The following is a 56,440-nucleotide window of genomic DNA, read 5'->3' as shown; positions in this document are numbered from 1 at the left end:
CATCAACGGCGGCAGAGCTGGCTGATATGGATTTCACCGTAGAGCTTCTGCTGCCAGCTGAAAGCAGTGAGCTGATGCTGCGTGGCGAAGCTCTAAGTGAGTGGGTGACCAATTTTATTTCGGGTCTTGGCCTGATGGGTATGGACAAGAAGCAGTTGTCTGACGATGTGACCGAAGCGGTCGCAGCGCTGGAAGAGATTGCCCAGCTAGGTATCGACGAAGACGAAGATATGCAGGAGCAGGCAATGCTGTTCGACAACGTGGTGGCTTATGTACCGGAGTGCGTGCTGACGTGCCTGGTTGGCCTGAGCCAGCGCGGTGATGTTGAAGACGAAGCCGCAGACAAACCTACCCTCCACTAAGCACAGGATTGACAGTTAAGGGACGGATGTGAAGCAGTACGATGTCGTGATAGCCGGCGGTGCAATGGCCGGCGCAACCTTGGCAATTGCATTGGATAAATTCGGTGGCGGCAAGCTCAAGATTGCCGTTGTAGAAGCGGTGGAACCGAAACTGGATCTCCACCCCGGCTATGATGCGCGCAGTATTGCCCTGTCACTGGGCTCGGCGCAACTGCTAGACAGTATTGACTGTTGGCAGACACTGTCGGCTGTAGCGACAGCTATCTCGCAGATCCATGTTTCCGATCGAGGTCATGCCGGTATGGTTCACCTTGATGCCCGTGAACAGGCGGTAGATGCCCTGGGGTATGTGGTTGAGCTGGCCGATGCCGGTCGGATCTTTCACCAGAAATTGGCTGAGTTGGATCAGGTTGATCTGCTTTGTCCTGCGAAGATCGCCGAGATCGAGCGCCACCAACACAGCGTTGATTTGGTACTGGACAATGGTAAGCCGTTGCAGAGCCGTTTGGTCGTAGCGGCTGACGGCGCCCTGTCATCAGTCTGTGAGATGCTGGGGCTAGGCCGTAGTGAGCACGATTTCGAACAGGTAGCGGTAATTGCCAATGTTAGCACTGATGAGGCACATCAGGGCAGGGCGTTCGAGCGCTTTACCCCGCATGGTCCAGTGGCTTTGCTGCCAATGTCGGAAGGGCGCAGCTCACTGGTTTGGTGTATCCGGCCGGACGCTCAAGCTGAAGTGATGGGCTGGAGTGATGAAGAATTCCTTGCTCAGTTACAGCATGCATTCGGCTGGCGTTTGGGTCGCTTGAACCACACTGGTGTGCGTCATGCCTATCCGTTGCTGTTGCGCCAGTCCCAACTTTTGACTTCGCACCGGATCGCTGTGGTTGGTAACGCGGCACAGACTCTACATCCGATCGCCGGCCAAGGTTTTAACCTCGGCTTGCGTGATGTGATGAGCTTGGCCGAAGAGGTTTGCCTGGAATGGGCTGTCTCAAAGGATGCCGGACATACCCGAGCCTTGAGCTGTTATCGCCAGCGCAGGGAGCCCGATCGCGAGGCTACCGTAGGGATGACCGCGGGATTGGTCGGTGTGTTTGCTAATGACAGCATGCCTTTCGTTGCTGGCCGTAATCTTGGCCTGATGGCGATGGACTGTGTAGATGTATTGAAAGCCCCGCTGGTTCGGCGGGCGATGGGACAGGTAGATAGATAATCATGATGCAAAGTGTTGATGTCGCTATTATCGGCGGCGGAATGGTCGGTCTGACTCTAGCGGCCGCCTTGGCGGATACCGAACTGCGGGTAGCGGTAATTGAAGGTAAATTACCAGAACCTGAGTTGGCATCGCTGCCAGATGTCCGGGTATCGGCGTTGAGCCGTGCCAGTGAGCGGATCCTGCGTCGTGTCGGTGCCTGGGAGGGGATTGCTGCCCGGCGGATGGCTCCGTATAGCAAGATGCAGGTCTGGGAGCAGGATAGCTTTGCAAATATTGCCTTTGATGCGGCGCGGTTGGCCCAACCGGATTTGGGGCATATCGTGGAAAACCGGGTGATCCAGCTCTCTTTAATGGACTGTGTTAAACAGCTGCCTAATGTCACTCTGCTGGCGCCGGAGCGTTGCCAGAGTATTGCCTTTGGCGAGAGCGAGGCCTGGCTGAGCTTGGAATCGGGCAAAAACCTGACCGCCAAGCTGGTGGTGGGAGCTGATGGTGCTAATTCTTGGGTTCGTCAGCAGTTGGACATCCCCCTGACCCACTGGGATTACGGTCATAGTGCCTTAGTCGCCAATATTCGCTGTCGTGAGGCGCACCAAGATACCGCCCGTCAAATCTTCCGCCCGGAAGGTCCATTGGCCTTTTTGCCTTTGGCTGAGCCGGATCTGTGCTCTATTGTTTGGTCATTGCCGCCAGAAGAAGCCAGTCGGATGTGTGAGTTGCCTGAACAGGAGTTCAACAAGCGATTGACTGCGGCATTCGACAACCGCCTTGGCCTGTGCCGGGTTGAAGGGGAGCGCCAGGCTTTCCCGCTGAAAATGCGTTATGCCCGTGATTTTGTCCGTGAGCGTGTGGCACTGGTCGGCGATGCGGCCCATACCATTCACCCATTGGCGGGGCAGGGGGTCAACCTTGGCCTGCTGGATGCCGCGAGCTTGGCCCAGGAGCTCAAGCAGCTATGGCTGGCCGAGAAAGATATTGGCCGCCAGGGTCACCTGCGCCAATACGAGCGCTGGCGCAAAGCGGAAGCAGCAAAAATGATTGCGGCGATGCAAGGGTTTAGGGACTTATTCGATGGTAGCCATCCGGCCAAGAAGTTGGTACGTGACCTGGGCATGCTGTTTGCCGACAAGGCGCCAGGCCTGAAAGATGAGTTCATGCGCCGTGCGCTGGGGCTAAGCGGCGAACTGCCTGAGTTGGCCCGTTACTGATGCCAATGCACGACTAACCTGGTTGCTGGGCTAAGATTGAAAACCGTCTTTTTAGGCGGTTTTTTTGTGTCATTTATCACTATGGCAAAGGGTTGTTAAGTGTTTAATAACAACTACTTAAGTTAATTTTATTACCTTGTTCTACGGAAATGACAAAAAATTGTTATCCAATTTTGTGATTTTCTCCTACATTAAATATCAGGAAAAAACAGAGCTGGCAGTAATCGGCCCAGGCATTAGTTTTCAGCTTGTTAGCCACGGATATACTCGCTACTGCTCTCCCGTGCGATCACTGATACTGCTGGCCCATATCGAGAGTGGCAACAGGCAGGCTTTCATAAGGAAGTTTACTATGAGCGATATTCCCTCTGAGTTGAAGTATACCAATACCCATGAATGGGTTCGTCATGAAGGTGACGGGGTGTTTACGGTGGGCATTACCGACCATGCCCAGTCGCTACTGGGTGATATGGTGTTTGTTGACTTGCCGGAAATCGACGCTGCAACAGAAGCGGGGGAGGACTGCGCTGTCGCTGAGTCGGTTAAGGCGGCTTCGGATATTTACGCACCGCTATCGGGCTTTGTGGTTGCTATCAATGAAGACTTGGAGGGCTCACCGGAGCTGGTCAATAGTGATCCTTACGGTGATGGCTGGCTGTTTCAGCTCAAGGTCGAAGATGAAGGGGAGTTTGCAGATTTGCTCGATGCTGACAGTTATTCGGATCTGGTCGATGAAGATGACGGTTAATCGATAGCGATTTGCTGGATACCGGATAAAAGAAAAGCCCGTGATGGGCTTTTCTTTTGCCTGCGAGATTAGCAGTCCTTGAGGCGGCGAATTTCCTGGTTTATTTCACTTACCGTTTGGTAGTGACGCTGCTGTGCCTTCACTGGTACTAGCAACTGGCCGTTGTTGAACTCATATCCACCCCGACCGTCAATGTAGATCCTTCCACTGAATAAACGACTTACGTGCTTTGCGATCATCTTGGGCACGTAGCGTTTGAACATCCGCATAGTTAGCCAACCTTTCCTTTTGTTTTTGACGTCCTGAAGTATAAAACAATGCGCATTATGCTTTTGTGATGTCTTCAGCATAATAGCGATGTTAAATTACTTAAAAATTAATAATTCTTTTATCCATTAAGGATGATTTGGTTTTTTATTCTTTTGGTTTGCGATGTGAATAAAGTGATTGAGAGCGAATATTATTCACAGTTAAGTGCATGCTTTTCATTTATTTAAATACTTTTAGAGACTTAGAATTATCACACTCCCAAGTGAGTGAAATTTAGCCTGTTTTTACGGCGTATAACTGGCCTGCAAAACGATGAAAATTAGGCACAATATTGTGCTACATAGATGAAAATGCTGATTGCGAGAACTGGACGGATCTCATCAAAATCTGCGTTGGATCATGGATTATTATTAGCATATGCCAATAATAATGTTTTTTTAGCCATCCAGTTATTAGCAAACTATGCCCAGACCGAAAATCCAGCGCCGGATCCGATGCCGCCCCGCGCACAGCTGTTTCAAACCCAATGGGGTACCAATGTCAGAACTTGATGCTCTGCCCCTAGCGGCGGATGAGCTTGAGGCACTGAGGCTGGTCGATCTCAATGGGCTCAGCCAGCTAGACGCTGCAAAGGAGCTGGGCGTCTCGCGCCAGACGCTGGGCAATATCGTTTCATCGGCCAGGCACAAGGTGGCCTGCGCCCTAGTAAACGGGATGGCGTTGGAGCTGGAGACTCAGATCCAGCCAGGTAAAGAAAAGGAGCCATCATGTCAGTAGCTATTGCTGTCACACCCAATCATGAAGTCGCCGGGCACTTCGGCAAAGCAGCCAGCTTTGTTGTCTACGATGAGCAAGGGGAGCAGGTTGCCGAGCTCATCAACCAAGGGCGAAAAGCCGTCGGTTGCAAACACAAAAAGCAGCTTCAGGCCCAATTGGCCGAGCACAATGTGAAGACATTGCTGCTGGGCAATGTCGGCCAGCGTTCGCTGGCCCGTTTGCTACGCTCTGGTTTTGAGGTGTTCCGGGTACCAAACCGGGCATCGGTCCATGATGTTTTGTCAGGCAACGTTTCCCGTGAGCCGTTGCTGTCTGCCGAGCAGGGGCGGCCTTGCAAGCGGGAGAAAGGCGGTTGTGGTTGCGGCAGCAAGAAAAGCGAAAAAATCGCTAAAATTGGTATGACAGCCAGCGGGAATGCCAGCTTGCAGGGGCTGGCTAGGATTGGAGGTTTCAAGCTATGACCTATTTGTTGACGGTACTGATTTTTCTTCTAGTGATAGGGGCAATGGCCATCGGCTGGGTATTTCGCAAGAAATCGATACAGGGGAGCTGTGGTGGATTGGCCAATGTGGGTGTCGACAAGGAGTGCGGCTGCAAGGAGCCATGTGACGAACACAAACTCTATCAAATCAGTGAGCCGGAAGATAAAAAGTAGCCGAAAATGAAAAAAGCGCAGGGGCTGCGCTTTTTTACTGCTGTTAGCTAGCTTTGCGGAGCTCTTCGACCCGCTGGGTAACCGCCTGGCCAATACACTGTCGCAGCCACTCTAGGCGAGGGTGGTTGGTGTTGCGCCGCAGCCACAGCATGCTGATATCAAAGTCGGGGATATCGACCGGCGGCCGGCATTGGCTCAAATCATCATTGAACACGTCGAGCCTGGCCATCAGGGTCGAGACCACGCACAGCAGGTTCCTTCCGCTCAGCAAGTGGCGGATGGTCAGGAAGCTGCTGGAGCCTACCGCGACTTGGCGCTGAAACCCCTGCTGTTGCAATTGGTTGTCGATATTTGTCATCAGCTTGCCATCGGGGGAAACCAAAGCCTGCGGAGTGTGGATATAGCGTGCTAGGTCAATGGGTGAGGCAAGGCCGGTTGCCTTGGCATCGAACAGGCAGACATGATCTTCGGTATACAGATATTGGCTGTCGAACTCATGGGGCAAATTGGTCATCGAGCCGATGATAAGGTCGATTTTCTGATCTTCGGTGGCCTGCTGGTAGTTATTGCGGTCGACATTGCAGAAGCTGAGTTGGCTGTGTGGCGCTGCCTGGCGGATGGCATCGAACAGCGCCGGGGCAAACAGCAGCTCGGCATAGTCGGTCAGGCCTATCCGGAAGGTGCCTTGGTATTCATCTGCTGAGAACTTGTCCGGCTGCAGGATTTCGCTGGTGATCAGCTGGAGGATATGCTCGACAACCGGGATCAGCTCAATGGCTTTCTCGGTGGCGATCATCTGATGGCCACGGCGCTCGAACAGCGGATCGTCGAGCAATGCCCGCAGCCTCGATAGGTTATGGCTCATCGCCGACTGGCCGATCGACAGCTTGGCCGCCGCCTTGGTGACACTGCGGGTTTCCATCAAGGCCGAGAAAGCGACCAGTAGGTTGAGGTCAACGCCTCGCCAGTTGATATTTTTCATCTCACTCCAGCCTAGCGGCAGATGTCGGCAAATAGCGGGTCACACAGTACCAGCAGATCATCCGTGGCCAGCTCGACCCCCGCCATCCGGTCGCCGCTGCTGATATTCACCAAAGTATGGGCGGTGATCTGGTGATCGAAAATCACCGGCAGCGGGCGTTTGAGGCCGATTGGGGCAACTGTGCCTATGACCAGCCCGGTGACTTTCTCGACGTCGCTGGCATCGGCACAGGTCATCCGGCGACAGCCGAACATGGCGCGGACTTTCTTCGGGTCAACCTGGGCCGGGCCGGGTACGCAGGCCAATACATGGAACCCGCCCATATCACGCAGCAAGATGGACTTGACCATCTGCTGAGGGTCGACCCCGCGCTCGCGGGCCGCTTCCTCGATGGTTTTCGCCGGTTGGCGATGTGGAAGAAGGCGGTATTCGACGCCTTCTTTGTCTAGGTAATGGGTAACCGGGGTATTCATAGCTTACTGGCTGTCATCCAAAGAGTACGGCAGGGCTTGCTGGAGCCATACGTTCTCGGTCTCGGCCAGGCGGAAAGTCGTGCCTTCGTCCAGATCGTTTGGCAGTACAACCAGTGCCGTTGCCTGACCGTCGGTAAACTGGTAGCCGGCAACAATCGTACCGCCCTTGCGCCAGTTTTCGCCAACGCTACGCTCCAGGCTATCACCCGCCTGCGGGCAGTGCTCGGCTGGGCCGCTGACAATGTACATGGCGCGCTTGTTGATACCGCGGTATTTTGCCCGGGCCACGGTCTCCTGGCCGGTGTAGCAGCCTTTGGTAAAGCTGATACCGCCCAGTGCCTGGAGGTTCATTGCCTGCGGGATAAACTCGAGTTCGGTTGCAGCGTCAACGCGCGGGATCGCGGCACGGATATCGTACAGATCCCAGAGGCTGTCATCGCTAAGCTCAACAGAGTCTGCCAGCTTGTTGGCAATGTCACCCGCAGCATCGGCATTCAGCGCTAGCAACCAACGCTGGCTGTCGATCTTGACCGCTGTTCCGCCATCGACGGCACGGACATCGCCTTCGCCACTGAAAAGTTGGGTAATCTGTGCGTCGGCTTCGCTACCGGCAAGGCCCAGCAGGACATCATCGCCAGCTTCGATATCGACTTTGGAGAAAATGGCGTATTTCTTCAGCTCGGGAAGCTGGCTATCCATGATGCTGCGGCGTTGCAAGAAACCGTAGCCGTTATTGTGGTGGAACAGGCGAAATACCGTGCGAAGCTTGCCTTTGGCATCGCAGTGTCCGGCAAGGGTGCTTTGGTCAGCAGCAAGGCCCACCACATCGCAGGTTACCTGGCCGTGCAAGTAAGACTTTTTGTCGTCGCCGATCAGGGTGATCAGTGCCCAGTTAGAGAGATCAATCAGAGCGAGAGAAGGCAAGGCATCGCCCGAAGAGAGGGGGATACGATCAAAATTGAGGTTTTCAGACCAGTTGCTCATAGGACTTCCAGTTGAGAGACGTTGAAAGATGGTGTGCGCTTAATAGCTTGGGTATAGGGTCTATGTTAAAGCGGTTGCTGGTGTTTGTCAGCATAATACCCAAGGAAGCCAGTCAGATATTGCTGGCGCTACCGGTTGGCAGTGGCGCGCAATCCAAAATCGATCCTAGCTCTCAACTTGGGGCAATGTTTGTGCTACCTCATGGTCGCTGGCAAAACAGGCTGCTAGTATGATGAACATTGTTAACGTCCGGGGCCTTTTTTTCGATTTATGCCTTTAAGTGGCTGCTCCGGGATCTGTAATGAGGTTGTCAAATGTTGAGTGCAGACGATAAAGCACGAGTAAAATGGGCCTGCCGCCGTGGCATGCTGGAGTTGGATGTGATCATCATGCCGTTTTTCGAAGAGTGCTTCGATTCACTTTCCGAGCAAGAGCAGCTGGATTTTGTCTCTCTGCTTAAGTGTGACGATCCTGATCTGTTTACTTGGATGATGCAGCACGGTCGCAGCGAAAACCCGGCACATGCCGCAATGGTCGATAAGATTGTCGCCCACAACAACAGCAAGCTTCGCTGATCTAACCCTTGCCCCTTCCTACCGATTAATGGCCGCACTGGCATTGCTGTATGCCAGTGCGCTTCTTCTTTTGCTTTTCTGCGTTTTTCGCCAAGCTTTGCCCTTGCCTGTTTTTTTTGCTGCTGCCTGGTGGCTGCTGGCTGAATGGGAAAGGCGTTTTATCGACATTTGCTGTCTCTCTGGGCGGCTGCAACTCTCCGGCTCTGGGGAGGTTCGCTGGCGGGATCAGCAGTGGCGGTTGCAAACCGCCCGTATTCGCTCAAGCCATATCCTCCTATGGCGGCTTGAAGGGGAGGCGGGGCGTATTTGGCTACCGATCTGCCCTGATGCCTGCTCAGCCATGGCCTACCGTAGCCTAGCTCTATTCTCCCACCACCATCGATCCTTGGCCTAGCCAGGCTACAGTTGTGGGTGAGTCAAAAGTGGGCGGTTTTTGGTGGAAATGCGGTTTTTTTGTGTGAAGTGTTCCGTTGAGTCATGAAAGTGTCATCTTTTGTTTCAGAGTTCTCTCGTCGTGCCGATTAACATAGCTATTGCTGAACAGCCAGTGTTGAACGACAGTGGGAAGGGATATGAAAATAAAATACAAGTTGCTGGGACTGACATTGATTTCTGTCTTGGCGCTGGGAGTGGTATTGGCCATCGGCCAAGTCGCGGGCCAGCGGATTGTGGGCCTCAACCAAACCATGACAACCGTCAGTGACATGGAGGTAGCCTTGCTTAACCTGCGGCGGAATGAAAAAGATTTCTTGATGCGCATGGATATGAAATACCAGGCAAGCTTTGAGGAAAACTTCGCCCGCTTTGAAGCACTGGATGCACAGCTGTCTGAGCAAACCCGGGGGCTGTCGCTTGAGATCCCGCAGCTGGGGCAGCTTGATGGCGTGATGGCCAATTACCGCCAAGGCATCTTGGCACTGATGGCTGGCTACCAGCAGCTTGGCCTGACGCCAGGTGACGGTATGCTGCGTGAATACTTTGCTGCGGCCGATAACGTCGTGGAGGTGGCTGACGAACAATTGGAAGATGTCAGCTCGCTGTTTTCCCTAGTGATGGCAAGCAAGGTGATGGTGCTTGAGGGGACCCAGGACAGCGCGTCTGATTACCTTAACCTTAGCCAGGCTTATGGCGACCAGTTATCCGCGCTGCTAGGGGCTGATTACTTGCGTTACCGGCAGGCTGTCGAGCAGGTTCGCCTGCAGCTTATCCAAATCGGGTTGAGCCATAACCAAGGGCTGCGAGGTGACATCCGTAACCAGGCCCACCAAGTCGAAGAGATGTTTGGCCAGGTGAAACAGCAGCTAGGCCAAACTGTGGCCGAGTCCCAGAAACAGCTGACATCCACACTGCTCATTGTAGCGGTGCTGTTGGTGGTTGCCTTGCTGAGTTTGTCATGGTGGATAAGCCGGTCAATCAACCTCCGCCTGGCGGGGATGAGCCAGTTGATGGCAGAGATTGCAACCAGCCAGGACCTTACCCGCCAGGCTGATCAGAACGGCAACGACGAAATGACCGAGATGGCGGCCAACTTCAATTTCTTGCTGGGCAGCCTTCGCCAGCTGGTAGGGAATGTCCAGCTGGCCGTGTCCGAGCTGGGCAGTGCGTCGGTTCAGCTCCAGCAACGGAGCAATGAGTCTGAGCAGGCACTGCGGCAGCAGCAGAGCGAAACCGAGTCGGTTGCGGCGGCGGTCACCGAAATGGGGGCAACAATCCGTGAAATTGCCAGCAATACCGAAACGGCGGCAGGCAATGCTGACAGGGGCTACCAGGGTGCCAGCGATGGCCTGCGGGAAGTCGCCGAAACCCAAAGCAAGATTGGCGAGCTTTCTGCGGACTTGGAAGGTGCCAGCGAGCAGATCGCCAATTTATCCAGCCTGTCGGGCAATATTGGCTCGGTGCTTGATGTGATCAAGGACATTGCCGAGCAGACCAACTTGCTGGCCCTCAATGCGGCGATCGAGGCGGCCCGTGCCGGTGAGCAGGGGCGCGGTTTTGCGGTGGTGGCCGACGAGGTACGAACCTTGGCTTTGCGCACCCGCCAATCGACGGAGGAAATCACCACGATAATCGGCTCGCTGCAGGGTCAAACGGTGCAAGTTGTAGAGCAAATTAGCCTTTGCCGTACCCTAGGCGGGCAGAGTGTCTGCCAGGCCGAGAGTGCAGAGCAGAAAATCAAGCAGATCATGGCTGATATGCAGCAGATTATGGATACCAGCCACCAGATAGCGGCTGCTGTCGAGCAGCAGAGCCAGGTGTCGGAAGAGGTCGGCCAGAACGTCTCGTCGATCAGCGAGCTGACATCGGTTAACTCGGAGGTTGCCCACGATAACGTCATGGCCGCCCAGGCCGTAGCCCAACAAGCCGGCGGACTGGAAAAGGCGATTGCGGGTTTCCGGGTCTAGCCCTTGGCTTTGGTATTGATATAGGTATTGATGGGGTGTTGATAGCTAACAAAAGAGCGCCGGCAGGCGCTCTTTTTCCATCAGCTCGAAAGGGGGTTATAGCGAGCCGGGGATCAGTACTGTCGGTTTTGCCTCGCCGGATGTTTCCGGGTAGTCGAGGGTATAGTGCAGACCAAGGCTTTCCTTGCGCTCGAGTGCGCAGCGGACCATCAGCTCAGCCACCTGCAGCAGGTTACGCAGCTCCAGCAGGTTGTTCGAGACCTTGAAGTTGCTGTAGTACTCGTCGGTTTCGTCTTTGAGCAGCTGAATCCGGCGCATGGCGCGCTCAAGGCGCTTGGTGGTGCGGACAATACCCATGTAGTCCCACATAAACAGGCGCAGCTCGTGCCAGTTGTGCTGGATCACCACTTCTTCATCGGAGCAGCTGACCTGGCTTTCATCCCAGCAAGGCAGGGAAGGGGGGAGTTCAACGCTGTCAATTTTCCCGGCAATGCTCTCTGCCGCGGCCCACGCGTAGACCACACACTCCAGCAGGGAATTGGAGGCCATCCGGTTGGCACCGTGCAGGCCGGTGTAGCTGACCTCGCCAATCGCATAGAGGCCATCGAGATCGGTCTGGCCTTGCTTGTCGACAACCACCCCGCCGCAGGTGTAGTGGGCAGCAGGGACGATAGGGATAGGCTCTTTGGTAATGTCGATACCGAAAGTCAGCAGCTTTTCATAAATAGTTGGGAAGTGCTTGGTAACAAAATCGGCCGGCTTGTGGCTGATATCAAGGTACATGCAGTCGGCACCCAGGCGCTTCATCTCGAAGTCGATGGCGCGGGCGACGACATCGCGCGGGGCCAGTTCGCCGCGCTCGTCGAAATCATCCATGAACCGTGAGCCATCCGGGCGGCGCAGGTAGGCGCCTTCACCACGCAGGGCTTCGGTCAGCAGGTAGTTGCGGGCATCGGGGTGGAACAGGCAGGTTGGGTGGAACTGGTTGAACTCCAGGTTGGCCACCCGGCAGCCAGCGCGCCAGGCCATGGCAATACCATCACCAGAGGAAACATCCGGGTTGGAGGTATACTGGTAGACCTTCGAGGCCCCACCGGTTGCCAGTACCACGAATTTGGCACGCACGGTCTCTACGGCTTCGAGGTTACGGTTCCAGACATAGGCCCCGACAATGCGGTTAGGCTGCTCGGTGTTCTCCAGTTTGTGGGCAGTGATCAGGTCCAGCGCGTTGTGGCGCTCGAGCACCTCGATATTCGGGTGGTTGTGAACATTGTCCTGCAAGGAGTTTTGTACCGCCATGCCAGTGGCATCGGCAGCATGGAGGATACGGCGGTGGCTATGCCCGCCTTCGCGGGTCAGGTGATAGCGCGGGGCATCGTCGCTGTCGCTTTCTTCGCGGTCAAACGGCACCCCGCCGTCGATGAGCCACTGGACGCAGTGCTTGGCATTCTCGGCAATGAAGCGCACCACGTCTTCGTCACACAAGTGGGCACCGGCAATCTGGGTGTCCTCGACGTGGGAGTCGACACTGTCGGACTCATCGAACACGGCGGCAATCCCGCCCTGGGCATAAAAGGTTGCCCCTTCACTGCGCGGTCCTTTGCTCAGGACTATCACTTTGCCCATCGGTGCCAGCCGAAGGGCCAATGACAGTCCTGCTGCACCACTACCAACTACAAGCACATCGCATTGATGTTCACGGTTTTCGTTCATAATGATTTCATATCCCTGTGGTAATCCCGCTATCTTACCAAATTCCATTCATTTTGTTCATTTTTGACGGATGGTTCACAATTCCACCGTCTTAAGCGATATAATGCACAAATCAGCGTGACCGAAGCGCGCACGCAGCAGACATACTGCTTTAATAGAATGGAAAAATCGCGCACTATTATTGAGAAATTATATTTTCCCCGGGAACTTTGCCAGTTCACTTGGGTCTTAAATAGTGCTCACGCTCATAAATTTTTATCTTATTGTTTTGATTGAGCATGCTCGCCATCGCTAGGCGGGTTCGGCGCAAGGTGTACCAGCAAAGAGAGTTTGTTTTGGGGACCCGGCCGGGATAACGATAAAAATGCGGGTGAAATTGATATAGGAGTACACGCTCGAATGAGCGAGCAGCAAACTGATCAGGTATTAATTGAGCGGGTACAGCGCGGTGACAAGCAGGCTTTCAACCTACTGGTAGTGAAATACCAGAATAAGGTGTGCAACCTTGTTGCCAGATATGTCAGCAACTCCGGCGATGTGCCGGATGTCGCTCAGGAAGCATTTATTAAGGCGTACCGGGCATTGCCGACCTTCCGGGGTGAGAGTGCGTTTTATACATGGCTTTATCGTATTGCTGTCAATACAGCAAAAAACTACTTGGTGGCTCAGGGACGCCGTCCACCTGCATCCGATGTGGATGCGGAGGATGCGGAATATTATGAAAGTGGTAATGCACTGAAAGAAATTTCGAACCCTGAGAACCAAATGTTGTCTGATGAATTAAGGCGGGTAGTTTTCAGTACCATTGAAGGATTACCGGATGATCTCAAAACTGCGATCACCTTGCGCGAGCTAGAAGGCTTAAGCTATGAGGAAATTGCAGAGGTCATGGGGTGTCCCGTCGGTACAGTTCGCTCCCGAATATTTCGTGCGCGAGAGGCGGTTGAAAAACGTATTCGACCTCTTACACAGCGATAGTGTTGGGCCAAACGGTGAAAAAGATGGCTGATAAAGAAAAAATCTCGTCATTGCTTGATGGCGAAGAGCTGGATCAGGGCATTATTAATGCATTGGCTGTCGATGAAGACAGTCAGCAGACCTGGCAGAACTTCAACCTTATAGGTGATGTGATGCGCGGGGAAGCACCGCAAAACAAGGAATGGGACATTGCGGCTAAGGTAGCACTGGCGCTGGAAGATGAACCTGCTCATACAGGTCAGATACAGGCAGAGCCTGCCTCGGTGGTTTCGATTGCCACGGCACGCGAGGCCCGGGTTGAAGAAGCTCAGCCGACGCCTCAGCAAGCTAAACGTAAGATGCCGGCTTGGTTTACCCAGTTCGGACAGGTGGCAGTTGCCGCAAGTGTTTCTCTGGCAGTGATTGTTGGTGTCCAACAATACAACGGCGGTGAAGAGTCATTGACCACGTCGGCAGGGGAAGCACAACTACCCGTTTTAGAAACTATTCCATTTGCGGGCACTGCTGAACCTGTAAGTTTGACACGTGATTCTGTTCGCTCGAATCGCCATGCCGGGCCGAGCGAAGAGCAGGTGATGGAACAACGTCGCCGCATCAATGCCATGTTGCAGGATTATGAATTACAGCTTCGTCTCAACGCGGAAGACGGTTCTATTGACCGTACAATGCTCGAAGTGAATTAATCGATGGCGGATAAATGAAGAGACTCCTGGTCGGTGTATTGACACTGGTCAGCCTCGCGATGCCGTGCCAAGCCTCTGCGGAAGAACCGGTTTCTTCTGCCGAGGCTTTGTTACATCAAATGGACGAGGCTAGCCGCAAGCTCAGCTATGAGCTGTCGTATATCTTAATCAAGAAAAACAGTATTGAACCCCTGCGCTATCGCCATGCTCTGGAAGATGGCGAGACCTATGCGCACCTGGTTTACCTCAGCGGCCCGCCGCGTGAGGTTATCCAGCGCGGTGATGAAGTCAGCTACTTCGAGCCGGGCCTAGACCCGTTTACCATCGACAGCAACAAGATGGTGGCACCGCTGCCGCCGATCATGAAAACCGACATCAATGAGTTGGCCGGCTACTACGATTTCATTTCGATGGGGCGTGCCCGTGAAGCAGGCGTGGCCTGTGATGTGGTGCGCATCGCGCCCAAAGATGGTGCCCGTTACTCCTACTTGTTATGGATTGATACCCGCAGCAAATTGGTGATGCGTGCCGACTTGCTTGACCGTGACGGCGAGCCGCTGGAGCAGTACCGGGCGGTATCATATGTCATCAACCCTAAAGTGGCCGATGTACTGAAAAGCCTCAAGAGCGTCGACCTGCCTGCTGTGGTACAGTTGCCCCCTCAGCCCCAGGCTGATCTTGACTGGCAGGTTAACTGGCTGCCGCAAGGGTTTGAGTCGATTTCTCGCAATCGCCACCGTCTGATGATGACCGAGCGCCCTGTCGAGAGCAAAATGTACAGCGATGGCTTGTTCAGTTTCTCTATCTACATCTCTTCGGCGGATAACTTTACCGTCAGGGAACAACTGGTGCGCCAAGGCCGTCGTACCCTGCATAGCTATTTGATGAATGATAAAGAAGTGACGGTCGTCGGTGATATCCCACCGGCAACAGCCCGCCGGGTGGCGGAATCCGTGGTATTTGATGCGGCGGGGAGCCAAACCCCATGATGCGCTCCCTTGCTGAAGTGATTGCCGCCAAACCCGGCGAGATCACTGTCAGCTGCCAGCAGCAAACCAGCTGTGGCAGCTGTGCTTCCCGCGATAGCTGCGGGACCGGCATTGTCAGCAAGGCACTGCCGGGACGTCAGCACCAACTCAAGATAGCGACCGATAAACCGGCCAAGGTCGGTGATGTGGTTGAAATCGGTTTGTCCGAACGCAGTATGCTTCATTCCGCAGCACTGGTTTATGTGCTGCCTTTGCTATGCTTAGTGCTAGGTGCAGCGCTGGGCCAGTGGTGGTTTGTGGTGCTGGCAGGTGGCGGTGAGCTGGGAGTGATACTGACCGCACTTGGCTGTGCAGCCTTTGGTTTATGGCTGGCAAGGCGCCTGGCGGTGAGGGTGGAAGGGGATTTAGCCTACAAACCTCACCTTATTCGGGTACTGGGAAGTCCGGTTTCTGCAGGGTTGGCGATAAATGGCGCATCGAAAGATAGCGACTAGCGGCGAAATTCGGTAGAATCCGTCAACTTGATCTGTAGATCCCATTCATTTATTAATCACGAGTTAGTCACGCCAATTCATGAAGCACATTCGTAACTTTTCGATTATTGCACATATCGACCATGGTAAGTCGACCCTATCCGACCGTCTGATTCAAGTCTGTGGCGGCCTTTCCGATCGTGAAATGGCTGCTCAGGTTCTTGATTCCATGGATCTTGAACGCGAACGCGGTATTACCATCAAGGCTCAGAGCGTGACGCTCGACTATAAAGCCCAAGATGGTGAAACTTACCAGCTTAACTTTATCGACACCCCGGGGCACGTGGACTTCTCATACGAAGTATCTCGCTCTCTAGCAGCCTGTGAAGGTGCGCTGCTGGTGGTTGATGCCGGCCAGGGGGTAGAAGCACAGACCCTGGCTAACTGTTACACCGCCATTGAAATGGATCTGGAAGTAGTGCCAATCTTGAACAAGATTGACCTGCCTGCAGCCGACCCTGAGCGCGTAGCAGAAGAAATTGAAGAAATCGTGGGTATCGATGCCCTAGAAGCGACTCGCTGTTCAGCGAAGACCGGTCTGGGTGTTGACGATGTTCTAGAGAATATCGTATCTGCGATCCCTGCGCCGGAAGGCGATCCTGACGCACCGCTTCAGGCACTGATTATCGACTCATGGTTTGATAACTACCTAGGTGTTGTCTCTCTGGTTCGTATCAAAAACGGCGAGCTGAAGAAGAATGACAAGATCAAGGTAATGAGTACCGGCCAGGTATGGGGTGTTGACCGTATTGGTATCTTCACGCCGAAGCAGGTTGATACTGATATCCTGCGTACTGGCGAGGTAGGCTGGGTTGTTTGTGGTATCAAGGACATCCTTGGTGCGCCAGTGGGTGATACCTTGACCCATGCCAAGCACGGCAGCGAGACGCCATTGCCAGGTTTCCAGAAAGTGAAACCACAGGTTTATGCCGGCCTGTTCCCAGTCTCATCTGATGACTACGAGAACTTCCGTGATGCACTGGGCAAGCTGAGCCTGAACGATGCCTCGTTGTTCTACGAGCCAGAAAGCTCTGCGGCGCTTGGCTTTGGTTTCCGCTGTGGCTTCCTTGGTATGCTGCACATGGAAATCATCCAGGAGCGCCTGGAGCGTGAATACAACCTGGATCTGATCACCACAGCACCGACTGTAGTGTATGAGGTGAAGAAGACCGATGGTGAAATGATCTACGTTGATAGCCCGTCTAAGCTACCGGCTGTGAATGACATTGAAGTTGTCGGTGAACCGATCGCCCGCTGTAATATCCTGGTACCAAGTGACTACCTGGGTAACGTGATCACCTTGTGTGTTGAGAAGCGTGGTACGCAGGTTGATATGGTTTACCACGGTAACCAGGTTGCCCTGACATACGATATCCCGATGTCAGAAGTGGTTCTGGATTTCTTCGACCGCCTGAAGTCGACGTCCCGTGGCTATGCGTCACTGGATTACAACTTCCAGCGTTACGAAGAATCAGACATGGTTCGCGTTGATATCCTATTGAACGGTGACCGCGTCGATGCTCTGGCCATCATTACTCACAAAGACAACGCCCAGTACCGTGGACGTGACTTGGTTGAGAAAATGAAGGAATTCATTCCTCGCCAGATGTTCGATATCGCTATTCAGGCAGCTATCGGCAACCACATCATCGCCCGTTCGACGGTGAAGCAGTTGCGTAAGAACGTTATCGCCAAGTGTTACGGCGGTGACGTGAGCCGTAAGAAGAAGCTCCTGCAGAAGCAGAAGGAAGGTAAAAAGCGAATGAAGCAGATCGGTAACGTCGAACTGCCACAGGAAGCTTTCCTTGCTATCTTGCATGTAGGCAAAGACAAGTAACTATAACGTATTGTTATCACTGGACGCTTTTGTGTACACCTTGTTACCATTAGCAAAGACATTGATAACATAAGCAATGCAGCAAGCCCGTCTTGCTGCATTGTTATATCGAGTAGGCTGTAATGGCAGTGGCCGGCGCTGTTTTCTCGGTAGTTGATATAAGTAGGGAAGATAATGGCAAATACTTTTTCGCTTATCTTGGTGCTGGCAACGCTGGTGACCGGGATCATTTGGGCTCTGGATAAATTTATCTGGGCGCCGAAACGTCAATTGAAAATTGAAGCGGCGGCTGTCAATGCCGGCGAACAGGTGGATGCCAAAACCCTACAGGCCGTGGCACCGCAACCGAGCTGGGTAGAATCTGCCAGTTCGATGTTTCCGGTGATCGCGCTTATTATGGTATTTCGCTCATTTATTTATGAGCCGTTCCAGATCCCATCCGGTTCGATGATGCCGACCTTGCTGGTCGGTGATTTTATTCTGGTTGAGAAGTTTGCCTACGGTCTGAAAGACCCGGTTTTCCGCCACCAAATGGTTGAAACCGGTGAACCAGAGCGCGGTGATATCGTGGTATTCAAGTTCCCGCCTCAACCGAACATCGATTACATCAAGCGCGTCGTTGGCTTGCCGGGCGACACCGTTCGCTACAGTGCCCACAAACAACTTTGTGTGGCGACCAAAGGGTCGAACGAGTGTAAGCCAGTACCATTGACAGAGATGACCGACAGCGAATTTAGCCAGGGCATGACCCGTTTGGTGCAGTTCAACGAGCAGTTGAGCGAACATGAGCACCAGATCCTGGTTCATCCACTCAAGCGCGACCGTACGCTGGCCTACCAGCCTCGTCCGGGTGTCAGTGAGTGGGTAGTACCGGAAGGCCAATATTTCGTGATGGGTGACAACCGCGACAACAGTGCAGACAGCCGTTACTGGGGCTTCGTACCTGAAGCTAACCTAGTGGGCAAAGCGGTCGGGATCTGGATCAGCTTTGAGTTTGAACGAGGTGCTGACAGTGTACTTCCATCTTGGATTCCTACCGGTGTGCGATTCAGTCGCATCGGTGGCATAAACTGATCGGGAAAAAATGACCACTCCTGCAAACAGACTTCAGCGTAAGCTGGGTTACCAATTTAACAATCTAGACTTGATGACTTTGGCACTGACACACCGCAGTGCCAACGGGACACACAACGAACGCCTTGAGTTCCTGGGTGACTCGATCCTCAGCTTCGTGATTGCCGACGACCTCTACCACCGCTTCCCGGCTGTGGACGAGGGCGACATGAGCCGCATGCGTGCCACGCTGGTGCGCGGTAAGACATTAGCAGAGTTGGGCCGCGAGTTCGACCTGGGTGATCACTTGCTGCTCGGCCCAGGTGAGCTGAAAAGCGGTGGCTTCCGCCGTGATTCGATCCTGGCAGACTGTGTCGAGGCAATCATCGGTGCCATCTACCTTGATAGCGATATCGAAAATGTGCGTGGCATCGTGCTTCGCTGGTACCAGTCTCGCCTTGAAACTATCAAGCCGGGCATCAACCAGAAAGATCCGAAAACCCGCCTGCAGGAGTGCCTGCAGGGGCGTCGCCAGCCATTGCCAGCCTACACGGTGACCAAGGTGCATGGCGAGGCGCACAACCAAGAGTTTACGGTGCAGTGTGAAGTGGCAGGTTTGGAGAAACCTGTTATCGGTAAAGGCGGCAGCCGGCGCAAGGCAGAGCAGGCAGCGGCAGAAATTGCACTTAAGCAGTTGGAATCATGACAGACAAGCAACATTGTGGCTTCATTGCCATCGTTGGCCGCCCGAACGTTGGCAAATCGACGCTCCTGAATCGCCTAGTAGGCCAGAAGCTCTCTATTACTTCGCGTAAACCCCAGACCACGCGCCACCGCATCATGGGTGTTGATACCCGTGACGGTTACCAGGCGGTTTACGTCGATACCCCGGGCCTTCACATCGAAGAGAAGCGTACCATCAACCGCTTGATGAACCGTGCTGCCAGCAGCTCGCTGACGGATGTTGAGCTGGTATTGTTCTTGGTTGACGGTACCATGTGGACCAAAGACGATGAGATGGTACTTAACAAGCTGGCCAAGTCTGGCTTGCGTACCGTGCTGTTGGTCAACAAGGTCGACAACGTCAAAGACAAGCACGAACTGTTCCCTCACTTGCAGGAGCTATCGAGCAAGATGGAGTTTGTCGACGTGGTGCCGGTTTCGGCGAAGCACGGCACCAACATCGATGCGGTGGAGAAAATCGTTCGCGAGCACCTGCCTGAAGGTGAATACTACTTCCCTGAAGAGTATGTGACCGACCGCTCTCAGCGCTTCATGGCGTCAGAAATCATCCGTGAGAAACTGATGCGCTTTACTGGCGACGAGTTGCCATATTCGATCACAGTGGAAATCGAGCGTTTTGACTACAACCCGGATACCGATGGCTTTGATATCAATGGCCTGATCCTGGTTGAGCGTAAAGGCCAGAAGAAAATGGTGATCGGCAAGGGTGGTGACAAGATCAAGACCATCGGCCGCGAAGCCCGTATCGACATGGAAGATCTGTTCGAGCGCAAGGTGTACCTTGAGCTTTGGGTTAAAGTGAAATCCGGTTGGGCGGATGACGAACGTGCCCTGCGTAGCCTAGGCTATATTGACGATCTATAAGGTAGCGAATGGAAGGGCTTCAGCGTTGTTTTGTCCTTCATACTCGTCCTTATAGCGAGACGAGCCTGATCCTCGACGTCTTCAGCGAGGACTCGGGCCGTCTTACCCTTCTCTCGAAGGGCGCGCGCCGCAAGCGCTCTAACCTCAAAGGGGCACTCCAGCCCTTCACCCCGCTCTTCATGAAATGGTCCGGCAAAGGTTCCATGCCTGTATTAACCCATGCCGAGCCGATCAGTATCGGCCTGCCAATGCGCAGCTATATCCTGTATTCGGCGATGTACGTCAATGAGTTGCTGGCACGGGTGCTGGAAACTGATACCCCTTACCCTGTGTTGTTTCTGGATTACCTGAATGTGCTGCGTGAGCTGGCACAGGCGGAGAATCCAGAGCCTGCACTGCGCCGTTTTGAACTGGCTTTGCTGGATCATCTCGGCTATGGTGTGGACTTCCTCCACTGCGCGGGCAGCGGCCTGCCGGTGGATGACACCATGACTTATAACTACCGGGAACAACGGGGGTTTATCGCCTCGCTGACGGTCGGCCAGCTGACCTTCACCGGTGGACAACTAAAGGCGATTGCCGCGCGGCGGTTCGAGAACCCGGATCAGCTCCGGGCAGCCAAGCGTTTCACCCGAATCGCCCTGAAGCCTTATTTGGGCGGCAAGCCATTAAAAAGCAGGGAATTGTTTATCCCTAGAGGAAGGAGTACCGGAAAATGAACAACATCTTACTCGGCGTGAATATCGACCATATTGCGACTCTGCGTAATGCCCGTGGCACCCGTTATCCTGATCCGGTGCACGCGGCCGAGGTGGCTGAGCGTGCCGGAGCAGACGGTATTACCATCCACCTGCGCGAAGACCGCCGCCACATCACCGACCGCGATGTGCGCATTCTGCGCGAGACTATCCAGACCCGCATGAACCTGGAAATGGCGGTAACCGATGAGATGGTCCAGATTGCGCTGGACACCAAGCCGGAGTTTGTTTGCCTGGTACCGGAGAAGCGTGAAGAGCTGACCACTGAGGGCGGCTTGGATGTGGCAGGCCAGCTGGAAAAAATCAAAACGGCAACCGCGACCCTGACCGAAGCCGGTATCAAGGTTTCCCTGTTCATCGATGCCGACCGTGCCCAGATTGATGCGGCGGTAGCCTGTGGCGCCCCTTACATCGAGCTGCATACCGGCCATTACGCCGATGCCGAGACGGAAGAAGAGCAGCAGGCCGAACTGAAGAAGATCGCCGCTGCAGCGAGCTACGCTGACGACCAGGGCATTAAGGTTAATGCTGGCCACGGCCTGACTTACCACAATGTGAAGCCGATTGCGGCACTGCCAGAGCTGTACGAGTTGAATATCGGCCACTCTATCATTGGCCGTGCGGTATTTGACGGCCTGGAGAAAGCCGTTGCTGATATGCGTGCTGAAATGCTGAGTGCCCGCCGCTAATGGCGATTGTTGGCTTGGGGACGGATATCGCCGATATCGAGCGGGTGGAGAAAGCCTTCGCCCGCACCGGTGATGCCTTTGCCCAGCGCCTGCTGGCACCGGCTGAATACGAGGTCTACCAGTCGCTCAAGCACCAGGGGCGCTACCTGGCCAAGCGTTTTGCGGTCAAGGAAGCGGCCTCGAAAGCACTGGGCACCGGCATTGCCTGCGGGGTGAGCTTCCACGATTTCACTGTCACCAATGACGAGCGCGGCAAGCCCTTGCTGGCTTTGTCGGGTAGGGCGGCTGAACTCGCCGCGGCGATGGGGGTCAACCATGTCCACCTGACTATTGCCGACGAGAAGAAGTACGCGGTCGCAACGGTGGTGCTGGAGTCGTAAAATAATCTGGTGGCGAGATCCTGGAACCTAGTGCCTAGGCAAAGCAAGAGCTAACAGCTTGAAAAGAAAAAGCGAGTCAGTTGACTCGCTTTTTTTGTATTTCGTATAGCGCTTTCCCCTAGGAACTAGGATCCCGTACCTAGGATCTTTAATGCCTATAAGCCTTCGATGCCTTGACCACGTTGTTCATCTCGTCGATGAGTTCGAACAGTTCGGGTTCGATATCGTCGGTGCTGGCACCAACCTTGAGCTCGGTTTCTATGGTATGACACAGGCTCTTTAGGCGGGGAACGCCGCTGTAGGCACAGCTGCCATGGAGCTTGTGGATTGGCGGCCACAACTCGATATCCTTGCCGTCGAGTGCTTCGTTGACCAGCATTTCCACTTCCGGCATGAAGTCGAGCAGCATTTGCAGCATGTCCTTGGCGAGATCCTCTTTGCCTGCGGCTTGCTTCAAGGCCAGATCCCAGTCCCAGCTGACATTGCTATTCACTGGAGCTGGCGCCTCACTTTTTTCTTCTTCAACCTCTACTGGTTCCTGCTGCGGCGCATTGAGCTCAGTCACCGGCTTGTCGTGCGGTGTGGTCCACTTGGCGAGGATCTGCTGCAGGATCCGTTCTTCGATAGGTTTGGTCAGGTAGTCATCCATCCCCGCTTCAATCAGGCGTTCGCGCTCGCCGGCCATGGCGTGGGCGGTAACGGCAATCACCGGGGTTGAATGGTTGAGGTCGGTCTTGTGGATCTCCTGGCAGGCGGTGACACCGTCCATCTCCGGCATCTGGATATCCATGAAGATCAAATCAAACTCTTTCTGGTGGGCGTACTCTACCGCTTTGCGACCGCCGCTGGCGGTGATCACTGTCTCTACCCGCTCGCACAGCAGGGCGGAGATCAGCTTGAGGTTGGCCGGGTTGTCATCAACCGCCATAACCGTTAGCGGCTGGATGCTCGGCGCTTCGGTAGTGATTGGCTGTGGCTCCGGCTCGCTGAACGGATCGGGCTCGCTGACCAGCGCCTCGAACAGCTTGCGATGCCCCAGCGGCTTAGGCAGGCAGGAGGTTACCCCGGCATTAATCAGGCGCTCTGACAGCGCCAGCTCGGTGGTCGGCAGGCTAACGACCACTTTCTCACTCAGCTGTTCGGCTTTGAAGACCTGGTCGAGCAAGGTGGCGATTGGCGGTTGTTCGCCCGGCGATAGGTTGAGCAGGGCAAAGTCATGCTGCTCGGCATCGTCTGGCATACTCGAGCGGTATGTGACATGGATGCCGGCGCGGATCAAACGCTGCTGGATCACCGATGCTGCCTGCATGTTCGGCTCGATAAGCAGCAGCTTCTTGTTCATCAACGAGTGGGTGTCGATAGGTTGCGATACTGGCAGATCGGTCTTGTTCAAGCGCAGACTGAACCAGAAGGTCGAGCCCTGGTGCAGGCGCGAGGTCAGGCTGACTTCGCCGCCCATCTGGCTGACCAGCTTCTGGGTGATCACAAGGCCAAGGCCTGTTCCGCCATAGCGGCGGGAGATGCTGGCATCGGCTTGGCTGAAGGCTTGGAACAGCTGGGCCTGCTGGCGCTCCGAGATCCCGATCCCAGTATCACGCACCATAAACTGCAGCTCGAGGCTCTCGTCTCGCTCGGTCTTGAGTTCAACTGACACATCGATATTGCCGCGCTCGGTGAACTTCACTGCGTTGCCGATCAGGTTGGTCAGAACCTGCTGGATACGGAGCGGGTCGCCAATCATGCCGCTTGGAATACGGTGGTCGACTTTGAGAGTCAGCTCCAGCCCTTTTTCGTGGGCGCTCGGGGCAAGCAGCTTCATGACTTCATCGAGGGACTCGGTAAAGTCGAACGGGATGTTTTCAAGCAGCAGCTTGCCGGCTTCCAGCTTGGAGAAGTCGAGGATATCGTTGATGATGGTCAGCAGGTTGTTGGCCGACTTCTCGATGGTCTGCAGGTAGTCCTGCTGGCTAGTGCTGAGCCGGGTCTTGAGCATCTGGCGGGTAAAGCCGATCACCCCGTTGAGCGGGGTACGCAGCTCGTGCGACATATTGGCCAGGAACTCGGACTTGACCCGTGCCGCTTCCTGCGCCCGCTTCTTGGCGATATCCAATTCAACGTTCTGGATTTCCAGCTGTTCCAGCGTCTCGCGTAGGTCAGACGTCGCCTGGTCGATGCTCTGCTGCATCTCGATATGGTATTCAGACAGCGAAATCGCCATCGCATTGATGCCGTTTTTCAGGGTATCGAGCTCGCCCAGAAGCTGGCCCTCGATACGGACATCAAGGTGGCCGCGGCGGATCCGGTCGACCACGCTCACCATGTGCGAGATAGGGCGGGTGACATCTTTCATCAGCCGGTAGGCAAACAGGGATGACAGCGTCAGGCCGAGCAGCAGCACCATCAGCGCGGTAAATACTTCTTGGTACTGCTGGAGGCGCAGGGCACTCAAGTCGAGCTCAAGGGAGATATAGCCGAGGACTTCGGCTTGGTAGCCGGGAACCGATGAATTGCTGAACTGGCCTTCTTTGAGGATCGGCGCGCGCAGGATCAGCGAGTTCTCGTTGAGCCGGGTATCCAGCAGCATCGGGATCGGTTGATCCTCCGGGTACATCAGTGCCTCGAAGTTACGGTGGAAATTCGAGGTGACGAACAGCTCGTTGTTGGTATTGAAAACCGCAATACTGCGCACGATTTGCGAATGCTTGCGGTGGGCATAGCTGATCAGCCGGCGCACGGCCTCGCGGTTTTGGTCGGCCATGCCATATTCGGTGGAGATCGCCAAAGGCTCGATAATGCTGGCACCGGTCGAGATAAGCTGGTGTTCAAGATCGCGGTATCGGCTCATGGTAAAAAAAGCGCTCAAAAGCAGGCCAATAATCAGCGTCGGTGCTAATGTCAGGGTGAATACCCTGGCACGAAGTCCATATTTGGTCATGGTTCTCTTAATTACAAGAATGCGATTCTATGGGACAATTATCCCATCTATGGCCGCTAGCTTAATGAAAGTCAGGCTATTCGACAATCAACTCATCCTAAACTGTTGTTGAAATCACCAGTTTGGGCAAATTGCTCCGTGGATCCAATTACTATGGCACGCTTTTTCAAGCCTCAGAAAAGAAAATTAACCGATACCAAGCATAAAGAAATCACTATCAGCCGGCTCGACCACCTAGGTGCCGGTATCGGCCACCTCGACCGCAAGCCGGTGTTTGTCGAGGGCGTATTGCCAGGGGAGAAGGCAATTATCCAGCTGACGGAAGACAAAAAGCAATTTGCCCGAGCCAAGGTGATCCGTCGCCTGAGCGACAGCAGTGAGCGCGTTGCGCCGGCCTGCCCGATCTATGACCATTGTGGTGGTTGTAACCTGCAGCATTTATCTCATCAGGGTCAGGTGGCAGCCAAGCAGCAATCGCTGTCAGAGCTGATGGGCAAATTTGCCCGCACGGGTGAGCAGGTCGAGCAAGTCGCTCCTATCACCAGTGATGAGTGGCAATACCGCCGCTGTGCCCGTTTGAGCATTATGCCAAAAGGCGGTGAGCTAAAGATTGGTTTTCGCAAAAAGCAGAGCAAGGAAATCGTCGATGTTGAGCATTGCCCGGTGCTGGCGCAGTCTCTGAATGAACTTTTGCCGGCATTACGGGCTCTATTATCCCAGTTGAAGGGCCGCAAGCACCTTGGCCATGTCGAGTTAGTGGAGGCCGATAACGGCCGGGTGGTACTGATCCGCCATCTGCAGCCATTTTCTGAAAAAGACATGACCGCCATCCGTCAGTTTGCTGGCCAGCACCAGCTAATGTTGTACCTGGCGCCCACTTCTGATGCTCTTGATAGCATTTCCGGGCCAGCACCTTATTATGAGCTGGATGGCCTAGAGCTGGCTTTCTCGCCGAAAGACTTTATCCAGGTTAACCGCAAGGTGAACCAGAAGATGGTCGCGCAGGCCATGGACTGGTTGGCTGTCGGACCTGATGACCGGGTACTTGATCTATTCTGTGGGCTTGGTAATTTCAGTTTACCGCTCGCAAAGCGAGCAAAAGCACTGGTTGGTGTTGAAGGCGTCGACGAGATGGTGCATCGTGCATCAGAGAATGCAAAAAAGAATCAACAGGTTAATGCTGAGTTTTATCAAGCGAACCTAGAAGAAGATGTCACGGCAAAATCGTGGGCAAAAGAAAAATTCAGTAAGGTTTTGCTCGACCCAGCCCGGGCCGGTGCAGCTGGTGTTATGCAGCACGTGGTAAATTTGGGTCCGGAGCGGGTGGTGTATGTCTCCTGTAATCCGGCAACGCTGGCACGAGACAGCCAGGTATTACTGAAAGAAGGTTATCAGTTGGAACGGTTGGGTATGATGGACATGTTCCCTCATACCGGGCATTTGGAGTCGATGGCGTTATTTATCAAGCGATAGGCTCAGAATATTAGAGTAAACAGGATAGAAAAATGGTCGCAGTTCGCGGTGCGCATTTAAAGGAAAATGATACATTCGAGCTTTCTTCGTGGGTTGATAGCCTGAAGCAAGATGCAAAGGTGACGAAGCATCTGGTTAAGACTTATCAGCGATGTATCGATTTAACGACAGAGGACGAGCGCGCGTCATTATTGCTATGGCGTGGCCGCGAGATGGTCGAGATCCTGGTAACGCTCAGCATGGACAAAGATACGCTGGTGGCAGCTTTGCTGTTCCCGTTGGTGGAAGCCGGCGTTTACAGCCATGAGCAACTCAAGGAAGACTACAGCAATACAATTTTGCAGATGGTCACTGGCGTCAGCCAGATGGCAGCCATCGGCCAGCTCAACGCCACCAAGGAAGGCGCTGAGCAGTCGGCCCAGGTGGATAATATCCGCCGTATGCTGCTGTCGATGGTTGATGATTTCCGCTGCGTGGTGATCAAGCTCGCCGAGCGGATCTGCAACCTACGCGAAGTGAAAGACGAGCCGGACGATGTACGCAGGGCAGCAGCCAAAGAGTGTGCCAACATCTATGCGCCGCTGGCAAACCGTCTGGGTATCGGTCAGCTCAAGTGGGAAATTGAAGACTACGCCTTCCGCTACCGTCACCCGGAGACCTACAAGCAGATTGCCAAGCAGCTGTCCGAGCGTCGTATTGACCGCGAGCAATACATCGAGCACTTCGTGACCGACTTGGCCGACGACATGAAAGCCTCGGCTATCAAAGCCGATGTGCAGGGGCGTCCGAAGCATATCTACAGTATCTGGCGCAAGATGCAGAAGAAGAGCCTGGCGTTTGACGAGCTGTTCGATGTCCGTGCGGTGCGGATCATTGCTGACGAAATCCAGGACTGCTATGCCGCGCTGGGTATCGTGCATACCAAGTACCGTCACTTGCCAAAAGAGTTTGACGACTACGTCGCCAACCCGAAACCCAATGGTTACCAGTCAATCCATACTGTGGTGCTGGGCCCGGAAGGCAAGACCATTGAAATCCAGATCCGCACCAAGCAGATGCACGAAGAGTCGGAGCTCGGGGTTGCGGCCCACTGGAAGTACAAGGAAAGCGGTTCATCGTCGGGCGGTGCCAAGTCATCGTATGACGAGAAAATCAACTGGCTGCGTAAGCTGCTGGCCTGGCAGGAAGAGATGTCCGATTCGGGCGAGATGCTCGAAGAGCTGCGCAGCCAGGTATTCGATGACCGTGTCTATGCCTTTACGCCTAAAGGTGATGTGGTTGACTTGCCGCTTGATGCAACGCCGCTGGATTTCGCCTACCACATCCACTCGGAAGTCGGCCACCGCTGTATCGGTGCCAAGGTTGAGGGGCGGATTGTTCCGTTTACCTACAACCTGCAGATGGGTGATCAGGTAGAGATCATCACCCAGAAAGAGCCGAACCCTTCACGCGACTGGTTGAACCCGAACCTCGGCTTTGTCAACTCCAGCCGTGCCCGCTCCAAGGTTCATGCTTGGTTCCGCAAGCAGGATCGCGACAAGAACATCCTGGCTGGCCGTGAAATCTTGGAAATCGAGCTGGTCAAAATCGGCGCCACCATGAAGGATGCCGAGGCATACGCGCTCAAGCGCTTCAATGTCAATTCGGCCGATGAGCTGTTTGCCGGTATCGGCAGTGGCGACCTGCGTATCAACCAGGTGATCAACCACATAAACGCCTTGGTTAACAAGCCGACTGCCGAGGAAGAAGACCAGCAGCTGCTTGAGAAGCTGACCGAGGCCAGCAGCAAGCCGGCAACCACCAAGAAGCCCCAGCGTGATGCGGTGGTGGTGGAAGGGGTCGATAACCTGATGACCCACCTGGCCCGCTGTTGCCAGCCAATCCCGGGCGATGACATCCAGGGGTTTGTCACCCAGGGGCGCGGGATCTCGGTGCACCGCAGCGACTGTGAGCAGCTTGAAGAGCTCCGTCATGTCGCGCCTGAGCGGATCATTGACACGGTGTGGGGCGGCGGCTTTGTAGGCAACTACCACATCACGGTCAGGGTCACCGCCGCTGAGCGTAACGGTCTGCTCAAAGAGCTGACCAATACCTTGGCCAACGAGAAGGTCAAAGTCGCGGGGATGAAGAGCCGGGTCGATTACAAGAAGCAGATGTCGATCATGGACTTCGATATCGAGCTGACCGACCTGGAAGTGCTGAGCCGGGTGCTCAAGCGCATCGAGCAGGTGAGAGACGTCGCCGAGGCGAAAAGACTACACTAAGCACTATTAAAATTGACGACAAAAGCGGGAGCCAAGGCTGCCGCTTTTTCTTTTTGCAGACAGAGATGAATCCTATGAGTAAATCACAACGCCCTATCGAACAACTGGTGGAGATCATGGCCAAGCTGCGTGATCCGGACAATGGCTGCCCGTGGGATCTGAAGCAGACCTTCGCCACCATCGTGCCGCATACCTTGGAAGAAGCCTACGAAGTGGCCGATGCGATTGAGCAGCAGAACTGGGAGGATGTCCGTGAAGAGCTGGGCGACCTGCTGTTCCAAGTGATTTTCTACAGCCAGCTCGGCAAGGAGCAGGGGCTGTTTGATTTTGATGATGTGGTTGAGGGGATCAACGAAAAACTCACTCGCCGTCATCCCCATGTGTTTGCCGATACTGAGTTTGCCAACGAGGCGGACATCAACGCCAACTGGGAAGCGGAGAAAGCCAAGGAGCGATCAGCGAAAGGGGAGGATAGCAGTGTCCTTGCCAACATTCCGCGCGCGCTGCCAGCGCTGACCCGGGCCGATAAAATCCAGAAGCGCTGTGCCAAACATGGCTTTGATTGGGATACCCTGGGACCGGTCGTTGACAAGGTGCACGAGGAAATTGAAGAGGTAATGGAAGAAGTCATCCAAGTGTCACCTGATCAGGCTAAAGTCGAAGAAGAAATGGGTGATTTGTTGTTTGCTGTTGCCAATTTCAGTCGTCATGTACAGGTCAAACCGGAAGTGGCCCTGCAACGTGCCAACCAAAAATTCGAGCGCCGTTTTCGCGAAGTGGAGAAAACTGTGCTAGAAAGAGGAATGCGCCTCGACGAATGCACCCTCGAATATCTGGATGCGATCTGGGATGAGGTCAAGCGTAACGAGCTGAAGACAAAGTAGGCTAGGTGGAGAGGATAGTAGCGCTCGGACGAAGGAATGGTCAAAGGATAGTCACCTAGTTTAGTAGATTTGATTTGAAACAAAAAAAAACCAAACGTGCTGTGATAGTTTTCACGTTGTGGCAATAAAGTGTGTCTGGTATACTAATTTCCCGTCCAGATACTTTTTATATCCTCTATACCAATCTTCCAGGTAAAACATGACAACGAATTACATTTTTGTTACGGGCGGGGTCGTATCCTCACTAGGTAAAGGTATTGCTGCAGCATCGCTGGCGGCTATTCTAGAAGCACGTGGTCTAAAAGTGACCATGATGAAGCTAGACCCTTACATCAACGTTGACCCAGGCACAATGAGCCCGATTCAGCATGGTGAAGTATTCGTAACGGAAGACGGTGCAGAGACTGACCTTGACCTAGGTCACTATGAGCGTTTCATCCGTACCAAGATGACTAAGCGCAACAACTTCACTGCGGGACGTGTTTACGCTGATGTACTGCGTAAAGAGCGTCGTGGTGACTACCTAGGTGCAACGATTCAGGTTATCCCACACATCACCAACGCGATCAAAGAGCGTGTTATTGCTGGTGCAGAAGGCCACGACGTTGCTATCGTCGAAGTAGGCGGCACAGTAGGTGATATCGAATCTCTACCATTTATGGAAGCTATCCGTCAGCTAGCTGTAGAACTAGGCCGCGAGCGCGCTATGTTCATGCACCTGACACTAGTACCATACCTGGCAGCGGCTGGCGAAGTGAAAACTAAGCCAACCCAGCATTCTGTGAAAGAGCTGCTTTCTATCGGTATTCAGCCAGACATCCTGGTATGTCGTTCTGACCGTATGATCCCTGCTAACGAGCGTGCCAAGATTGCACTGTTCTGTAATGTTCAGGAAAAAGCCGTTATTTCAATGAAAGACGTAGATTCCATCTACAAGATCCCACAGCTTATCAAGGCTCAGGGTCTTGATGACTTGGTATGTCAGCGTTTCGGCATTACAGCACCGGAAGCTGATCTTTCTGAGTGGGAACAGGTGATCTACGAAGAAGCTAACCCAACTGCCGAAGTTGTTATCGGTATGGTGGGTAAGTACATCGAACTACCAGATGCGTACAAGTCAGTGAACGAAGCTCTGAAGCATGCAGGCCTGAAGAACCGCCTATCTGTTAAGATCAAGTACGTTGACTCGCAAGATGTCGAAAGCAAAGGCGAAGAAGCGCTGCAAGGCCTTGACGCTATCTTGGTTCCTGGTGGCTTCGGCGGCCGTGGTGTAGAAGGCAAGATCCTAACTGCACAGTACGCCCGTGAAAACAAAATTCCTTACCTTGGCATCTGCCTGGGTATGCAGGTGGCATTGATTGAATTCGCACGTAATGTTGCGGGTCTTGAGGGCGCTCACTCTACCGAGTTTAACGCTGATACCAAGAACCCGGTTGTTGGCCTGATCACTGAGTGGGTTGATGGCGAAGGCAACGTTGAAGAGCGTACCGAAAAATCTGACCTTGGCGGTACTATGCGTCTTGGTTCTCAGCTATGTCACTTGGCTGAAGGTTCGAAAGCGCGTGAACTATACGGTAACCCAACGATTCATGAGCGTCACCGTCACCGCTACGAAGTAAACAACAACCTACTTCCTCAACTAGAGAAAGCAGGTCTGAAAATTTCTGGTCTGTCTGCAGACAAGAAGTTGGTGGAAATCATCGAGATCCCGAACCACCCATGGTTTGTGGCCGCTCAGTTCCACCCTGAGTTCACCTCTACGCCTCGCGATGGCCACCCTCTATTTGAAGGCTTCGTGAAAGCGGCTGGTGCAAACCAGCGCGGTGAGCTTAACAAGTAAGGATTACGGATAGCTGTGGCAGTGATGGCTGCAGCTATTTTTTTAGCTTTTAATTTGAAGATAAAGCAAGAGGAAACACAATGTCTAAGATCGTTAAAGTTCTAGGTCGTGAAATCATTGACTCACGTGGTAACCCAACTGTTGAAGCTGAAGTTCACCTAGAAGGCGGTTTCGTAGGTATGGCTGCTGCACCATCTGGTGCATCAACTGGTTCTCGTGAAGCTCTTGAGCTACGCGACGGTGACAAGTCTCGTTTCCTAGGTAAAGGCGTTCTTAAAGCTGTTGAAGCTGTGAACGGCCCAATCGCGGAAGCTCTAGTAGGTAAAGACGCTAAAGCACAAGCTGAAATCGACCAGATCATGCTTGACCTAGACGGCACTGAAAACAAATCTAACTTCGGTGCAAACGCAATCCTAGCTGTATCTCTAGCGAACGCTAAAGCAGCAGCTGCTGCTAAAGGCATGCCTCTATACGAGCACATTGCTGAGCTAAACGGTACTGCTGGTCAGTTCTCTATGCCTCTACCAATGATGAACATCATCAACGGTGGTGAGCACGCTGATAACAACGTTGACATCCAAGAGTTCATGATCCAGCCAGTTGGCGCTAAGACTCTTAAAGAAGGTCTACGTATCGGTGCTGAAGTATTCCACAACCTAGCTAAAGTTCTTAAGTCTAAAGGCATGAGCACTGCTGTTGGTGACGAAGGTGGTTTCGCTCCTAACCTAGAGTCTAACGCTGCTGCTCTAGCTGCAATCAAAGAAGCTGTTGAGCTAGCTGGCTACGAGCTAGGCAAAGACGTTACTCTTGCTATGGACTGTGCTGCATCTGAGTTCTTCGACAAAGAAGCTGGCAACTACAACATGAAAGGCGAAGGTAAGATCTTCACTTCTGAAGAGTTCAACCACTACCTAGCTGGCCTAGTTGCTGAGTACCCAATCGTTTCTATCGAAGACGGTCTAGACGAGTCTGACTGGGATGGCTTCAAGCACCAGACTGAACTACTAGGCGACAAGATTCAGCTAGTAGGTGACGATCTATTCGTTACTAACACTAAGATTCTTGCTCAAGGTATCGAGAAAGGCGTTGCTAACTCTATCCTTATCAAGTTCAACCAGATCGGTTCTCTAACTGAAACTCTAGCTGCTATCAAGATGGCTAAAGACGCTGGTTACACTGCAGTTATCTCTCACCGTTCTGGTGAAACTGAAGATGCAACTATCGCTGACCTAGCGGTAGGTACTGCTGCTGGCCAAATCAAGACTGGTTCTATGAGCCGTTCTGACCGTGTTGCTAAGTACAACCAGCTAATCCGTATCGAAGAAGCGCTAGGTGAGAAAGCACCTTACAACGGTCTTAAAGAAGTTAAAGGCCAAGCTTAATTAAAAGCTGCGTATCGGGGTAACCCGAGCTGATACTCAAAAACCGCCCTCTATGGGCGGTTTTTTTATGAGCAGACTATTGTTCAGTTTGGTATTATTTCCAGCAGCTTGACACGCCTTTGTGTTTCAATCTGTTATCATTAGCTTAATTTCCTATACCATTGCCGAGAGGGCGCAATGCGATTGTTAAACCTTCTGCTACTGGCTATCCTCAGCTGGTTACAATATGACTTCTGGCTCGGCAAAAACGGTATGGTCGACTACCTTGCGGTGCGCGATAACGTTGCTGTCCAGCAACAGGCTAATGCCGAACTGGTTCAGCGTAACCAGCAAATGTATTTCGAAATCCATGACTTGCACCGTGGTCAGGAAGCCATCGAAGAGCGCGCCCGTAACGAACTGGGCATGATCGGAACCGATGAGACCTTTTTCCGAATTGTCAGTGATTGAATTCCATGAAAGATAAAATGATCGCAGTCGTACCGGCTGCAGGTGTGGGTAGCCGGATGGCAGCGGACCGACCGAAACAGTATTTGCACATTGCGGGCAAGACAATTCTCGAACATACCATCGACCGTTTGTTGCAGCACCCGATGATCGACCGGGTTGTCGTGGCTATTGGCGTGCAAGATCCGTATTACCCCACCTTGCCGCTGGCGGATAACCCACGGGTTACCCGTGTCGACGGCGGGGCTGAGCGGGCCGACTCGGTCTTTTCTGGCCTGGCAGCGATTGATGACCCTGATGCCTGGGTGCTGGTCCATGACGCCGCTCGCCCATGTCTGCGCCAGCAGGATCTGCAAAAGCTGATAGATGGGGCACAGGCTAGTGAGTGTGGTGCTATCTTGGCGGCGCCGGTACGCGATACCATGAAACGTGGCAATGGCCAGCAAGCTATCGCAGTCACCGTTGAGCGCAGTGATCTCTGGCATGCATTAACACCGCAGATGTTCCGTGCCGGCCAATTGAAGCAAGCGTTGGAAACCGCCTTGGCTGACGGGGCGGTAGTGACTGACGAGGCGTCGGCGCTGGAGCATTGCGGTATGGCACCGAAGCTGGTGGCGGGCCGGGCAGATAACCTCAAAGTGACCCAGCCTGAAGATCTCGCCATCGCGGAATTTTATCTGCAACACTTATTGAAGGAAGAGCAATGATGCGTATTGGACACGGCTTTGACGTGCATAAATTTGGTGGCGAAGGTCCGGTAATTATCGGCGGGGTTGCTATTCCCTATGAGCAGGGGCTGATCGCCCACTCCGACGGTGACGTTGCGCTGCATGCCGTTTGCGATGCATTGCTCGGTGCGATTGGCGCCGGTGATATCGGGCGCCATTTTCCTGATACCGATGCCGAGTGGGAAGGGGCTGACAGCCGTATGTTGCTGCGCGACGTATACCGCAAAGTAAAAGCAAAAGGCTACCGATTGGGTAACCTGGATGTCACCATTATTGCCCAGGCTCCGAAAATGGCACCGCATATCGATGCCATGTGCCAAGCGATTGCCGAGGATTTGGAAACCGGTATTGAGAACATCAATGTCAAAGCGACCACCTCGGAGCGCCTCGGGTTTACCGGGCGCAAAGAAGGCATTGCCTGTGAAGCGGTAGTGCTGATCAACAAAGATTAAATCGGGTAGGGCGAGACAGCCCTGCCTCCTGGCATCTCGGTGCTGCTAAAGAATGGTGTAATTATGTCTACGGTAATGGACAACTTCAGCTGGTTATATGGACAACCTAGCTGTCAGGGCCGCATTAAGGTTGAGCCTGAAGATTTTGTAGTAAAGGAAAACCTTGGCTTTGAGTTTGCCGGTGTGGGCGAGCATTTCATGGTGAAGATCCGCAAAACCGGTGAAAACACCAAGTATGTGGTTAATGAACTGGCCAAAGCCTGCGATGTGAAATCGCGTGATGTCAGCTGGGCCGGCTTGAAAGATCGCCACGCGGTGACCGAACAATGGCTAAGCGTCCACTTGCCGGGTAAACCCGATCCTGACCTGACCCAGTTTGTCGCTGAGCATCCGGGTGTTGAAGTGCTGGAAACAGCCCGCCATGACAAAAAGCTTCGCCCGGGTGATTTAACCGGTAACTGGTTCCAGCTGACATTGCGCGAGCTTGACCAGCCAGAGGATGTGATTGCCCGTCTGGCGCAGGTGAAGCAGCTTGGGGTACCTAACTACTTTGGCGAGCAGCGCTTTGGCCACGGCGGCAACAATGTCACCAAGGCCCGTGCCTGGGGTAATGATGAATTCCGCGTGCGCGACAAGAGCAAGCGCAGCTTCTACCTGTCGGCAGCACGTTCATGGTTGTTCAACATGATCCTGTCTGCCCGTATCGAGCAGCAGAATGTCCATACCGTTATCGAAGGTGACTTGCTGGAAGTGGCGGGTGACGACCGCGACCGTTTGGTAGAGTCAGATATCGCGAAGTGGCAGCAAGCAGTCGATAACGGTACGGCTTGCATCACGGCGCCGATGATGGGCGACAATGCTCTGCCAACCAGTGGCCAGGCAGAAGACTTTGAAATGGCGATTGCCGAGCAGGAGCCGCTGTTGCTCAAGCTGATCCGTGACAACCGCATGCGCCATGAGCGCCGTCCGTTGCTGCTTAAACCGCAGGATTTGGCCTGGCAGCAGCAAGAGGATACGGTCACGGTTTCTTTTGCACTACCAGCGGGTTGCTTTGCCACGGCGGTGGTTCGCGAGCTGATGGTTGAGCTGGAACAACAGGAAGGCAGCTATGCGAATTCTGATCAGTAATGACGATGGTATCTTTGCCCAGGGGATCAATACCTTGGCAGAGGTATTGAGCGAGATCGGCGAGGTAACGGTCGTTGCCCCGGATCGCAATCGCTCGGGGGCGTCAAACTCGTTGACGCTGGATAACCCGCTGCGGATCCGCCACGAAGGCGATCAGTGCATCTCGGTCGAGGGAACACCGACGGACTGTGTCCACTTTGCGCTTAACGAATGGCTCGACGAGCGTCCGGATGTGGTTGTTGCCGGCATCAACCATGGTGCCAACCTAGGTGACGATGTGCTTTACTCTGGTACGGTAGCAGCGGCAACAGAAGGCCACTTCCTTGGTGTGCCGGCTATTGCGGTCTCCTTGGTGGGGCACCAGCACTTTGACACGGCCGCACAGGTCGTGAAGCAAGTTCTGCAAAAAATGCAGTCAGCGCCGCTGCCGAGCAATAAAATTCTAAATATCAATGTCCCGGATGTCGCTTATTCTGAATTGGGCAGCTGGCAGGTCACTCGCCTTGGCGCCCGCCACCGCGCGGAGAATATGGTCAAGGGTATTGATCCCCGAGGCAAGGAGCTTTACTGGCTCGGGCCCCCGGGGCCATGCCAGGACGCTGGGCCGGGCACTGACTTTTATGCCATTGAACAGCAATGTGTATCGATAACCCCACTGCAGGTAGACCTTACTGCGCATGATGCGCTGGCAGGGCTTGGCACGTGGATTGAGCAACAGGAGAAATAGTTGCAATGCGCTATGTGGACGAGCGGACGCTGTTGTTGAACTATTTGCGCCAGCAGGGGATTTCTGACGACAAGGTACTCCAGGCGATGGCATCTGTCCCGCGGGAGCTCTTTATCGACGAAGCCCTGTCACACAAAGCTTATGAGAATAATGCCCTGCCGATTGGCTGCGGGCAGACGATCTCGCAGCCGTATATTGTCGCCAAGATGACCGAGCTGATGGCACTGTCGCCGGGTTCAAGGATCCTCGAAATCGGGACCGGGTCGGGCTATCAGACCGCGGTACTGGCACACATGGTCGACCATGTTTATTCGGTGGAGCGGATCAAGGCGTTGCAGTGGCAGGCAAAGCGCCGCCTCAAGCAGCTTGAATTGCACAATGTCTCGACCAAGCACAGTGATGGCTGGCGGGGCTGGGCGGGGAAAGGTCCGTTTGATGCGATTATTGTGACCGCGGCTGCCGCTGAGATCCCGGTAGAGCTGCTTACCCAGCTCGCTGATGGTGGCCGCTTGGTGATCCCTGTCGGCGAGCATTCGCAGGTATTGAAAGTGATTATTCGCGAAGGGGAGCGATTTGCTTACCGTGATATTGAAGCCGTACGTTTTGTTCCGTTAGTCGCCGGGGAGTTGGCATAGGAAATATGGTAAGGGTGTTGTCTTCAGCAAGGATGTGGAAGCTGGCAGCGATTGCTGCCGGCTTGATGCTGTCTGGCTGCAGTAATCATAGCCCGGCACCGGTGACGAGCCTTGGCAAGGACTACCATAGCCTAGAGCGTGGCAGCTACCGTGGCAGTTATTACGAGGTCCAGAAGGGCGATACCCTTTACTTCATTTCATACATTACCGGGCGTGATGTCGACGATATTATTGCAAGTAATAAATTGTCGAAGCCTTATACCATTTTTCCCGGTCAGAAACTGCAGCTCTGGCGGCCGAAATATGTCGCTCCGCAATATGGCCGCACGGCGCCAGTGGCCGTAGCTGCTACACCTGCTGCGAAAAAAACAACAAAATCAACAAGCTCAAAACCTGCTCAGCCAAAGCCTGTTGCTAACTCACAACCTGCTGCCCAGCCGGCGACCCAGAAACCGACCCAAGTTGCAGCGACGCAAAAGCAAAACGAGCAAAAAGCCGCCAATAAAAATGTTGATCCGGCTCCCACAAAAGAGTACTCTCAGAAAACCAAAAGCAACAAAGTTGTTACAACTAAGCTGCAACCTAGCAACACTAAAGTGGCTAAATGGGCTTGGCCTTCAAAGGGGCGCGTGATAGCCAAATTCTCCAACTCGGAGAATGGCAACAAAGGGATCGACATCGCCGGGCAGCGTGGACAAGCTGTCAATGCATCAGCAAACGGGGTGGTGGTCTATGCCGGGAATGCGCTCCGTGGGTATGGCAACCTGGTGATCATCAAGCACAACGATGACTATCTCAGTGCATATGCCCACAATGATCAGGTTTATGTCAAGGAGCAGCAAAAAGTCACTGTTGGCCAGAAAATTGCTTCCATGGGAAGCTCGGGCACAAATTCAGTGAAGCTGCATTTTGAGATCCGTTACAAAGGTAAATCCGTTGATCCTATGCGGTACTTACCGAAATAGACAACATGGCATAGTAAAGTTGTAATGTCTTGCTAACTCGCCATCTGGGAGGCGCTATGAGTGGAAGCAATACTGCTGCAGATATTGAAGATTTTGACTTTGAAGAAGAAATGGAAGTAGATTCCACGACTGCCGAAGCCAAAACCGAAGATGTTAGTGCTAGTGACGATGATGTCGACATGTCGCGCTACGGGGCTACGCAGAAAGCCCTAGACGCGACGCAACTCTATCTGGGGGAGATCGGTTTTTCTCCCTTGCTAACCGCAGAGGAGGAAGTCCTCTACGCCCGCCGTGCCTTGCGGGGTGATGAAGTCGCCCGCAAGCGTATGATTGAAAGTAACCTTCGCTTAGTGGTTAAAATATCCCGCCGCTACAGCAACCGTGGCCTGGCCCTGCTCGACTTGGTCGAAGAGGGTAACCTTGGCCTGATCCGCGCGGTAGAGAAGTTCGATCCGGAACGCGGCTTCCGCTTCTCAACCTATGCTACGTGGTGGATCCGCCAAACTATCGAGCGGGCCATCATGAATCAGACCCGTACCATCCGCCTGCCTATTCACGTCGTCAAAGAGCTGAATGTTTACCTTCGCACTGCCCGTGAGCTGGCACAAAAGCTAGACCATGAGCCGACGGCGGAAGATATTGCGCTCAAGTTGGATAAATCGGTCGATGACGTCAACCGGATGCTGCGCCTCAACGAGCGTGTTGGCTCGGTAGACAATCCTATCGGTGGCGATTCGGAAAAAGCCCTGCTGGATATCATCCCTGATGAAAAAAGTGGTGGTCCCGAAACCTCGACCCAAGATGACGATATCAAAACATCTATCGTTCATTGGCTGCAGGAGCTCAACCCGAAACAGCGTGAAGTGCTGGCACGTCGTTTTGGCCTGCTGGGTTACGAAGCATCAACGTTGGAAGATGTCGGCCGTGAAATCGGTTTGACCCGTGAAAGAGTACGCCAGATCCAGGTGGAAGGGCTGCGTAGGCTGCGTGATATGTTGACCCACCAAGGGCTTAGCATTGAGTCGCTGTTCAATCAGGAACAACTGTAAACCGACACACTTTTATTAAGACTTTTTACGGTTACAATCAAAAAGGGATGCCACGAGGCATCCCTTTTTATTTCCTGCTTAGCCAATAGCCAATAGCCAATAGCCAATAGCCAATTACATCAAGGCTTTGAGACGATACAGCTCGTCAAGCGCCTGGCGCGGGGTCATTTCATCAGGGTTGATACGCGCCAGTGCTTCCTCGACTTCGCTTGGCTCCGGCAGCAGGCTGAGCTGCTGTTCGGCAGCCGGGGCTTGGCTCGCTGGCGCAACCGCTTGTTGGTGGCCGCTGGCTTCGAGTTGCTGCAGCTTGAACTTGGCGCGTTTGATCACTGGCTTTGGTACACCGGCCAGGCTTGCAACGGCCAAGCCGTAGGACTTGCTGGCAGCGCCTTCCTGTACCGCGTGCATAAAGGCGATTTCATCGCCGTGCTCTACGGCATCGAGGTGGACATTGGCCAGGCCATCCATCAGTGATGGCAGCTCGGTCAGCTCGAAGTAGTGGGTGGCAAACAGTGTCATGGCTGAAATCTTGTCGGCCAGCCATTCGGCACTGGCCCAAGCCAGTGACAAACCGTCATAGGTACTGGTACCGCGGCCGATTTCGTCCATCAACACCAAGCTATTCTGCGTCGCATTGTGCAGGATGTTTGCCGTTTCGGTCATTTCAACCATGAAGGTTGAGCGGCCTGACGCCAAGTCATCGGAGGCACCGATACGGGTAAAGATCCGATCCAGCGGGCCGATTTTGACCGCTTCGGCCGGCACAAAAGAACCAACGTGGGCCAGCAGGGCGATCAGTGCAGTCTGGCGCATATAGGTCGATTTACCGCCCATATTCGGGCCGGTAATAATCAGCATGCGGCGGTCATGGTGGAGCGAGATCGGGTTGGCGATAAACGGTTCGCTCAGCACCTGCTCGACCACTGGGTGGCGGCCGGCTGTGATTTCAATTCCTGTGGTTTCCGTCAGCTCAGGACGGCAGTAGTTGAGGGTATCGGCACGCTCGGCCAGGTTGGCCAGCACATCCAGTTCGGAAATCGCAGCAGCTGCGTTTTGCAGTTGCTCAAGGTGTGGCAGCAGCAGGTCAAACAGCTCTTCCCACAGCTTCTTCTCCAGCGCCAAGGCTTTTGATTTTGAGTTGAGGACTTTGTCTTCGTGCTCTTTGAGCTCAGGGATAATGTAGCGTTCGGCATTTTTCAGCGTTTGGCGGCGCACATAGTGGCTCGGCACCAAGTGGCTCTGGCCTCGGCTGACCTGGATATAGAAACCGTGGACGTTGTTGAAGCCGACTTTCAGGCTATCGATGTCATGGCGTTCGCGCTCGTTGGCTTCCAGCTCTTCCAGGAACTTGGTGGCACCATCGGCCAGATCACGCCATTCGTCCAGCTCGGCATTGTAGCCCGGCGCCAATACGCCGCCGTCACGGATCACAACCGGCGGGTTCTCGATAATGGCACGCTCAAGCAGTTCGCACAGCTCGTCCATCGGCGCAGCCAGGCCGGCTAGCTCGCCGATACGGGCTTGGTCGATATCACCGAGCATTTCAGCCATTTCCGGCAGGTGCTGCAGTGCCGTGCGCATGCGTGCAAGGTCGCGCGGGCGGGCAGAGCGAAGGGCCAAGCGGGCAAGGATACGCTCCAGGTCTCCCATGTGGCGCAATACGCCGGCGAGATCCAAGAACAGCCCGGTATCCTTGAAGGCAGTAATGGCGTCAAGGCGGCCGTTGAGCTGCTGGCGGTCACGGATAGGCTGGTGCAGCCAGCGCTTGAGCAAGCGGCTGCCCATCGGCGTTGCCGTCTGATCCAGCACCGAGGCCAAGGTACTCTCGAAGCCTCCGGCGAGGTTCTGGGTCAGTTCCAGGTTGCGGCGGGTCGCGGCATCCAAGATCACGGAATGATCTTTGGTGTCCAGGGTAATGGCACGGATATGCGGCAGGGCGGTACGCTGGGTATCTTTGACATACTGCATCAGGCAACCGGCAGCGCAAAGGCCATGCTCTGCTTGCTCGACTCCGAAACCGACCAGGTCACGGGTACCGAACTGCATGGTGAGCTGCTGGCGGGCAGTATCGAGGTCGAACTCCCATACCGGGCGGCGGCGTGCCCCTTTCATGCCATGGAACAAGCCCAGCAGGTCGAAGTCTTCCGGGTAGAGCAGCTCTGCAGGGCTGGTGCGTTGTAGCTCGGCCTGCATCGCTTCTTCGGTTTCGGGTTCAGCGAGCATAAAGCGCCCCGAAGTGATGTCCAGCGTAGCGTAGCCGAACTTGTCGCCTTCGTGGTAGATGGCGGCAATCAGGTTGTCTTGGCGCTCGCTCAGCAGCGCTTCGTCACTGACCGTACCCGGGGTGATGATGCGTACCACTTTGCGCTCGACCGGCCCCTTGCTGGTGGCCGGATCGCCGACCTGCTCACAGATAGCCACAGACACGCCCTGCTGGACAAGGCGGGCAAGGTAGCCCTCTACAGCATGGTAAGGCACCCCGGCCATCGGGATCGGGTTGCCGTTGGAAGAGCCGCGTTTGGTCAGCGAGATATCCAGCAGCTGTGAAGCCTGCTTGGCGTCATCAAAAAATAGTTCGTAGAAATCACCCATCCGGTAAAACAGCAAGACATCCGGATTCTCAGCCTTGATCCGAAGAAATTGCTGCATCATGGGGGTGTGTTTTTCTATGCCTTTTATTGTCACGTTGTTGCCTGCTACATTGTGCCGGTGGGCTGGATTACCCTGCTTGCCCGGGGGAAGTTTCTGGTCGCTTAGGATACGTGATCCCGACCTGTCGGCAAAGGGGAGAGCGGGTATTTTTCCTCCGGCACAATTTGCCAAGCGCCAAGGGGTTGCCCGCGGCTGGCGAGGCAAGTAATGTGTAGGCAATACGCCACATGAGTCTGGCGGTACCAACTAGGGAGTGATAATGGCATTAGCATTACAGGTCGGCCAGGCTTTGGGTCTGCGCAATTGGGTGGCGGTCACCGCCGAATCCTGCACTGGCGGTGGCGTTTCTACGGCAATCACGGATATTGCAGGCAGTTCGGCTTGGTTTGACCGGGCTTTCGTGACCTACAGTAATGAGGCCAAGCAGGAGATGCTCGGTGTCAGGGCAGAAACCCTGGCTGAATTTGGCGCCGTGAGTGAAGCGGTGGTCGCTGAAATGGCACTGGGGGCATTGGAGCATTCCCGTGGCGATATTTCGGTGGCGATCAGTGGTATTGCCGGTCCTGGAGGCGGCAGCGAAGAGAAGCCCGTCGGGACTGTGTGCTTTGGCTGGGCCGATGCAACCGGTAAGCTGAAAGTGGAAACCTGCCTTTTTGCTGGCGATCGCCAAGAGGTACGCCAGCAAGCTGTTGAAAAAGCGCTGTCTGGATTGATTGCCCTCATGGTGCAATCCTGAGTAGATGCGGGAGCCACATCAATTTGGCGAAAAAATTTTCATACAGTGCTAGACACTGTATGAATAGACAGTATACTAATCATCATTATCAGTACTTAGTTTAAGCATTAATTAAGCATCCCTTGGAGAGTCGAATGGACGACAACAAGCAGAAGGCACTCGCCGCCGCGTTAGGTCAAATTGAAAAGCAATTCGGTAAAGGCTCGATCATGAAGTTGGGCGACAACCGCACTATGGATGTCGAAACCGTGTCTACCGGTTCTCTGTCTCTCGATATCGCCTTGGGTGCTGGTGGTCTGCCAATGGGCCGTATTGTTGAAATCTACGGTCCTGAATCTTCAGGTAAAACCACGCTGACACTAGAAGTTATCGCTGCTGCCCAGCGCCAAGGCAAGACATGTGCCTTCATCGATGCTGAGCATGCCCTTGACCCAATTTACGCCCAAAAACTGGGTGTAGATATCGACCAGCTATTGGTTTCCCAGCCGGATACCGGTGAGCAGGCGCTGGAAATTGCCGATGCCCTAGCACGCTCTGGCGCGGTTGATATTCTGGTTGTCGACTCCGTTGCCGCCCTAACGCCTAAGGCTGAAATCGAAGGTGAGATGGGTGACTCGCACATGGGTCTGCAGGCACGTATGCTGTCTCAGGCAATGCGTAAGATCACCGGTAACCTGAAGCAGTCTAACTGCATGTGTATCTTCATCAACCAGATCCGTATGAAGATCGGCGTGATGTTCGGTAACCCAGAAACAACTACGGGTGGTAATGCCCTGAAGTTCTACGCTTCTGTTCGTCTTGATATCCGTCGTACTGGCGCGATCAAAGAAGGTGACGAGGTCGTTGGTAACGAAACCCGTATCAAGGTTGTTAAGAACAAGATTGCTGCACCGTTCAAGCAGGCTGAAACCCAGATCCTTTACGGCAAAGGCTTCAACCGCTACGGCGAGCTTATCGACCTTGGCGTGAAGAACAAGATGGTTGAGAAAGCCGGTGCTTGGTACAGCTACCAGGGCGACAAGATCGGCCAGGGTAAGGCAAATGCGTGTAAGTACATCGAGGAAAACCGCCATATTGCCGAAGAGCTTGAAGCGAAATTGCGTGAACTTCTGCTAACACCAGCAGTGTTGGAAGAAGCGGCAGCAGACGCCCAAGTTGAAGAAGATGCCGAAGATCAGGCGTTCTAAATCATTTAGCCTGTCAGGCTAGGTGACAGAATAGCAAAACGGGCGGGGTAGCATTACCCCGCCCGTTTTTTGTTTGGAGCGAGAAGACCATGAGAACTAAGAAACCAGCACAAAGTGCCAAGCAGGCTGCCGTGAGGTATTTGTCACGCCGTGACCATGCCGAGCTGGAGCTGCAGAAAAAGTTGCTGGCACGCGGCTATGAGCAGGCTGAAGTCGATGAGGCCGTTTCGCTGTGCCAAGACTATAACTGGCTTGATGACGCCCGCCTTGCCGAGCGGTTGCTAAATAACGGTATTGCCAAGGGCTGGGGGCTGCTGCGGATCCGCCAGGAAATGGAATTCAAGGGCATCCATGAGGAAGTTATTCGCCAGCTGTTCGAAGACGATGAGTTCGACTGGTTCGAGCATGCCCGTGATGTTGCCCGGAAGAAGTATGGCGACACCCCGATGGAAACGGATAAGGAAAAAGCCCGTCGTCTGCGTTTTATGCAATCTCGGGGCTTTGACTTCGAGCAGGTGAAATATGCTCTCGGCGTCGACGATGAGTACTGAGATGGCGGCAATCAGCCGCCAATAGCTGGAATCCCACCTTCAATCCCCTAAATCTCACCCCTGCACACCGCCGATGGGGGACAAATTGCCGTATTTCTGAACATAACATTTCCCGTATTGGCTGCCGTTGTTTTACAATAACCGCCAAAGAATTTATTTTAGTCCCATCACTGCCTGCCCGAATTGTCCTGCCGAGGGCATGGTGGAACTCAGGGCAGGCGATTAAGACAGTTAAATTCGACCATTCAGTTTACATAAAAGCATTATTCAGGATTTGCCAATGTACATGAGCACTGATGAGATTCGCCGTGCGTTTCTTGCGTTTTTTGAGAGTAAAGGCCATCAGGTAGTCGAGAGTTCTTCTCTTGTGCCTGCCAATGACCCTACGTTGCTGTTCACCAACGCGGGTATGAACCAGTTTAAAGATACATTCCTAGGTCTGGAAAAGCGCAACTACACTCGAGCAACGACAGCTCAGCGCTGTGTTCGTGCTGGTGGTAAGCACAACGACCTGGAAAATGTTGGCTTTACCGCCCGTCACCACACTTTCTTCGAAATGCTGGGTAACTTCAGCTTCGGCGATTACTTCAAGCAAGACGCGATCAAGTTTGCTTGGGAATTCCTGACAGTGACACTGAAGCTGCCGGAAGACCGTCTGCTGGTTACTGTTTACGAGACCGATGATGAAGCGTTCGACATCTGGAATAAAGAAGTAGGTGTACCGGCTGACCGCATCGTGCGTATCGGCGACAAGAAAGGCGGCAAGCCGTTCGAGTCTGACAACTTCTGGCAGATGGGTGACACAGGTCCTTGTGGTCCTTGTACCGAAATTTTCTACGATCACGGTGATCACATCTGGGGTGGCCGCCCTGGCACACCTGAAGAAGATGGCGACCGTTTCATCGAGATCTGGAACAACGTATTTATGCAGTTCAACCGTCAGGCTGACGGTACCATGGAGCCGCTACCTAAGCCGTCGGTAGATACCGGTATGGGTATCGAGCGTATCTCTGCGATCATGCAGGGCGTGCACTCAAACTACGAGATCGATATCTTCCAGACCCTGATCAAAGAAGCTGCAGCTGTTATTGGCCATGACGATCTGGGCAACCAGTCACTGCGCGTTGTGGCTGACCACATCCGCTCTTGTGCGTTCCTGATCGCTGATGGCGTGATGCCATCAAACGAAGGTCGCGGCTATGTACTGCGCCGTATTATCCGCCGTGCTGTTCGCCACGGTAACAAGCTGGGCGCGAAAGGTGCCTTCTTCTACAAGTTGGTGGGTCCTCTGGCTGAGATCATGGGCACTGCTGGCGAAGAGCTGAAGAAACAGCAGGAAATGGTCGAGAAAGTACTGAAGATCGAAGAAGACAACTTCGGCCGCACTCTAGATCGTGGTATGGCGATCCTAGCTGAAGCGCTGGACAACCTTGACGGTAAAGTGCTTGACGGCGAAACCGTGTTCAAACTTTACGACACCTACGGTTTCCCTGCTGATTTGACTAACGATGTCGCTCGTGAGCGTGGTTTTTCTATCGATGAAGAAGGCTTCAACGATGCAATGGAAGCCCAGCGTCAGCGTGCACGTGATGCAGGTCAGTTCGGTGTTGATTACAACGATGCGATCAAAGTCGATGCGGAAACTGAGTTCTGCGGTTACGCGGCGACCGAAGGTCAAGCCACTGTAGTTGCGCTTTACCGTGAAGGCGAAGCCGTTGATGCAATCAACGCTGGTGAAGACGGTTTGATCGTATTGGACAACACGCCGTTCTACGCTGAGTCAGGCGGTCAGTGTGGTGATACGGGTGCAATGACGGCTGACGGTGTTCAGTTTGTGGTTGCTGATACCCAGAAGTTCGGCAACGCTATCGGTCATACCGGTAAGTTGGCTGAAGGTGTGTTGAAAGTGGGTGATAAGCTAACCGCAACGGTTGATGCAGTGCGTCGTGCAGCGATTAGCTTGAACCACTCAGCCACTCACTTGCTACACGCAGCACTGCGTAACCTGCTTGGCGAGCACGTGACTCAGAAGGGTTCACTGGTTAAGCCTGAAGGCCTGCGTTTCGACTTCTCTCACCTAGAAGCGGTGAAGACGGAAGAACTGCGTGAAATCGAGCGTGTCGTGAACGAACAAATCCGTTTCAACCACGCGATCAACACTGATGTGATGGACATCGAATCAGCCAAAGAAAAAGGCGCGATGGCGCTGTTTGGCGAGAAATATGATGATGAAGTTCGCGTCCTGAGCATGGGTGACTTCTCAGTTGAGCTGTGTGGTGGTATCCATGCCTCTAACACGGGTGATATTGGTCTGTTCAAGATCGTTTCTGAAGGTGGTATCGCAGCGGGTATCCGCCGTATCGAAGCCGTAACCGGCGAAGCGGCGATTGCAGCGCTACACGATCAGGAAGCGCTACTGGCAGAAACCGCAAGCCTAGTGAAGTCTGACGCGGCGTCAGTTGCGACCAAGGTGAGCGCACTTGTGTCTCACAGCAAGCAGCTGGAAAAAGAAATCCAGCAGCTTAAAGACAAGTTGGCTGCGCAGGAAAGTGCAGGCCTTATCAACAAGGCACAGGAAATCAACGGCGTTAAGGTGTTGGTAACCAAGCTTGAAGGTGCAGACAACAAAGCCCTACGCGGTATGGTTGACGAGCTGAAGAACCAGCTAGGCAGCGGTATTGTTGTATTGGGTAACGTCAGCGGTGACAAAGTTGGTCTGATTGCCGGTGTAACCAAAGATCTAACTGGCAAGGTGAAGGCTGGTGAGCTGGTTAACCTTGTTGCCCAGCAGGTTGGCGGTAAGGGTGGCGGTCGTCCGGATATGGCCCAGGCCGGTGGTACTGATGCCGCAGCATTGCCTGCTGCACTGGAGTCAGTAACCCCTTGGTTGGTTGAAAAACTGTAATAGTTGGAGAGGTGCAGTGGCACTATTAGTGCAGAAATTTGGCGGTACGTCGGTCGGGAGCATCGAGCGTATTGAAGCGGTGGCTGAGCGCGTGATCAAAGCGCGCCAGCTTGGTCATCAGGTAGTGGTGGTTGTCTCGGCAATGGCTGGCGAGACTAACCGTTTGCTGGGGCTGGCAAAACAGGTAGATGCTGTCCCCACCCAGCGTGAGCTGGATGTCTTGTTGTCAACCGGCGAGCAGGTCACGATTGCCCTGCTCGCGATGGCCCTGAACAAAAGGGGCTATTTGGCAACATCATTGACTGGTGATCAGTTAGGTATCCGCACTGATACTGTATTTAATAATGCCACTATCACTGAGGTGGAGACCGAAGTAGTGACTGAGCTGCTGGCACGCGACCATATAGTGGTGGTCGCTGGCTTCCAGGGGCGTGATGGCCGAAATAACATCACGACCTTGGGGCGCGGTGGCTCAGATACGACCGCGGTCGCTATCGCTGGTGCACTGGCTGCGGATGAGTGCCAGATCTTCACGGATGTCGACGGGGTCTATACAACGGATCCCCGTTTGGTCAGTGAAGCATCCCGTTTGTCGACGATTCATTTCGATGATATGACGGCAATGGCACGACATGGCGCAAAAGTGCTACAATTACAGTCGGTTGAATATGCTGAGCAACACCAGGTTCCGTTGAGGGTCCTGTCATCGTTTGATGAAGGGGAAGGAACCTTGGTCGATTTCTCGGAAGTTTCATCAACAGGGGCTGCCGGCGTTGCCGTTAAAGGCCAGCAGGCACTCTACCGAGTGGCACAACCGCTTGAAAAAGTGGAACAACAGTTAAGCTTGTTGGGTGTCGATGCTTGGTGCTATGGTGATAGTCAGCAAGTGACCTGTATCGTTGCGGCCGATGATGAATTGGCCCGGCTGAATGTTGTATTAGACAAAACAGAATTGGCGCAACCCGCTGTTGCTACACTGACCCTAGTCGGGGAAGGGGTAGAAGGGCGCAGCACACAAGTGGCTGCCTCGTTGGCAGAAAAAGGGGTGGGTGTCTTTCAAAGAAAAAGCACTGCTCGTTGTGTCTCACTATTGATCAATGGGCAAGATTTACAGTTAGCTGTAGAACATATCCATAAAAAATTTGTGGTGGAGCCGGAAAGTCTGGATAATCGACCACTTCTCGCTGTTTCTTGAGCAGTGAACATTTACGAAAATGTAAATATTGTTGGATAATAAACGTTAACTCTTATAATACTGAGATTACTCAAGGAGCACACGAATGCTAATTTTGACACGTCGCGTAGGTGAAACGCTAATGATCGGTGATGAAGTCACCGTTACTGTTCTTGGCGTTAAAGGTAACCAAGTTCGCATCGGTGTAAATGCACCGAAAGAAGTTTCTGTTCACCGCGAAGAAATTTACATGCGCATTCAAGCGGAAAAAGAAACGGGTTCCCAGGGTTCTGGTAACTACTAATTCGAAGAAGGTCGGCTTTCATGCTGGCCTTTTTTGTAACTGCCCCTCACGCCATACTCTTGAATCTAGAAGAGATACAGGGCCTTTACGGGCGATAATGTGCCGTGTTGGCTATTAAGTGCGCATCCGCGCAGTGGATGTCGTTTTTTCATAATAAAGTGTTTGACTTATTTTTGGCTGGCAGTAATATGGGCCCCCGCAAGACGGTGAGGTGGCCGAGAGGCTGAAGGCGCTCCCCTGCTAAGGGAGTATACGGTTTATAGCCGTATCGAGGGTTCGAATCCCTCCCTCACCGCCATTCATTTTTTTAGAGTGAATGATCTTGCATTGCGCGTCCGTAGCTCAGCTGGATAGAGTACCTGGCTACGAACCAGGCGGTCGGAGGTTCGAATCCTCCCGGACGCGCCATTATTGAAAACAGTATGGCCATAGGCGGTACTGGTAAAACCGAATTAAGTGTGCGCTCGTAGCTCAGCTGGATAGAGTACCTGGCTACGAACCAGGCGGTCGGAGGTTCGAATCCTCCCGAGCGCGCCATTAATTTGTGTGGTGAGGTGGCCGAGAGGCTGAAGGCGCTCCCCTGCTAAGGGAGTATACGGTTTATAGCCGTATCGAGGGTTCGAATCCCTCCTTCACCGCCATTCTTTTCTTCAAGTGTATCTTGAGAAAGCCTGCGCGTCCGTAGCTCAGCTGGATAGAGTACCTGGCTACGAACCAGGCGGTCGGAGGTTCGAATCCTCCCGGACGCGCCATTATTACAACGTACTGCCTTTGGCGGTGCTATAAAACCGAATTAAGTGTGCGCTCGTAGCTCAGCTGGATAGAGTACCTGGCTACGAACCAGGCGGTCGGAGGTTCGAATCCTCCCGAGCGCGCCATAATTTGTGTGGTGAGGTGGCCGAGAGGCTGAAGGCGCTCCCCTGCTAAGGGAGTATACGGTTTATAGCCGTATCGAGGGTTCGAATCCCTCCTTCACCGCCATTCTTCTCTTCAAGTTCTGCTTGAGAAAGAAAGCCTGCGCGTCCGTAGCTCAGCTGGATAGAGTACCTGGCTACGAACCAGGCGGTCGGAGGTTCGAATCCTCCCGGACGCGCCATTATTCTTAAGTATCAATGGATTGTTACTTACGCCAATGTCGGAAACGCATTGGTCATTAGGTGTTTCCTAACCGAAAACAGATTCTGCGCGCTCGTAGCTCAGCTGGATAGAGTACCTGGCTACGAACCAGGCGGTCGGAGGTTCGAATCCTCCCGAGCGCGCCATTCTTCTAATATGTTCTGCCTTAGCCAGAATGTATAGCCTGCGCGTCCGTAGCTCAGCTGGATAGAGTACCTGGCTACGAACCAGGCGGTCGGAGGTTCGAATCCTCCCGGACGCGCCATTATTTCTAAGTATCAATGGATTGCTACTTATGCCAATGACGGAAACGCATTGGCTGTTAGGTATTTCCTAACCAAAACCGATTTTGCGCGCTCGTAGCTCAGCTGGATAGAGTACCTGGCTACGAACCAGGCGGTCGGAGGTTCGAATCCTCCCGAGCGCGCCATTATTGACAACGTACTGCCCTAGGCGGTGCTATAAAACCGAATTAAGTGTGCGCTCGTAGCTCAGCTGGATAGAGTACCTGGCTACGAACCAGGCGGTCGGAGGTTCGAATCCTCCCGAGCGCGCCATTATTCAAAATGTACTGCACAGCAGCACATTGCCTGCGCGTCCGTAGCTCAGCTGGATAGAGTACCTGGCTACGAACCAGGCGGTCGGAGGTTCGAATCCTCCCGGACGCGCCATTATTACAACGTACTGCCTTTGGCGGTGCTATAAAACCGAATTAAGTGTGCGCTCGTAGCTCAGCTGGATAGAGTACCTGGCTACGAACCAGGCGGTCGGAGGTTCGAATCCTCCCGAGCGCGCCATTATTCAAAATGTACTGCTCAGCAGCACATTGCCTGCGCGTCCGTAGCTCAGCTGGATAGAGTACCTGGCTACGAACCAGGCGGTCGGAGGTTCGAATCCTCCCGGACGCGCCATTATTGAAAAGCTCAGCCTCGGCTGGGCTTTTTTTCTATCTGCCTTCTCCCAATCTGCCTTTGCTCCAATCTGCTTTTCCCCAAAAAAAGCCTTTCCTGCTTCCTTTACTACCATTTTCTTTTCTCGTGCTTTCTTGACTTCCTTGCTCTGTATTGCCCCTTTACGCGCCCCTTTATGTGTCCGCAGCCCAAAGGTTTTAGCTCCTAAGCACCAATCGAGAAGGGTTTGGGATGAATCACAGATCTGGCTATACCGATGATATAAGTTACAAAACAATGACTTTGTAATACTTGCCACTGCAAGATTACGTTTACGTAAACGTAATTTATATGGCGTAAAGTGAGTGGTGCCTAGGTTGGTGCTGCCCGTGGGGCAAAAGTGGTGAAATCGCAGGGTAGGAAGTAGAGCTGGGGTTACTCCATTGAATGCATATTTAGGCTCAATTATGTAATTTTACGATCAAACCCCCAGAAAAAGGTTAAATAACCGCCATTCGTTGGCGCGTTGTTAATCAATTTGACATAAATTTACTGAACGTGGTATTTGTTAACCCGCCTATTACAAAATGAATGAAAGGAAGCATTATGGCAGATCTAGGTCCTTTGCTGTGGGAAGCTGCGACGATCATGATTACCGGAATGGTCGTGGTATTTATGTTTCTCAGTATTTTGATCTATTTAGTGCAGCTGCTGGCCAAAATTGCGCCTAAAGAGACACCTGATGTGTCGGCAACGCGCCAGCCATCACCAGTTGCTGTTAATCACAATGGCGTACAGCCAGAGGTTGTTGCGGCTATTTCCGCTGCGGTACATCGCTACCGGGAGCAGAAAGCCTAGTCGATAGCGTTGCTGTCGCTTGATCATTGTGATTTTTTAGGAAGTATTTTTTACAAGGAGTTTGTGAGCATGTCCAAGCCATTAGCGATCACTGACGTCGTGTTACGTGATGCCCACCAGTCGTTATTTGCTACCCGTCTTCGCATCGAAGATATGTTGCCGATTGCCGAAAAGCTAGATGATGTCGGCTACTGGTCACTGGAGACCTGGGGTGGTGCGACTTTTGATGCCTGTATCCGTTACTTGGGTGAAGACCCGTGGGAGCGCCTGCGTTTGCTCAAGCAGGCAATGCCGAAAACCCCGATGCAGATGCTGCTTAGGGGCCAAAACCTGTTGGGCTACCGCCACTACGCCGATGATGTGGTAGAGAAATTTGTAGAGCGGGCCCACGCCAACGGGATGGATGTCTTCCGTATCTTCGATGCGATGAATGATGTCCGCAACTTTGAGAAAGCCGTCAAAGCGGCGGTTGATGTCGGCGCCCATGCCCAGGGGACAATCTCTTATACCACTAGCCCGGTTCATAACCTCGATACCTGGACAGACTTGGCAAAACGCCTTGAAGACCTGGGCTGCCACTCAATTTGTATCAAGGACATGGCTGGCCTGCTTAAGCCTTATGAGGCCGAAGAGCTGGTCAAGCGTATCAAAGCCTCCTGTGATATCCCGCTGGCACTGCACTGCCATGCGACCACTGGCCTGTCGACGGCCACAGCGGTCAAAGCCGTTGAAGCAGGGGTGGATATCCTCGATACCGCCATCTCTTCGATGAGCCAGACTTACGGCCACACGCCAACGGAAACCGTCGTGGCGATGTTGGAAGGTACTGAGCGTGACACCAAGCTGGACTTGCAGCAGCTTGAGCCGATTGCCGGCTACTTCCGCCAGGTACGCAAGAAGTACGCGAAATTCGAAGGCAGCCTAAAAGGGGTCGATGCCCGTATCCTGCTTGCCCAGGTTCCCGGCGGTATGCTGACCAACATGGAAAGCCAGCTCAAGGAGCAGGGTGCGGCAGATCGTTTTGACGAGGTGCTGGCAGAGATCCCACGGGTGCGTGAAGATCTCGGCTTTATTCCGCTGGTCACCCCGACATCGCAGATTGTCGGCACTCAGTCAGTGATCAATGTGCTGACTGGCGAGCGCTACAAGAGCATCAGCAAGGAAACGGCAGGGGTACTCAAAGGCGAATACGGCGCGGCACCTGCACCGGTCAACGCCGAACTGCAGGCCCGGGTACTTGAGGGGGCAGAGCCAATCACCTGCCGCCCGGCAGACTTGCTGGATGCTGAGCTAGATACGTTAACCACCGACCTGGTTGCCAAGGCTAAGTCCGAGGGTATTGCTCTAGCCGATGAGCAGGTCGATGATGTACTGACCTATGCCTTGTTCCCGCAGGTTGGTTTGAACTTCCTGAAAAACCGCAACAATCCAGAGGCATTTGAGCCAGTACCTGGCACTGAACCTGAAGTAGTAGCGCCTGCCGCCCAGCCAGCCCCTGCGGCAAGTGCAGCCTCGATAGAAGCATACAGCGTCAAGGTCAACGGCCAGGTGTACAACGTTGAAGTTGGCCCAAGCGGTGAGCTGACCTCGGTAGAACCTGCTGCGTCGAGCGCTCCGGCGCCAGCGCCACAGGCGAGTACTGCCGAAGATTTACCGGCGCCACTGGCGGGCAATATCTTCAAGATCAATGTCCAGCCAGGCCAGCAAGTGTCTGAAGGTGATGTCTTGGTGATCCTCGAAGCGATGAAGATGGAAACTGAAGTCCGTGCAGCCCGCAGCGGTACGGTACAGGATCTCCATGTCAAGGAAGGCGATTCAGTGGCAGTCGGCTCGCCGATCCTGAGCCTGGCATAAGAGGGTACCATGGACGGATTATTAACTCTCTGGAACGAGACGGGGATTGCCAACTTTGAATTCGGCCAGCTGATCATGATGCTGGTCGGTGCCGGCCTGTTGTTCTTGGCGATCCGCAAGGGCTTTGAGCCTTTGCTGTTGCTGCCGATGGGCTTTGGTGCGATTTTGGCCAACATCCCCAATGCTGGCTTTACCGAGCCGGGTGGCCTGCTGTTCTACATCTACTACATCGGTATCGAAACCGGTGTCTTCCCGTTGCTGATCTTCATGGGCGTAGGGGCAATGACGGATTTCGGGGCATTGATTGCTAACCCGAAAACCTTGTTGCTTGGTGCCGCGGCACAGTTTGGGATCTTCTTCACCCTGTTTGGCGCGATTTTGCTTAATGCCGTTCCGGGAATGGAGTTCACCTTGGCTGATGCCTCTTCCATTGCGATCATCGGTGGTGCCGATGGCCCGACGGCTATTTTCCTCGCCAGCCGGTTATCGCCGGATTTGCTCGGGGCGATTGCGGTCGCAGCCTACAGCTACATGGCCCTGGTGCCGATTATCCAGCCACCGATCATGAAGGCATTGACGACCCCGGAAGAGCGCCAGATCAAGATGCAGCAGCTGCGTGACGTGAGCAAGACGGAGAAGATCCTGTTCCCGCTGGCGGTGTTGCTGATGACGATCTTGTTCCTGCCGTCGGCAACGCCACTGGTCGGGATGTTCTGCCTGGGTAACCTGATGCGTGAATCCGGCGTGGTGGATCGCCTGTCGAATACGGTACAGAACGAGCTGATCAATGTCGTGACCATTATGCTTGGCCTGGGGGTTGGCTCTAAGCTCGCTGCCGAGCAGTTCCTGCGCTTCGAGACTCTGGGTATCCTGTTACTGGGTGCGGTGGCGTTCAGTGTCGGTACCGGTGGCGGTGTGTTGATGGCGAAGGCGCTCAACCGCTTTAGCAAAGAAGATATCAACCCATTGATTGGTGCGGCCGGGGTATCGGCAGTGCCGATGGCGGCACGGGTGGTCAATAAGGTCGGCCTTGAGGCCAACCCGCAGAACTTCCTGTTGATGCATGCCATGGGACCGAACGTGGCCGGGGTGCTGGGTTCGGCGGTAGCTGCAGGTATCCTGTTGGCGTTGGTAGGCTAAACCGACTGGCAGCAAAATATCGCAACAATTTAAAACGGGCATCCTCCGGGGGGGCCCGTTTTTTTTGCCTTTAGATCGGGTAAGGTACAGCAACCATATCAATCAACTAGAACGATCAATGCTAGAGTTATTTAATGGCGAGTCAGCCCTGTGGGTCTTGTTTACCACCGGCTTTTTGAGTGCAACCTTGTTGCCGGGCGGCTCGGAAGCAAACCTCATCGCGACGCTGAAGCTAGGCGACAACGCTGTGTGGTTGGTAGTTACCGTGGCAACAATTGGCAATACCCTGGGGGGAATGACCAACTATTGGCTGGGTAGATTACTGCCAGATAAAACTTCTAAAGAAAAACACGGTCATAAAGCAATACTATGGCTAAAAAAATACGGCTACTGGTCGTTGTTCTTCAGCTGGTTACCGGTTATTGGTGATCCGCTGTGTCTGGCCGCTGGCTGGCTGCGGATGCGTCATTGGCTCAGCTTTTTCATTATCATGGTGGGAAAAGCGGCGCGTTATACCGTACTAGCTTTGCTGGTCCAAGGTTTATTATAAGGAAGGCATTGAGTGCAAAAGTGGATAGTGGGGATTGCGCTGATCTCACTGGCAGGCTGTAGCCAACTACAGTCTCAACAGGCCGGGGCGCCCGAGTTACCGCAAGGGGTGACATTCGTTGAACAGGTCAAGGCTGGTTCGTCTTCTGATACACCGGTGATCCCGTATTCAAAATACCAGCTGGCCAATGGGCTGACGGTGGTGCTCCATGAAGACCACTCCGATCCCCTAGTTCATGTTGATATGACCTATCATGTCGGCTCTGCCCGTGAAGAGCTGGGGAAATCCGGCTTTGCCCATTTCTTCGAGCATATGATGTTCCAGGGCTCGGAGAATGTCGGCGATCAGGAGCATTTCAAACTGATCACCGAAGCGGGTGGAACATTGAACGGGACCACCAACCGCGACCGGACCAATTATTTCCAAACCGTGCCGGCCAACCAGCTTGAGAAAATCTTGTGGCTGGAAGCTGATCGCATGGGATTCCTGCTTGAGGCAGTCTCTCAGCGTAAGTTTGAAATCCAGCGTGACACGGTAAAAAATGAGCGTGCCCAGCGTTATGAAAACCGCCCTTACGGCTTGGTTTACGAACGTATGGGGGAGGCTCTTTTCCCGCGTACCCACCCGTATTCGTGGCAGACCATCGGTTATATTGAGGATCTCAACCGAGTAGATGTGAATGATCTGAAAGCCTTCTTCCTGCGCTGGTATGGCCCTAATAATGCGACGTTGACGGTTGGTGGTGACTTCGATGCCGAGCAGACACTGGATTGGATCAACAAGTACTACGGCTCTATTCCGCGTGGGCCGGAAGTAGATAAGCCTGCCAAGCAGCCGGTGACGGTCGAGAATGATCTGTACCTAACACTGGAAGATAGGATCCAGCAGCCAATGCTGCTGATGGCTTGGCCGACCTCCTACAACGGGGCAGAGGATGAAGCATCGCTCGATATGCTGGCCCGGGTCATTGGCGGTGGCCGCAATAGCCTGATGTATCAGAACCTGGTGAAAACCGGCAAGGTGGTCGATGCCGGTGCTTTTCATGATTGTGCCGAGCTAGCCTGTACCATGTACGTCTACGCGATTGGGCAGAGTGGCAAGCAGGGCGATTTGAAAAAATTGCGCGCTGAAGTGACAGATATCCTTGATGGGCTTGAAGAGCGTGGAGTATCCACCAAAGAGCTTGAAGAGCTGAAGGGGATGGTGGAAGCCAATGCAATCTTTGGCTTGCAGAGTGTCAGCGGTAAGGTATCCCAGCTAGCTGCCTATGAGACGTTTTTTGATGACCCGGGTTATTTGGGAACCGAGCTTGGCAACCTGCGTGCGGTGACGACATCGAGCATGGAGCAAGCCTATGAGCGCTATATCAATGGGCATCCCACTGTGACGCTCAGTGTGGTTCCTAAAGGCCGGACCAGCATTGAGGCGGCCAAGCCTAACTTCACGCCGCCGCCACGGATTATTCCTGAAATCACCAAAGTCTCTGAAGAGCAATTGCAAAAGCAGATGCGCACCGCCGTCGATGATTTTGACCGTTCGGTAATGCCGCAGCCATCTTCGCCAGTAGAGGCGGTGATGCCGGAGTTGTACCAGTTCGAGCTGGCCAATGGCATCAAGGTGTTGGGCACTGAGTACCGCGAGACCCCGACGGTAGAAGTGCAAATGGTTGTACCAGCAGGCCGCCGTTTCGAGCCGGAAGGCAAGGCAGGCTTAGCCAAGATGACGGCCAGCATGATGG

Annotated in this window: 52 protein-coding genes and 15 tRNA genes (2 of these 67 only partly in view); 60 read left to right on the top strand and 7 right to left on the bottom strand. The window is 53.7% G+C overall.

Annotated elements, in window-relative coordinates:
• The 4 genes from ACXAGQ_RS04940 to gcvH form a co-directional block, all read left to right on the top strand.
• Positions 1-362 carry the 3' portion of a UPF0149 family protein gene (locus ACXAGQ_RS04940; RefSeq protein ID WP_475252248.1) on the top strand. 265 nt of this gene lie to the left of the window's left edge, so only the last 362 of its 627 coding nucleotides appear in the window; the start codon falls outside the window, past its left edge; the stop codon is at positions 360-362.
• Positions 363-390: 28 nt separating this feature from the next.
• A complete protein-coding gene (ubiH, locus tag ACXAGQ_RS04935) occupies positions 391-1,578 on the top strand; it encodes a 2-octaprenyl-6-methoxyphenyl hydroxylase (protein ID WP_475252246.1) in 1,188 nt (395 codons plus the stop codon).
• 2 nt (positions 1,579-1,580) lie between these two features.
• Positions 1,581-2,789, top strand: a complete 1,209-nt coding sequence (locus ACXAGQ_RS04930; RefSeq protein ID WP_475252244.1) for an FAD-dependent 2-octaprenylphenol hydroxylase — start codon at positions 1,581-1,583, stop codon at positions 2,787-2,789.
• 361 nt (positions 2,790-3,150) lie between these two features.
• Positions 3,151-3,537 (top strand): glycine cleavage system protein GcvH, encoded by a 387-nt coding sequence (gene gcvH / locus ACXAGQ_RS04925; protein WP_475254669.1) that lies wholly within the window; start codon positions 3,151-3,153, stop codon positions 3,535-3,537.
• A 68-nt stretch (positions 3,538-3,605) separates the two neighbouring features.
• Here gcvH and ACXAGQ_RS04920 read toward each other — a convergent pair whose 3' ends face one another.
• Positions 3,606-3,806, bottom strand: coding sequence for a DUF1107 domain-containing protein (locus ACXAGQ_RS04920; protein WP_107300926.1), 201 nt, complete (start codon positions 3,804-3,806; stop codon positions 3,606-3,608).
• A 463-nt stretch (positions 3,807-4,269) separates the two neighbouring features.
• Here ACXAGQ_RS04920 and ACXAGQ_RS04915 point away from each other — a divergent pair, with 463 nt between their 5' ends.
• The 3 genes from ACXAGQ_RS04915 to nqrM are packed head-to-tail and all read left to right on the top strand — an operon-like array spanning position 4,270 to position 5,239.
• Positions 4,270-4,584: a DUF134 domain-containing protein gene (locus ACXAGQ_RS04915; protein ID WP_475252242.1), complete on the top strand. Its 315-nt coding sequence runs from the start codon at positions 4,270-4,272 to the stop codon at positions 4,582-4,584.
• Positions 4,575-5,045, top strand: coding sequence for a NifB/NifX family molybdenum-iron cluster-binding protein (locus ACXAGQ_RS04910; RefSeq protein WP_475252240.1), 471 nt, complete (start codon positions 4,575-4,577; stop codon positions 5,043-5,045). The genes ACXAGQ_RS04915 and ACXAGQ_RS04910 overlap by 10 nt, the downstream gene beginning before the upstream one ends.
• A complete protein-coding gene (gene nqrM / locus ACXAGQ_RS04905) occupies positions 5,042-5,239 on the top strand; it encodes a (Na+)-NQR maturation NqrM (protein WP_475252238.1) in 198 nt (65 codons plus the stop codon). Before ACXAGQ_RS04910 ends, nqrM begins: the two co-directional genes overlap by 4 nt.
• Before the next feature lie 43 nt (positions 5,240-5,282).
• Here nqrM and ACXAGQ_RS04900 read toward each other — a convergent pair whose 3' ends face one another.
• The 3 genes from ACXAGQ_RS04900 to ygfZ are packed head-to-tail and all read right to left on the bottom strand — an operon-like array spanning position 5,283 to position 7,678.
• A complete protein-coding gene (locus ACXAGQ_RS04900) occupies positions 5,283-6,221 on the bottom strand; it encodes a LysR substrate-binding domain-containing protein (RefSeq protein WP_475252236.1) in 939 nt (312 codons plus the stop codon).
• An 11-nt stretch (positions 6,222-6,232) separates the two neighbouring features.
• Positions 6,233-6,694: an aminoacyl-tRNA deacylase gene (locus ACXAGQ_RS04895; protein ID WP_475252234.1), complete on the bottom strand. Its 462-nt coding sequence runs from the start codon at positions 6,692-6,694 to the stop codon at positions 6,233-6,235.
• A gap of 3 nt (positions 6,695-6,697) precedes the next feature.
• Entirely contained in the window at positions 6,698-7,678 is a 981-nt protein-coding gene (gene ygfZ / locus ACXAGQ_RS04890) for a tRNA-modifying protein YgfZ (RefSeq protein WP_475252232.1), read from the bottom strand.
• 314 nt (positions 7,679-7,992) lie between these two features.
• Here ygfZ and ACXAGQ_RS04885 point away from each other — a divergent pair, with 314 nt between their 5' ends.
• The 3 genes from ACXAGQ_RS04885 to ACXAGQ_RS04875 all read left to right on the top strand — a co-directional run bounded on the left by ACXAGQ_RS04885 (position 7,993) and on the right by ACXAGQ_RS04875 (position 10,655).
• Positions 7,993-8,253: an FAD assembly factor SdhE gene (locus tag ACXAGQ_RS04885; protein ID WP_317524312.1), complete on the top strand. Its 261-nt coding sequence runs from the start codon at positions 7,993-7,995 to the stop codon at positions 8,251-8,253.
• Positions 8,222-8,647, top strand: a complete 426-nt coding sequence (locus tag ACXAGQ_RS04880; RefSeq protein ID WP_475252230.1) for a protein YgfX — start codon at positions 8,222-8,224, stop codon at positions 8,645-8,647. Before ACXAGQ_RS04885 ends, ACXAGQ_RS04880 begins: the two co-directional genes overlap by 32 nt.
• Positions 8,648-8,825: 178 nt before the next feature.
• Positions 8,826-10,655: a methyl-accepting chemotaxis protein gene (locus tag ACXAGQ_RS04875; RefSeq protein WP_475252228.1), complete on the top strand. Its 1,830-nt coding sequence runs from the start codon at positions 8,826-8,828 to the stop codon at positions 10,653-10,655.
• A gap of 96 nt (positions 10,656-10,751) precedes the next feature.
• Here the strand turns inward: ACXAGQ_RS04875 and nadB are convergent, their stop codons facing one another.
• The gene (gene nadB, locus ACXAGQ_RS04870) at positions 10,752-12,368 is read right to left on the bottom strand and encodes an L-aspartate oxidase (RefSeq protein ID WP_475252226.1); all 1,617 of its coding nucleotides are present in this window, start codon (positions 12,366-12,368) and stop codon (positions 10,752-10,754) included.
• 399 nt (positions 12,369-12,767) lie between these two features.
• On the opposite strand from nadB, the gene rpoE reads away from it, so the two are divergent.
• From rpoE to acpS, 11 genes are all read left to right on the top strand, one after another.
• Positions 12,768-13,346 carry an RNA polymerase sigma factor RpoE gene (gene rpoE, locus ACXAGQ_RS04865; RefSeq protein WP_039465260.1) on the top strand — a complete coding sequence of 193 codons (579 nt, stop codon included), beginning with the start codon at positions 12,768-12,770 and terminating at the stop codon, positions 13,344-13,346.
• A 23-nt stretch (positions 13,347-13,369) separates the two neighbouring features.
• Positions 13,370-14,029 (top strand): RseA family anti-sigma factor, encoded by a 660-nt coding sequence (locus ACXAGQ_RS04860; protein WP_475252224.1) that lies wholly within the window; start codon positions 13,370-13,372, stop codon positions 14,027-14,029.
• A gap of 14 nt (positions 14,030-14,043) precedes the next feature.
• Positions 14,044-15,018: a sigma-E factor regulatory protein RseB gene (rseB, locus tag ACXAGQ_RS04855; protein ID WP_475252222.1), complete on the top strand. Its 975-nt coding sequence runs from the start codon at positions 14,044-14,046 to the stop codon at positions 15,016-15,018.
• A complete protein-coding gene (locus ACXAGQ_RS04850) occupies positions 15,015-15,512 on the top strand; it encodes a SoxR reducing system RseC family protein (RefSeq protein WP_475252220.1) in 498 nt (165 codons plus the stop codon). Before rseB ends, ACXAGQ_RS04850 begins: the two co-directional genes overlap by 4 nt.
• Before the next feature lie 79 nt (positions 15,513-15,591).
• Complete coding sequence (gene lepA, locus ACXAGQ_RS04845) at positions 15,592-17,388, top strand: translation elongation factor 4 (protein WP_475252218.1); 1,797 nt, start codon at positions 15,592-15,594, stop codon at positions 17,386-17,388.
• A 174-nt stretch (positions 17,389-17,562) separates the two neighbouring features.
• Entirely contained in the window at positions 17,563-18,462 is a 900-nt protein-coding gene (gene lepB, locus ACXAGQ_RS04840; RefSeq protein ID WP_475252216.1) for a signal peptidase I, read from the top strand.
• A gap of 10 nt (positions 18,463-18,472) precedes the next feature.
• Positions 18,473-19,147, top strand: coding sequence for a ribonuclease III (gene rnc / locus ACXAGQ_RS04835; protein ID WP_475252214.1), 675 nt, complete (start codon positions 18,473-18,475; stop codon positions 19,145-19,147).
• Positions 19,144-20,049, top strand: coding sequence for a GTPase Era (gene era / locus ACXAGQ_RS04830; RefSeq protein ID WP_317524321.1), 906 nt, complete (start codon positions 19,144-19,146; stop codon positions 20,047-20,049). Before rnc ends, era begins: the two co-directional genes overlap by 4 nt.
• 8 nt (positions 20,050-20,057) lie before the next feature.
• A complete protein-coding gene (gene recO / locus ACXAGQ_RS04825; RefSeq protein WP_107300921.1) occupies positions 20,058-20,768 on the top strand; it encodes a DNA repair protein RecO in 711 nt (236 codons plus the stop codon).
• The gene (pdxJ, locus tag ACXAGQ_RS04820) at positions 20,765-21,496 is read left to right on the top strand and encodes a pyridoxine 5'-phosphate synthase (protein ID WP_475252212.1); all 732 of its coding nucleotides are present in this window, start codon (positions 20,765-20,767) and stop codon (positions 21,494-21,496) included. Before recO ends, pdxJ begins: the two co-directional genes overlap by 4 nt.
• Positions 21,496-21,876, top strand: coding sequence for a holo-ACP synthase (gene acpS, locus ACXAGQ_RS04815; protein WP_475252210.1), 381 nt, complete (start codon positions 21,496-21,498; stop codon positions 21,874-21,876). The genes pdxJ and acpS overlap by 1 nt, the downstream gene beginning before the upstream one ends.
• 148 nt (positions 21,877-22,024) lie before the next feature.
• Here acpS and barA read toward each other — a convergent pair whose 3' ends face one another.
• The gene (barA, locus tag ACXAGQ_RS04810; protein ID WP_475252208.1) at positions 22,025-24,811 is read right to left on the bottom strand and encodes a two-component sensor histidine kinase BarA; all 2,787 of its coding nucleotides are present in this window, start codon (positions 24,809-24,811) and stop codon (positions 22,025-22,027) included.
• A gap of 153 nt (positions 24,812-24,964) precedes the next feature.
• Between barA and rlmD the strand changes: the two genes are divergently transcribed.
• The 13 genes from rlmD (at position 24,965) to rpoS (ending at position 38,785) form a co-directional block, all read left to right on the top strand.
• The gene (rlmD, locus tag ACXAGQ_RS04805; protein WP_475252206.1) at positions 24,965-26,284 is read left to right on the top strand and encodes a 23S rRNA (uracil(1939)-C(5))-methyltransferase RlmD; all 1,320 of its coding nucleotides are present in this window, start codon (positions 24,965-24,967) and stop codon (positions 26,282-26,284) included.
• Positions 26,285-26,316: 32 nt separating this feature from the next.
• Positions 26,317-28,548, top strand: coding sequence for a GTP diphosphokinase (relA, locus tag ACXAGQ_RS04800; protein WP_475252204.1), 2,232 nt, complete (start codon positions 26,317-26,319; stop codon positions 28,546-28,548).
• Between the two features lie 74 nt (positions 28,549-28,622).
• A complete protein-coding gene (mazG, locus tag ACXAGQ_RS04795; protein ID WP_475252202.1) occupies positions 28,623-29,432 on the top strand; it encodes a nucleoside triphosphate pyrophosphohydrolase in 810 nt (269 codons plus the stop codon).
• A 199-nt stretch (positions 29,433-29,631) separates the two neighbouring features.
• Complete coding sequence (locus ACXAGQ_RS04790; protein ID WP_107300815.1) at positions 29,632-31,272, top strand: CTP synthase; 1,641 nt, start codon at positions 29,632-29,634, stop codon at positions 31,270-31,272.
• An 80-nt stretch (positions 31,273-31,352) separates the two neighbouring features.
• Positions 31,353-32,654 (top strand): phosphopyruvate hydratase, encoded by a 1,302-nt coding sequence (gene eno, locus ACXAGQ_RS04785; protein WP_044622522.1) that lies wholly within the window; start codon positions 31,353-31,355, stop codon positions 32,652-32,654.
• Positions 32,655-32,831: 177 nt separating this feature from the next.
• Positions 32,832-33,104 (top strand): cell division protein FtsB, encoded by a 273-nt coding sequence (ftsB, locus tag ACXAGQ_RS04780; RefSeq protein ID WP_475252200.1) that lies wholly within the window; start codon positions 32,832-32,834, stop codon positions 33,102-33,104.
• A gap of 5 nt (positions 33,105-33,109) precedes the next feature.
• Positions 33,110-33,808, top strand: coding sequence for a 2-C-methyl-D-erythritol 4-phosphate cytidylyltransferase (gene ispD, locus ACXAGQ_RS04775; RefSeq protein ID WP_475252198.1), 699 nt, complete (start codon positions 33,110-33,112; stop codon positions 33,806-33,808).
• Positions 33,808-34,281: a 2-C-methyl-D-erythritol 2,4-cyclodiphosphate synthase gene (gene ispF / locus ACXAGQ_RS04770; protein ID WP_475254667.1), complete on the top strand. Its 474-nt coding sequence runs from the start codon at positions 33,808-33,810 to the stop codon at positions 34,279-34,281. Before ispD ends, ispF begins: the two co-directional genes overlap by 1 nt.
• A 63-nt stretch (positions 34,282-34,344) precedes the next feature.
• Complete coding sequence (gene truD, locus ACXAGQ_RS04765) at positions 34,345-35,409, top strand: tRNA pseudouridine(13) synthase TruD (RefSeq protein WP_475252196.1); 1,065 nt, start codon at positions 34,345-34,347, stop codon at positions 35,407-35,409.
• The gene (gene surE / locus ACXAGQ_RS04760) at positions 35,390-36,136 is read left to right on the top strand and encodes a 5'/3'-nucleotidase SurE (RefSeq protein ID WP_475252194.1); all 747 of its coding nucleotides are present in this window, start codon (positions 35,390-35,392) and stop codon (positions 36,134-36,136) included. The genes truD and surE overlap by 20 nt, the downstream gene beginning before the upstream one ends.
• Before the next feature lie 5 nt (positions 36,137-36,141).
• Positions 36,142-36,771: a protein-L-isoaspartate(D-aspartate) O-methyltransferase gene (locus ACXAGQ_RS04755; protein ID WP_475252192.1), complete on the top strand. Its 630-nt coding sequence runs from the start codon at positions 36,142-36,144 to the stop codon at positions 36,769-36,771.
• Between the two features lie 5 nt (positions 36,772-36,776).
• A complete protein-coding gene (locus tag ACXAGQ_RS04750; RefSeq protein ID WP_475252190.1) occupies positions 36,777-37,736 on the top strand; it encodes a peptidoglycan DD-metalloendopeptidase family protein in 960 nt (319 codons plus the stop codon).
• A 56-nt stretch (positions 37,737-37,792) separates the two neighbouring features.
• Positions 37,793-38,785: an RNA polymerase sigma factor RpoS gene (gene rpoS / locus ACXAGQ_RS04745; RefSeq protein WP_475252188.1), complete on the top strand. Its 993-nt coding sequence runs from the start codon at positions 37,793-37,795 to the stop codon at positions 38,783-38,785.
• A gap of 114 nt (positions 38,786-38,899) precedes the next feature.
• Here the strand turns inward: rpoS and mutS are convergent, their stop codons facing one another.
• Positions 38,900-41,470, bottom strand: a complete 2,571-nt coding sequence (gene mutS / locus ACXAGQ_RS04740; RefSeq protein ID WP_475254666.1) for a DNA mismatch repair protein MutS — start codon at positions 41,468-41,470, stop codon at positions 38,900-38,902.
• 226 nt (positions 41,471-41,696) lie between these two features.
• Here mutS and pncC point away from each other — a divergent pair, with 226 nt between their 5' ends.
• From pncC to ACXAGQ_RS04610, 26 genes are all read left to right on the top strand, one after another.
• Entirely contained in the window at positions 41,697-42,173 is a 477-nt protein-coding gene (pncC, locus tag ACXAGQ_RS04735; protein ID WP_475252186.1) for a nicotinamide-nucleotide amidase, read from the top strand.
• A gap of 134 nt (positions 42,174-42,307) precedes the next feature.
• Positions 42,308-43,360 carry a recombinase RecA gene (gene recA / locus ACXAGQ_RS04730; RefSeq protein ID WP_475252184.1) on the top strand — a complete coding sequence of 351 codons (1,053 nt, stop codon included), beginning with the start codon at positions 42,308-42,310 and terminating at the stop codon, positions 43,358-43,360.
• Between the two features lie 89 nt (positions 43,361-43,449).
• Entirely contained in the window at positions 43,450-43,911 is a 462-nt protein-coding gene (gene recX / locus ACXAGQ_RS04725) for a recombination regulator RecX (RefSeq protein WP_475252182.1), read from the top strand.
• Between the two features lie 280 nt (positions 43,912-44,191).
• Positions 44,192-46,816, top strand: a complete 2,625-nt coding sequence (gene alaS / locus ACXAGQ_RS04720) for an alanine--tRNA ligase (protein WP_475252180.1) — start codon at positions 44,192-44,194, stop codon at positions 46,814-46,816.
• 16 nt (positions 46,817-46,832) lie between these two features.
• Positions 46,833-48,011: an aspartate kinase gene (locus ACXAGQ_RS04715; protein ID WP_475252178.1), complete on the top strand. Its 1,179-nt coding sequence runs from the start codon at positions 46,833-46,835 to the stop codon at positions 48,009-48,011.
• 85 nt (positions 48,012-48,096) lie between these two features.
• Positions 48,097-48,294, top strand: coding sequence for a carbon storage regulator CsrA (gene csrA, locus ACXAGQ_RS04710; protein WP_036818084.1), 198 nt, complete (start codon positions 48,097-48,099; stop codon positions 48,292-48,294).
• 205 nt (positions 48,295-48,499) lie between these two features.
• Positions 48,500-48,592: transfer RNA gene (locus tag ACXAGQ_RS04705), tRNA-Ser, on the top strand.
• Positions 48,593-48,625: 33 nt separating this feature from the next.
• Positions 48,626-48,702, top strand: a tRNA-Arg gene (locus tag ACXAGQ_RS04700).
• A 52-nt stretch (positions 48,703-48,754) separates the two neighbouring features.
• A tRNA-Arg gene (locus ACXAGQ_RS04695) sits at positions 48,755-48,831 on the top strand.
• An 11-nt stretch (positions 48,832-48,842) separates the two neighbouring features.
• Positions 48,843-48,935, top strand: a tRNA-Ser gene (locus tag ACXAGQ_RS04690).
• A gap of 34 nt (positions 48,936-48,969) precedes the next feature.
• A tRNA-Arg gene (locus ACXAGQ_RS04685) sits at positions 48,970-49,046 on the top strand.
• 49 nt (positions 49,047-49,095) lie between these two features.
• Positions 49,096-49,172: transfer RNA gene (locus tag ACXAGQ_RS04680), tRNA-Arg, on the top strand.
• A 10-nt stretch (positions 49,173-49,182) separates the two neighbouring features.
• Positions 49,183-49,275, top strand: a tRNA-Ser gene (locus ACXAGQ_RS04675).
• A gap of 38 nt (positions 49,276-49,313) precedes the next feature.
• Positions 49,314-49,390, top strand: a tRNA-Arg gene (locus ACXAGQ_RS04670).
• Between the two features lie 89 nt (positions 49,391-49,479).
• Positions 49,480-49,556 (top strand) — tRNA-Arg (locus tag ACXAGQ_RS04665).
• Between the two features lie 42 nt (positions 49,557-49,598).
• A tRNA-Arg gene (locus tag ACXAGQ_RS04660) sits at positions 49,599-49,675 on the top strand.
• An 88-nt stretch (positions 49,676-49,763) separates the two neighbouring features.
• Positions 49,764-49,840 (top strand) — tRNA-Arg (locus tag ACXAGQ_RS04655).
• 50 nt (positions 49,841-49,890) lie between these two features.
• Positions 49,891-49,967, top strand: a tRNA-Arg gene (locus ACXAGQ_RS04650).
• A 37-nt stretch (positions 49,968-50,004) separates the two neighbouring features.
• A tRNA-Arg gene (locus ACXAGQ_RS04645) sits at positions 50,005-50,081 on the top strand.
• 49 nt (positions 50,082-50,130) lie between these two features.
• Positions 50,131-50,207 (top strand) — tRNA-Arg (locus ACXAGQ_RS04640).
• A gap of 37 nt (positions 50,208-50,244) precedes the next feature.
• Positions 50,245-50,321 (top strand) — tRNA-Arg (locus ACXAGQ_RS04635).
• Between the two features lie 585 nt (positions 50,322-50,906).
• Positions 50,907-51,158 (top strand): oxaloacetate decarboxylase subunit gamma, encoded by a 252-nt coding sequence (locus tag ACXAGQ_RS04630; RefSeq protein WP_475252176.1) that lies wholly within the window; start codon positions 50,907-50,909, stop codon positions 51,156-51,158.
• A 69-nt stretch (positions 51,159-51,227) separates the two neighbouring features.
• Positions 51,228-53,012 (top strand): sodium-extruding oxaloacetate decarboxylase subunit alpha, encoded by a 1,785-nt coding sequence (gene oadA / locus ACXAGQ_RS04625; protein WP_475252175.1) that lies wholly within the window; start codon positions 51,228-51,230, stop codon positions 53,010-53,012.
• Positions 53,013-53,021: 9 nt separating this feature from the next.
• The gene (locus ACXAGQ_RS04620; protein ID WP_475252173.1) at positions 53,022-54,152 is read left to right on the top strand and encodes a sodium ion-translocating decarboxylase subunit beta; all 1,131 of its coding nucleotides are present in this window, start codon (positions 53,022-53,024) and stop codon (positions 54,150-54,152) included.
• Positions 54,153-54,270: 118 nt separating this feature from the next.
• Positions 54,271-54,702 (top strand): YqaA family protein, encoded by a 432-nt coding sequence (locus ACXAGQ_RS04615; protein WP_475252171.1) that lies wholly within the window; start codon positions 54,271-54,273, stop codon positions 54,700-54,702.
• A gap of 12 nt (positions 54,703-54,714) precedes the next feature.
• On the top strand, positions 54,715-56,440 hold the 5' portion of the coding sequence (locus tag ACXAGQ_RS04610; protein ID WP_475252169.1) for a M16 family metallopeptidase. 1,139 nt of this gene lie beyond the right edge of the window; only the first 1,726 of its 2,865 coding nucleotides appear in the window; the start codon lies at positions 54,715-54,717; its stop codon lies off the right edge, out of view.

This window comes from Photobacterium sp. ABD4_091, from assembly GCF_056160145.1.
The sequence above is the reverse complement of the archived record's forward strand: the minus strand, read 5'-3'. Positions and strand labels throughout refer to the sequence as shown.

What these genes read in the sequence shown, in the direction of transcription:
- ACXAGQ_RS04930 (WP_475252244.1), top strand. Translation starts at nt 1,581, where the DNA reads ATGATGCAAAGTGTTGATGTCGCTATTATCGGCGGCGGAATGGTCGGT.
- ACXAGQ_RS04920 (WP_107300926.1), bottom strand. Translation starts at nt 3,806, where the DNA reads ATGCGGATGTTCAAACGCTACGTGCCCAAGATGATCGCAAAGCACGTA.
- ACXAGQ_RS04915 (WP_475252242.1), top strand. Translation starts at nt 4,270, where the DNA reads ATGCCCAGACCGAAAATCCAGCGCCGGATCCGATGCCGCCCCGCGCAC.
- ACXAGQ_RS04910 (WP_475252240.1), top strand. Translation starts at nt 4,575, where the DNA reads ATGTCAGTAGCTATTGCTGTCACACCCAATCATGAAGTCGCCGGGCAC.
- nqrM (WP_475252238.1), top strand. Translation starts at nt 5,042, where the DNA reads ATGACCTATTTGTTGACGGTACTGATTTTTCTTCTAGTGATAGGGGCA.
- ACXAGQ_RS04900 (WP_475252236.1), bottom strand. Translation starts at nt 6,221, where the DNA reads ATGAAAAATATCAACTGGCGAGGCGTTGACCTCAACCTACTGGTCGCT.
- ACXAGQ_RS04895 (WP_475252234.1), bottom strand. Translation starts at nt 6,694, where the DNA reads ATGAATACCCCGGTTACCCATTACCTAGACAAAGAAGGCGTCGAATAC.
- ygfZ (WP_475252232.1), bottom strand. Translation starts at nt 7,678, where the DNA reads ATGAGCAACTGGTCTGAAAACCTCAATTTTGATCGTATCCCCCTCTCT.
- ACXAGQ_RS04885 (WP_317524312.1), top strand. Translation starts at nt 7,993, where the DNA reads ATGTTGAGTGCAGACGATAAAGCACGAGTAAAATGGGCCTGCCGCCGT.
- ACXAGQ_RS04875 (WP_475252228.1), top strand. Translation starts at nt 8,826, where the DNA reads ATGAAAATAAAATACAAGTTGCTGGGACTGACATTGATTTCTGTCTTG.
- nadB (WP_475252226.1), bottom strand. Translation starts at nt 12,368, where the DNA reads ATGAACGAAAACCGTGAACATCAATGCGATGTGCTTGTAGTTGGTAGT.
- rpoE (WP_039465260.1), top strand. Translation starts at nt 12,768, where the DNA reads ATGAGCGAGCAGCAAACTGATCAGGTATTAATTGAGCGGGTACAGCGC.
- ACXAGQ_RS04860 (WP_475252224.1), top strand. Translation starts at nt 13,370, where the DNA reads ATGGCTGATAAAGAAAAAATCTCGTCATTGCTTGATGGCGAAGAGCTG.
- rseB (WP_475252222.1), top strand. Translation starts at nt 14,044, where the DNA reads ATGAAGAGACTCCTGGTCGGTGTATTGACACTGGTCAGCCTCGCGATG.
- ACXAGQ_RS04850 (WP_475252220.1), top strand. Translation starts at nt 15,015, where the DNA reads ATGATGCGCTCCCTTGCTGAAGTGATTGCCGCCAAACCCGGCGAGATC.
- lepA (WP_475252218.1), top strand. Translation starts at nt 15,592, where the DNA reads ATGAAGCACATTCGTAACTTTTCGATTATTGCACATATCGACCATGGT.
- lepB (WP_475252216.1), top strand. Translation starts at nt 17,563, where the DNA reads ATGGCAAATACTTTTTCGCTTATCTTGGTGCTGGCAACGCTGGTGACC.
- rnc (WP_475252214.1), top strand. Translation starts at nt 18,473, where the DNA reads ATGACCACTCCTGCAAACAGACTTCAGCGTAAGCTGGGTTACCAATTT.
- era (WP_317524321.1), top strand. Translation starts at nt 19,144, where the DNA reads ATGACAGACAAGCAACATTGTGGCTTCATTGCCATCGTTGGCCGCCCG.
- recO (WP_107300921.1), top strand. Translation starts at nt 20,058, where the DNA reads ATGGAAGGGCTTCAGCGTTGTTTTGTCCTTCATACTCGTCCTTATAGC.
- pdxJ (WP_475252212.1), top strand. Translation starts at nt 20,765, where the DNA reads ATGAACAACATCTTACTCGGCGTGAATATCGACCATATTGCGACTCTG.
- acpS (WP_475252210.1), top strand. Translation starts at nt 21,496, where the DNA reads ATGGCGATTGTTGGCTTGGGGACGGATATCGCCGATATCGAGCGGGTG.
- barA (WP_475252208.1), bottom strand. Translation starts at nt 24,811, where the DNA reads ATGACCAAATATGGACTTCGTGCCAGGGTATTCACCCTGACATTAGCA.
- rlmD (WP_475252206.1), top strand. Translation starts at nt 24,965, where the DNA reads ATGGCACGCTTTTTCAAGCCTCAGAAAAGAAAATTAACCGATACCAAG.
- relA (WP_475252204.1), top strand. Translation starts at nt 26,317, where the DNA reads ATGGTCGCAGTTCGCGGTGCGCATTTAAAGGAAAATGATACATTCGAG.
- mazG (WP_475252202.1), top strand. Translation starts at nt 28,623, where the DNA reads ATGAGTAAATCACAACGCCCTATCGAACAACTGGTGGAGATCATGGCC.
- ACXAGQ_RS04790 (WP_107300815.1), top strand. Translation starts at nt 29,632, where the DNA reads ATGACAACGAATTACATTTTTGTTACGGGCGGGGTCGTATCCTCACTA.
- eno (WP_044622522.1), top strand. Translation starts at nt 31,353, where the DNA reads ATGTCTAAGATCGTTAAAGTTCTAGGTCGTGAAATCATTGACTCACGT.
- ftsB (WP_475252200.1), top strand. Translation starts at nt 32,832, where the DNA reads ATGCGATTGTTAAACCTTCTGCTACTGGCTATCCTCAGCTGGTTACAA.
- ispD (WP_475252198.1), top strand. Translation starts at nt 33,110, where the DNA reads ATGAAAGATAAAATGATCGCAGTCGTACCGGCTGCAGGTGTGGGTAGC.
- ispF (WP_475254667.1), top strand. Translation starts at nt 33,808, where the DNA reads ATGCGTATTGGACACGGCTTTGACGTGCATAAATTTGGTGGCGAAGGT.
- truD (WP_475252196.1), top strand. Translation starts at nt 34,345, where the DNA reads ATGTCTACGGTAATGGACAACTTCAGCTGGTTATATGGACAACCTAGC.
- surE (WP_475252194.1), top strand. Translation starts at nt 35,390, where the DNA reads ATGCGAATTCTGATCAGTAATGACGATGGTATCTTTGCCCAGGGGATC.
- ACXAGQ_RS04755 (WP_475252192.1), top strand. Translation starts at nt 36,142, where the DNA reads ATGCGCTATGTGGACGAGCGGACGCTGTTGTTGAACTATTTGCGCCAG.
- ACXAGQ_RS04750 (WP_475252190.1), top strand. Translation starts at nt 36,777, where the DNA reads ATGGTAAGGGTGTTGTCTTCAGCAAGGATGTGGAAGCTGGCAGCGATT.
- rpoS (WP_475252188.1), top strand. Translation starts at nt 37,793, where the DNA reads ATGAGTGGAAGCAATACTGCTGCAGATATTGAAGATTTTGACTTTGAA.
- pncC (WP_475252186.1), top strand. Translation starts at nt 41,697, where the DNA reads ATGGCATTAGCATTACAGGTCGGCCAGGCTTTGGGTCTGCGCAATTGG.
- recA (WP_475252184.1), top strand. Translation starts at nt 42,308, where the DNA reads ATGGACGACAACAAGCAGAAGGCACTCGCCGCCGCGTTAGGTCAAATT.
- recX (WP_475252182.1), top strand. Translation starts at nt 43,450, where the DNA reads ATGAGAACTAAGAAACCAGCACAAAGTGCCAAGCAGGCTGCCGTGAGG.
- alaS (WP_475252180.1), top strand. Translation starts at nt 44,192, where the DNA reads ATGTACATGAGCACTGATGAGATTCGCCGTGCGTTTCTTGCGTTTTTT.
- csrA (WP_036818084.1), top strand. Translation starts at nt 48,097, where the DNA reads ATGCTAATTTTGACACGTCGCGTAGGTGAAACGCTAATGATCGGTGAT.
- ACXAGQ_RS04630 (WP_475252176.1), top strand. Translation starts at nt 50,907, where the DNA reads ATGGCAGATCTAGGTCCTTTGCTGTGGGAAGCTGCGACGATCATGATT.
- oadA (WP_475252175.1), top strand. Translation starts at nt 51,228, where the DNA reads ATGTCCAAGCCATTAGCGATCACTGACGTCGTGTTACGTGATGCCCAC.
- ACXAGQ_RS04620 (WP_475252173.1), top strand. Translation starts at nt 53,022, where the DNA reads ATGGACGGATTATTAACTCTCTGGAACGAGACGGGGATTGCCAACTTT.
- ACXAGQ_RS04615 (WP_475252171.1), top strand. Translation starts at nt 54,271, where the DNA reads ATGCTAGAGTTATTTAATGGCGAGTCAGCCCTGTGGGTCTTGTTTACC.